This is a genomic window from Virgibacillus ihumii, from assembly GCF_902726655.1.
Taxonomy (GTDB): domain Bacteria; phylum Bacillota; class Bacilli; order Bacillales; family Amphibacillaceae; genus Lentibacillus; species Lentibacillus ihumii.
In genome coordinates this window covers 2,306,859-2,364,529 of record NZ_CACVAN010000001.1, presented here as the reverse complement: position 1 = coordinate 2,364,529, position 57,671 = coordinate 2,306,859, and the positions used below count along the sequence as shown (strand labels likewise).

61 protein-coding genes (2 of these 61 cut by a window edge) are annotated in these 57,671 nt (G+C 44.5%); 55 read left to right on the top strand and 6 right to left on the bottom strand.

The genetic code is table 11. The features are described from left to right. The 25 genes from rpiB to HUX68_RS11280 form a co-directional block, all read left to right on the top strand. On the top strand, positions 1-275 hold the 3' portion of the coding sequence (gene rpiB / locus HUX68_RS11400; protein WP_174614944.1) for a ribose 5-phosphate isomerase B. 163 nt of this gene lie to the left of the window's left edge; the window shows 275 of its 438 coding nt (coding positions 164-438); its start codon lies off the left edge, out of view; its stop codon occupies positions 273-275. A 134-nt stretch (positions 276-409) separates the two neighbouring features. Continuing rightward, positions 410-955: a TIGR01440 family protein gene (locus HUX68_RS11395; RefSeq protein ID WP_246206767.1), complete on the top strand. Its 546-nt coding sequence runs from the start codon at positions 410-412 to the stop codon at positions 953-955. Positions 956-995: 40 nt separating this feature from the next. After that, positions 996-2,231 (top strand): serine hydroxymethyltransferase, encoded by a 1,236-nt coding sequence (locus HUX68_RS11390; RefSeq protein WP_174614942.1) that lies wholly within the window; start codon positions 996-998, stop codon positions 2,229-2,231. Positions 2,232-2,481: 250 nt separating this feature from the next. Next, positions 2,482-3,111: a uracil phosphoribosyltransferase gene (upp, locus tag HUX68_RS11385; RefSeq protein ID WP_174614941.1), complete on the top strand. Its 630-nt coding sequence runs from the start codon at positions 2,482-2,484 to the stop codon at positions 3,109-3,111. Between the two features lie 18 nt (positions 3,112-3,129). Further along, positions 3,130-4,245 carry a non-hydrolyzing UDP-N-acetylglucosamine 2-epimerase gene (wecB, locus tag HUX68_RS11380; protein WP_174614940.1) on the top strand — a complete coding sequence of 372 codons (1,116 nt, stop codon included), beginning with the start codon at positions 3,130-3,132 and terminating at the stop codon, positions 4,243-4,245. Positions 4,246-4,311: 66 nt separating this feature from the next. Next, on the top strand, positions 4,312-4,527 hold the full coding sequence (locus HUX68_RS11375; RefSeq protein WP_174614939.1) for a hypothetical protein: 216 nt from the start codon (positions 4,312-4,314) through the stop codon (positions 4,525-4,527). 98 nt (positions 4,528-4,625) lie between these two features. Next, the gene (locus HUX68_RS11370) at positions 4,626-6,833 is read left to right on the top strand and encodes a S8 family serine peptidase (protein ID WP_174614938.1); all 2,208 of its coding nucleotides are present in this window, start codon (positions 4,626-4,628) and stop codon (positions 6,831-6,833) included. 507 nt (positions 6,834-7,340) lie between these two features. Next, positions 7,341-7,709 (top strand): ATP synthase subunit I, encoded by a 369-nt coding sequence (locus HUX68_RS11365; RefSeq protein ID WP_174614937.1) that lies wholly within the window; start codon positions 7,341-7,343, stop codon positions 7,707-7,709. Positions 7,710-7,727: 18 nt separating this feature from the next. Beyond that, positions 7,728-8,450, top strand: coding sequence for a F0F1 ATP synthase subunit A (gene atpB, locus HUX68_RS11360; RefSeq protein WP_174614936.1), 723 nt, complete (start codon positions 7,728-7,730; stop codon positions 8,448-8,450). A gap of 77 nt (positions 8,451-8,527) precedes the next feature. Beyond that, positions 8,528-8,734: a F0F1 ATP synthase subunit C gene (gene atpE / locus HUX68_RS11355; protein ID WP_174614935.1), complete on the top strand. Its 207-nt coding sequence runs from the start codon at positions 8,528-8,530 to the stop codon at positions 8,732-8,734. Between the two features lie 77 nt (positions 8,735-8,811). Further along, entirely contained in the window at positions 8,812-9,357 is a 546-nt protein-coding gene (gene atpF / locus HUX68_RS11350; RefSeq protein ID WP_174614934.1) for a F0F1 ATP synthase subunit B, read from the top strand. Continuing rightward, positions 9,354-9,896, top strand: a complete 543-nt coding sequence (locus HUX68_RS11345) for a F0F1 ATP synthase subunit delta (RefSeq protein WP_174614933.1) — start codon at positions 9,354-9,356, stop codon at positions 9,894-9,896. Before atpF ends, HUX68_RS11345 begins: the two co-directional genes overlap by 4 nt. Positions 9,897-9,917: 21 nt before the next feature. Beyond that, complete coding sequence (atpA, locus tag HUX68_RS11340) at positions 9,918-11,429, top strand: F0F1 ATP synthase subunit alpha (protein WP_174614932.1); 1,512 nt, start codon at positions 9,918-9,920, stop codon at positions 11,427-11,429. 65 nt (positions 11,430-11,494) lie between these two features. Further along, complete coding sequence (gene atpG, locus HUX68_RS11335; protein ID WP_174614931.1) at positions 11,495-12,355, top strand: ATP synthase F1 subunit gamma; 861 nt, start codon at positions 11,495-11,497, stop codon at positions 12,353-12,355. Between the two features lie 39 nt (positions 12,356-12,394). Beyond that, on the top strand, positions 12,395-13,798 hold the full coding sequence (gene atpD, locus HUX68_RS11330; protein WP_174614930.1) for a F0F1 ATP synthase subunit beta: 1,404 nt from the start codon (positions 12,395-12,397) through the stop codon (positions 13,796-13,798). 106 nt (positions 13,799-13,904) lie between these two features. Then, complete coding sequence (locus tag HUX68_RS11325; protein WP_174614929.1) at positions 13,905-14,300, top strand: F0F1 ATP synthase subunit epsilon; 396 nt, start codon at positions 13,905-13,907, stop codon at positions 14,298-14,300. Between the two features lie 64 nt (positions 14,301-14,364). Beyond that, a complete protein-coding gene (locus HUX68_RS11320; protein WP_174614928.1) occupies positions 14,365-14,625 on the top strand; it encodes a hypothetical protein in 261 nt (86 codons plus the stop codon). Between the two features lie 57 nt (positions 14,626-14,682). Further along, the gene (locus tag HUX68_RS11315) at positions 14,683-14,913 is read left to right on the top strand and encodes a DUF1146 family protein (protein ID WP_174614927.1); all 231 of its coding nucleotides are present in this window, start codon (positions 14,683-14,685) and stop codon (positions 14,911-14,913) included. Between the two features lie 111 nt (positions 14,914-15,024). Next, positions 15,025-15,744, top strand: coding sequence for a YwmB family TATA-box binding protein (locus tag HUX68_RS11310; RefSeq protein ID WP_174614926.1), 720 nt, complete (start codon positions 15,025-15,027; stop codon positions 15,742-15,744). A gap of 34 nt (positions 15,745-15,778) precedes the next feature. Further along, a complete protein-coding gene (gene murA, locus HUX68_RS11305; protein WP_174614925.1) occupies positions 15,779-17,095 on the top strand; it encodes a UDP-N-acetylglucosamine 1-carboxyvinyltransferase in 1,317 nt (438 codons plus the stop codon). A gap of 238 nt (positions 17,096-17,333) precedes the next feature. Then, positions 17,334-18,158, top strand: coding sequence for a M55 family metallopeptidase (locus tag HUX68_RS11300; RefSeq protein ID WP_174614924.1), 825 nt, complete (start codon positions 17,334-17,336; stop codon positions 18,156-18,158). A gap of 11 nt (positions 18,159-18,169) precedes the next feature. Further along, complete coding sequence (locus HUX68_RS11295) at positions 18,170-19,102, top strand: ABC transporter permease (RefSeq protein ID WP_174614923.1); 933 nt, start codon at positions 18,170-18,172, stop codon at positions 19,100-19,102. A gap of 3 nt (positions 19,103-19,105) precedes the next feature. Next, positions 19,106-20,062 carry an ABC transporter permease gene (locus HUX68_RS11290; RefSeq protein WP_174614922.1) on the top strand — a complete coding sequence of 319 codons (957 nt, stop codon included), beginning with the start codon at positions 19,106-19,108 and terminating at the stop codon, positions 20,060-20,062. A 9-nt stretch (positions 20,063-20,071) separates the two neighbouring features. After that, positions 20,072-21,076 carry an ABC transporter ATP-binding protein gene (locus HUX68_RS11285; RefSeq protein ID WP_174614921.1) on the top strand — a complete coding sequence of 335 codons (1,005 nt, stop codon included), beginning with the start codon at positions 20,072-20,074 and terminating at the stop codon, positions 21,074-21,076. 23 nt (positions 21,077-21,099) lie between these two features. Next, positions 21,100-22,734, top strand: a complete 1,635-nt coding sequence (locus HUX68_RS11280; RefSeq protein WP_174614920.1) for a peptide ABC transporter substrate-binding protein — start codon at positions 21,100-21,102, stop codon at positions 22,732-22,734. 64 nt (positions 22,735-22,798) lie between these two features. On the opposite strand, the gene HUX68_RS11275 is transcribed toward HUX68_RS11280, so the two are convergent. Beyond that, positions 22,799-23,293, bottom strand: a complete 495-nt coding sequence (locus HUX68_RS11275) for a hypothetical protein (protein ID WP_174614919.1) — start codon at positions 23,291-23,293, stop codon at positions 22,799-22,801. A 41-nt stretch (positions 23,294-23,334) separates the two neighbouring features. Here HUX68_RS11275 and HUX68_RS11270 point away from each other — a divergent pair, with 41 nt between their 5' ends. The 11 genes from HUX68_RS11270 to HUX68_RS11225 all read left to right on the top strand — a co-directional run bounded on the left by HUX68_RS11270 (position 23,335) and on the right by HUX68_RS11225 (position 32,904). Beyond that, the gene (locus HUX68_RS11270) at positions 23,335-24,255 is read left to right on the top strand and encodes a S66 peptidase family protein (RefSeq protein ID WP_174614918.1); all 921 of its coding nucleotides are present in this window, start codon (positions 23,335-23,337) and stop codon (positions 24,253-24,255) included. Between the two features lie 21 nt (positions 24,256-24,276). Then, positions 24,277-25,368: a mandelate racemase/muconate lactonizing enzyme family protein gene (locus HUX68_RS11265; protein ID WP_174614917.1), complete on the top strand. Its 1,092-nt coding sequence runs from the start codon at positions 24,277-24,279 to the stop codon at positions 25,366-25,368. A 35-nt stretch (positions 25,369-25,403) separates the two neighbouring features. Beyond that, entirely contained in the window at positions 25,404-26,357 is a 954-nt protein-coding gene (locus tag HUX68_RS11260; protein ID WP_174614916.1) for a C40 family peptidase, read from the top strand. Between the two features lie 2 nt (positions 26,358-26,359). After that, on the top strand, positions 26,360-27,361 hold the full coding sequence (locus HUX68_RS11255; RefSeq protein ID WP_174614915.1) for an ABC transporter ATP-binding protein: 1,002 nt from the start codon (positions 26,360-26,362) through the stop codon (positions 27,359-27,361). 61 nt (positions 27,362-27,422) lie between these two features. After that, on the top strand, positions 27,423-27,608 hold the full coding sequence (locus tag HUX68_RS11250; RefSeq protein ID WP_174614914.1) for a hypothetical protein: 186 nt from the start codon (positions 27,423-27,425) through the stop codon (positions 27,606-27,608). Next, on the top strand, positions 27,553-28,662 hold the full coding sequence (spoIID, locus tag HUX68_RS11245) for a stage II sporulation protein D (protein ID WP_174614913.1): 1,110 nt from the start codon (positions 27,553-27,555) through the stop codon (positions 28,660-28,662). The genes HUX68_RS11250 and spoIID overlap by 56 nt, the downstream gene beginning before the upstream one ends. A 214-nt stretch (positions 28,663-28,876) precedes the next feature. Continuing rightward, positions 28,877-29,863, top strand: coding sequence for a stage II sporulation protein SpoIIQ (gene spoIIQ, locus HUX68_RS11240; RefSeq protein WP_174614912.1), 987 nt, complete (start codon positions 28,877-28,879; stop codon positions 29,861-29,863). 210 nt (positions 29,864-30,073) lie between these two features. Then, positions 30,074-31,108 (top strand): AimR family lysis-lysogeny pheromone receptor, encoded by a 1,035-nt coding sequence (locus tag HUX68_RS11235; RefSeq protein ID WP_174614911.1) that lies wholly within the window; start codon positions 30,074-30,076, stop codon positions 31,106-31,108. Positions 31,109-31,203: 95 nt separating this feature from the next. Next, positions 31,204-31,326 (top strand): hypothetical protein, encoded by a 123-nt coding sequence (locus HUX68_RS19450; protein WP_281355736.1) that lies wholly within the window; start codon positions 31,204-31,206, stop codon positions 31,324-31,326. A 552-nt stretch (positions 31,327-31,878) separates the two neighbouring features. Then, positions 31,879-32,169: a sporulation transcriptional regulator SpoIIID gene (spoIIID, locus tag HUX68_RS11230; protein WP_174614910.1), complete on the top strand. Its 291-nt coding sequence runs from the start codon at positions 31,879-31,881 to the stop codon at positions 32,167-32,169. 357 nt (positions 32,170-32,526) lie between these two features. Then, positions 32,527-32,904 carry a hypothetical protein gene (locus tag HUX68_RS11225; protein WP_174614909.1) on the top strand — a complete coding sequence of 126 codons (378 nt, stop codon included), beginning with the start codon at positions 32,527-32,529 and terminating at the stop codon, positions 32,902-32,904. Here HUX68_RS11225 and HUX68_RS11220 read toward each other — a convergent pair. Next, positions 32,873-33,916 (bottom strand): nuclease-related domain-containing protein, encoded by a 1,044-nt coding sequence (locus HUX68_RS11220; RefSeq protein ID WP_174614908.1) that lies wholly within the window; start codon positions 33,914-33,916, stop codon positions 32,873-32,875. The two genes, HUX68_RS11225 and HUX68_RS11220, sit on opposite strands and share 32 nt — an antisense overlap. Before the next feature lie 72 nt (positions 33,917-33,988). On the opposite strand from HUX68_RS11220, the gene HUX68_RS11215 reads away from it, so the two are divergent. The 9 genes from HUX68_RS11215 to HUX68_RS11175 all read left to right on the top strand — a co-directional run bounded on the left by HUX68_RS11215 (position 33,989) and on the right by HUX68_RS11175 (position 42,786). Next, positions 33,989-34,477 carry a hypothetical protein gene (locus HUX68_RS11215; protein ID WP_174614907.1) on the top strand — a complete coding sequence of 163 codons (489 nt, stop codon included), beginning with the start codon at positions 33,989-33,991 and terminating at the stop codon, positions 34,475-34,477. A gap of 101 nt (positions 34,478-34,578) precedes the next feature. Then, the gene (gene mreB, locus HUX68_RS11210) at positions 34,579-35,580 is read left to right on the top strand and encodes a rod shape-determining protein (protein ID WP_174614906.1); all 1,002 of its coding nucleotides are present in this window, start codon (positions 34,579-34,581) and stop codon (positions 35,578-35,580) included. Between the two features lie 208 nt (positions 35,581-35,788). Further along, positions 35,789-36,157 (top strand): DNA-directed RNA polymerase subunit beta, encoded by a 369-nt coding sequence (locus tag HUX68_RS11205; RefSeq protein WP_174614905.1) that lies wholly within the window; start codon positions 35,789-35,791, stop codon positions 36,155-36,157. 126 nt (positions 36,158-36,283) lie between these two features. Continuing rightward, complete coding sequence (gene fabZ / locus HUX68_RS11200) at positions 36,284-36,703, top strand: 3-hydroxyacyl-ACP dehydratase FabZ (RefSeq protein ID WP_174614904.1); 420 nt, start codon at positions 36,284-36,286, stop codon at positions 36,701-36,703. A gap of 95 nt (positions 36,704-36,798) precedes the next feature. Then, positions 36,799-37,083, top strand: a complete 285-nt coding sequence (locus tag HUX68_RS11195) for a hypothetical protein (RefSeq protein ID WP_174614903.1) — start codon at positions 36,799-36,801, stop codon at positions 37,081-37,083. Positions 37,084-37,305: 222 nt separating this feature from the next. Next, positions 37,306-37,806: a competence protein ComK gene (locus HUX68_RS11190; RefSeq protein WP_174614902.1), complete on the top strand. Its 501-nt coding sequence runs from the start codon at positions 37,306-37,308 to the stop codon at positions 37,804-37,806. A gap of 461 nt (positions 37,807-38,267) precedes the next feature. Then, the gene (locus HUX68_RS11185; RefSeq protein WP_174614901.1) at positions 38,268-39,134 is read left to right on the top strand and encodes an efflux RND transporter periplasmic adaptor subunit; all 867 of its coding nucleotides are present in this window, start codon (positions 38,268-38,270) and stop codon (positions 39,132-39,134) included. Beyond that, positions 39,131-42,193, top strand: coding sequence for an efflux RND transporter permease subunit (locus HUX68_RS11180; protein ID WP_174614900.1), 3,063 nt, complete (start codon positions 39,131-39,133; stop codon positions 42,191-42,193). The genes HUX68_RS11185 and HUX68_RS11180 overlap by 4 nt, the downstream gene beginning before the upstream one ends. 293 nt (positions 42,194-42,486) lie before the next feature. Beyond that, positions 42,487-42,786, top strand: a complete 300-nt coding sequence (locus HUX68_RS11175) for a hypothetical protein (protein ID WP_174614899.1) — start codon at positions 42,487-42,489, stop codon at positions 42,784-42,786. Between the two features lie 12 nt (positions 42,787-42,798). Here the strand turns inward: HUX68_RS11175 and HUX68_RS11170 are convergent, their stop codons facing one another. From HUX68_RS11170 to HUX68_RS11160, 3 genes are all read right to left on the bottom strand, one after another. Continuing rightward, positions 42,799-43,236: a threonine/serine exporter family protein gene (locus HUX68_RS11170; RefSeq protein ID WP_174614898.1), complete on the bottom strand. Its 438-nt coding sequence runs from the start codon at positions 43,234-43,236 to the stop codon at positions 42,799-42,801. A gap of 15 nt (positions 43,237-43,251) precedes the next feature. After that, positions 43,252-43,992 carry a threonine/serine exporter family protein gene (locus HUX68_RS11165; protein WP_246206668.1) on the bottom strand — a complete coding sequence of 247 codons (741 nt, stop codon included), beginning with the start codon at positions 43,990-43,992 and terminating at the stop codon, positions 43,252-43,254. Between the two features lie 144 nt (positions 43,993-44,136). Continuing rightward, complete coding sequence (locus HUX68_RS11160; protein ID WP_174614897.1) at positions 44,137-44,562, bottom strand: DUF2935 domain-containing protein; 426 nt, start codon at positions 44,560-44,562, stop codon at positions 44,137-44,139. A gap of 531 nt (positions 44,563-45,093) precedes the next feature. Here HUX68_RS11160 and HUX68_RS11155 point away from each other — a divergent pair. From HUX68_RS11155 to HUX68_RS11110, 10 genes are all read left to right on the top strand, one after another. After that, the gene (locus tag HUX68_RS11155; protein WP_174614896.1) at positions 45,094-45,834 is read left to right on the top strand and encodes an ABC transporter ATP-binding protein; all 741 of its coding nucleotides are present in this window, start codon (positions 45,094-45,096) and stop codon (positions 45,832-45,834) included. Further along, a complete protein-coding gene (locus HUX68_RS11150) occupies positions 45,812-46,822 on the top strand; it encodes an ABC transporter permease (RefSeq protein ID WP_174614895.1) in 1,011 nt (336 codons plus the stop codon). The genes HUX68_RS11155 and HUX68_RS11150 overlap by 23 nt, the downstream gene beginning before the upstream one ends. Before the next feature lie 27 nt (positions 46,823-46,849). Beyond that, the gene (locus HUX68_RS11145; protein WP_174616437.1) at positions 46,850-47,482 is read left to right on the top strand and encodes a TetR/AcrR family transcriptional regulator; all 633 of its coding nucleotides are present in this window, start codon (positions 46,850-46,852) and stop codon (positions 47,480-47,482) included. 306 nt (positions 47,483-47,788) lie between these two features. After that, complete coding sequence (locus HUX68_RS11140; RefSeq protein ID WP_174614894.1) at positions 47,789-48,895, top strand: glycosyltransferase family 4 protein; 1,107 nt, start codon at positions 47,789-47,791, stop codon at positions 48,893-48,895. Further along, on the top strand, positions 48,882-49,757 hold the full coding sequence (galU, locus tag HUX68_RS11135) for a UTP--glucose-1-phosphate uridylyltransferase GalU (protein ID WP_174614893.1): 876 nt from the start codon (positions 48,882-48,884) through the stop codon (positions 49,755-49,757). Before HUX68_RS11140 ends, galU begins: the two co-directional genes overlap by 14 nt. Positions 49,758-49,970: 213 nt before the next feature. Next, positions 49,971-51,431, top strand: a complete 1,461-nt coding sequence (locus tag HUX68_RS11130) for an APC family permease (RefSeq protein ID WP_174614892.1) — start codon at positions 49,971-49,973, stop codon at positions 51,429-51,431. 168 nt (positions 51,432-51,599) lie between these two features. Beyond that, positions 51,600-53,027, top strand: coding sequence for an MBOAT family O-acyltransferase (locus HUX68_RS11125; protein WP_174614891.1), 1,428 nt, complete (start codon positions 51,600-51,602; stop codon positions 53,025-53,027). A gap of 25 nt (positions 53,028-53,052) precedes the next feature. Further along, positions 53,053-54,234: a DHHW family protein gene (locus tag HUX68_RS11120; protein ID WP_174614890.1), complete on the top strand. Its 1,182-nt coding sequence runs from the start codon at positions 53,053-53,055 to the stop codon at positions 54,232-54,234. Positions 54,235-54,504: 270 nt separating this feature from the next. Then, the gene (locus HUX68_RS11115; RefSeq protein ID WP_174614889.1) at positions 54,505-55,344 is read left to right on the top strand and encodes a hypothetical protein; all 840 of its coding nucleotides are present in this window, start codon (positions 54,505-54,507) and stop codon (positions 55,342-55,344) included. A 107-nt stretch (positions 55,345-55,451) separates the two neighbouring features. Further along, on the top strand, positions 55,452-56,690 hold the full coding sequence (locus HUX68_RS11110) for an IS256 family transposase (protein WP_425509501.1): 1,239 nt from the start codon (positions 55,452-55,454) through the stop codon (positions 56,688-56,690). Between the two features lie 74 nt (positions 56,691-56,764). On the opposite strand, the gene HUX68_RS11105 is transcribed toward HUX68_RS11110, so the two are convergent. After that, on the bottom strand, positions 56,765-57,671 hold the 3' portion of the coding sequence (locus HUX68_RS11105) for a CDP-glycerol glycerophosphotransferase family protein (protein WP_174614888.1). It continues 278 nt past the right edge of the window; 907 of the gene's 1,185 nt are visible here — the last part of the coding sequence; its start codon lies off the right edge, out of view; it ends in the stop codon at positions 56,765-56,767.

Genomic DNA, 57,671 nt, shown 5'->3' with positions numbered 1-57,671 from the left:
AAGGTGAATTTGACCGGGGGATTTTCATTTGCGGCACAGGAATCGGCATGTCCATTTCCGCCAATAAAGTAAAAGGCATCCGTTGTGCATTGACCCATGACGTGTACAGTGCCAAATTGACCCGTCAGCACAATGACTCCAACGTTCTGGCAATGGGTGAACGTGTCATTGGACCGGGTCTTGCAGCAGAAATTGCCAGAACATGGCTGGAAACAGACTTTGACGGTGGACGGCATGCCAACCGTATCGGAAAAGTCACTGCTTATGAAGGTTAATAACGTGAACCCAACGTCAGGGTTTTCCCACTGACAGTCAGGTAAGCGAACGGACAGTTCCGGCAGCTGCCAATGTAATTTGAAGTGGCGAATTGCTGCCAGTTTAAAGGCAGGCGATCAACATGAACGATTTTATTCAGCAGGTTAAAGAGGATACCGAAGCTGTTTTGACAGAGTTTCAAAACAGCGGTCATTTGAAAAAAGGTGATTTATTTGTAATCGGTTGCTCGACAAGTGAAGTTGTTGGCAGCAACATCGGCACATCCTGGAGTGATGAAGCTGCAGCGGTGATTTTTGATGCACTAAGGGACATGCAGCAGCAAACAGATGTGGAACTGGCTTTTCAATGCTGTGAACATTTAAACCGTTCACTCGTTGTTGAAAAGAAAACGATGCAACAGCATCATCTCGAGCAAGTCTCGGCGGTTCCAATGCCTGGTGCGGGTGGATCAATGGCATCTTATGCATACCATCACATGGAACAGCCGGTTGTCGTCGAAACAATTAAGGCTGACAATGGCATCGATATTGGTGAAACGATGATCGGCATGCACTTGAAAAAAGTTGCTGTCCCGCTCCGTTTTAACAAGCGGGCAATCGGCGAGGCACGAGTCAATGCAGCACGCACCAGACCAAAACTGATTGGCGGTAAGCGTGCAGTCTATGAACCTATGAATTAAGCAATGTATACACTAAAAATTTTTACGAGGGGGAATCACTTTGGAACATCTAAAACAAGCAGATCAGGAACTGTACAATGCAATGCAGGATGAAAGAAAGCGTCAGCAGGAAAAGATTGAATTAATCGCTTCCGAAAACTTTGTCTCTGAAGCAGTCATGGAGGCAATGGGTTCGGTGCTGACGAACAAATATGCGGAAGGCTATCCCGGCAAACGCTACTATGGCGGGTGTGAACATGTTGACGTCGTGGAGAACCTCGCACGCGATCGCGCCAAAGAACTGTTCGGTGCAGACCATGCCAACGTACAGCCGCATTCCGGTGCACAGGCGAACATGGCCGTCTACTTCACGGCGCTTGAGCCAGGTGACACGGTACTCGGAATGAGTCTGGATCATGGCGGACACCTTACCCATGGCAGTCCGGTAAACTTCAGCGGGAAATTGTATAATTTTGTGGATTATGGTGTTGATAAAGAGTCTGAAAAACTGGATTATGATGCTGTTTTGGAAAAAGCAAAAGAAGTGAAGCCAAAATTGATTGTTGCAGGTGCAAGTGCCTACTCACGTGAACTTGATTTTGCCAAGTTCCGCGAAATTGCCGATGCAGTCGATGCATACCTGATGGTCGACATGGCACATATCGCCGGACTTGTCGCAGCAGGCCTGCATGCGAATCCTGTGCCACATGCACATTTTGTCACAACGACAACACACAAAACATTGCGCGGCCCACGCGGCGGCATGATTCTTTGCAAAGAGGAATTCGCGAAAAAAATTGACAAGGCTGTTTTCCCTCGTATGCAGGGCGGCCCGTTAATGCACGTTATCGCAGCAAAGGCGGTATCATTTAAAGAGGCGTTGTCCGATGATTTTAAAGCATACAGCAAACAAATTGTCGTTAATGCCAGTACGCTTGCCGAAGCATTGGTCGCTGAAGGTGTGCGGGTTGTATCAGGCGGAACGGATAACCATTTGTTGCTTGTTGATGTAACAACACTTAATTTGACCGGTAAAGTTGCCGAAAAAGTGTTGGATGATATTGGTATTACCGCAAACAAAAATACGATTCCGTTTGATCAGGAAAGCCCGTTTGTCACAAGCGGACTCCGTATCGGTACTGCAGCCGTGACGTCACGCGGCTTCCGCGAGGCAGAAATGAAAGAGATCGCCTCGATCATTGCCCATACGCTGAAAAATCATGAAGATGAAGCTGCATTGCGTGAAGCAGCAAACCGCGTCAAAGCGCTGACCGACAAGTCTCCATTATATGCTTAATAGATTAGGATGTTCCCTTGAACGGGGGCATCCTTTTGTTTGCTGCAACACAGGTTGGTTTTGGACAGTTTTCACTGCTTTCTATCAGAAACAATTGGACTCCTATCAGGAACTTTAGGTGTCCTATCAGCGAAAACAGCACTTCCATCAGGATTTCGTTTCAGGTGCAGCATAAAATCTGACTTGAAAGCACATCTTTTTTTCAGTACAATTTTAAAGATGCAACAAATTTCAAAGGAGTGATCAGAAAATGGGTAAAGTGCACGTACTGGATCATCCATTAATTCAACATAAGCTGACGTACATACGAGATAAAAATACGGGAACGAAGGAATTCCGCGAGCTTGTGGACGAGGTTGCGATGTTGATGGCGTTTGAAATAACACGTAATCTCCCGCTTCAGGAAAATACGGTTCAAACACCTGTCATGGAAGCACAGACGAAAGTGCTTGCCGGCAAAAAAATCGGACTGATCCCGATTCTCCGTGCCGGACTTGGCATGGTTGACGGTATGCTGAATCTGATCCCGGCCGCACGTGTCGGACATGTCGGGTTGTACCGCGATCCCGAGACACTGAAGCCGGTGGAATACTACATTAAACTGCCGAAAGATATTGAGGAGCGCGAACTGATTGTCATTGATCCAATGCTTGCGACAGGCGGATCAGCGAATGAAACCATTCACTCCTTAAAAAAGCGCGGGGCAAAGCAAATTCGTCTGATGTGTCTGGTTGCGGCCCCGGAAGGCGTTGAAGTGATCAAAGAAGATCATCCTGATGTTGATATCTATCTTGGTGCACTGGATGAAAAACTGGACGAGCATGGATACATTGTTCCAGGGCTTGGCGATGCCGGTGACCGCCTGTTCGGCACCAAATAATAGTGGAGTGAACTGACAATGGCTGGACCGATTAAAGTGATGACGACGTTCGGGACGAGACCGGAAGCAATAAAAATGGCTCCGGTCGTTCTTGAACTGAAAAAACGACCGGACATGTTTGAGCCGATTGTGGCTGTTACCGCGCAGCATCGCGAAATGCTTGATCAGGTACTTGATATTTTCGGGATTACGCCGGACTTTGATTTGAATATTATGCGGGAAAAGCAGTCCCTTGCGCAGATAACAACCCGCGCATTGGAAGGGCTTGATGAGGTTATGAAAAAAACGGAGCCTGACATCGTGCTTGTTCATGGCGATACAACGACAACATTTGCGGCATCGCTCGCCGGTTACTATAATCAGATTGCGGTCGGGCATGTGGAAGCAGGGCTCCGCACATGGAATAAATATTCCCCTTACCCGGAAGAAATGAACCGGCAGTTGACTGGCGTGATGGCTGACTTTCATTTTGCCCCAACGGAAAAATCAAGGCAAAATCTGCTTGCTGAAAATAAGAGGGCTGATCGTATTTTTGTGACTGGAAACACGGCGATTGATGCTTTGAAAACAACAGTGGATGAAGCGTACTCAAGTCCGATAATCGATGGCTTGAATGGCAAGCGGCTCGTGCTCATGACTGCTCACCGCCGGGAAAACCTTGGCAATAACATGCGGCAGATGTTTCGCGCGATTAAGCGGCTTGTCGAAACACATGATGATATTCAGGTGATTTATCCGGTCCATCTGAATCCGGTTGTCCAGGAAACAGCGAATGAAATTCTCGGTAACGATGAGCGCATTCAGCTGATTGAACCGCTAGGAGTAGTGGATTTTCATAACTTCGCAGCCAGGTCGCATCTGATTTTGACCGATTCCGGCGGTGTTCAGGAAGAAGCGCCATCCCTTGGTGTTCCTGTTCTCGTATTGCGTGATACGACCGAACGTCCTGAAGGCATTGATGCAGGTACATTGAAACTAGCCGGCACCGATGAAGATACTATTTTTGAGATGGCACATGAATTGTTGTCGGATCACGATGCTCATGAAAAAATGGCTGAAGCGTCCAATCCGTATGGTGATGGACGAGCATCGGAAAAAATCGCCGACGCAATTGTGGAGTATTTTAATAAGTAGGAAGATACGGAGACCCAGTCTGAGGGCTGGGTCTCTTTTGTGCTGATGATGGTCGAGCGGTGATCCATGGATATAGAAAACATCAACCGCACGGGTGGAACATCAACCGCACGGGCGAAACATCAACCGCACGGGCGAAACATCAACCGCACGGGCGAAACATCAACCGCACGAGCGAAACATCAACCGCACGAGCGGAACATCAACCGTACGAGCGGAACATCAACCGCACGAGCAAAACATCAACCGCACAGGAAAAACATCAACCGCACAAGATCATAAGTCAACACTTCATGTCTCAACCCTCAAAAATTCGCACCCCGTCGATGCATGATTTTCCTTTTTTTACAAAACCTATCCATAAAAAGGGGACATGATGCATGCGCTACATAATGATTCTGCTTCTGACCGCAGTCACACTGCTTCCTTCAATCGCAGGTGCGGAAATAAACCATACCAACAAAATGAACAACAATAAAGCATCGATCATCATCGAGGTGGAGGGTGATCCGCACGAGCACAAACAATACATCATCAACCATTATCCATATGTCGAAATTATCGCGGTGTATGACAAGCTGTTTAACGGAATCGCGCTGAAGGCATCACCCAGACGGTTTGAGCGCATGGGTTCGCTTGATTTTATTAAAACAATTCATCCGACAGCGATATATGAAACAAATGTGGACCGTTCATCAGCAGTCAAGCTGGCTGAACCAATCAAAAAAGACGCTGTTATCCCGGCAGCAATCAACAATACAAAATATTCCGGTGACGGGGTGCAGGTTGCCGTGATAGATACTGGTATCGCGTATAACCACCCGGACCTTGCTGAAAATTATAAAGGTGGTTTTGACCTGGTGGACTTGGATGATGATCCGATGGAAACCCTTAAAGCGCAGGGAATCCCAACGATGCACGGGACACATGTGGCTGGAATTATTGCAGCTGATGGCGAACTGACCGGTGTTGCTCCCGATGCGGATATCTATGCATATCGTGCACTGGGCCCAGGCGGCCGCGGTACATCGGTGCAGGTGATTGCCGCGCTTGAACAGGCAGTCCAGGACGGGGCTGATGTCATCAATCTTTCGCTCGGAAATACAGTCAACGGCCCGGATTTTCCGACAAGCGTTGCGGTTAACCGGGCGGTTGAAAAAGGAGTGACAGTCGTTATTGCGAACGGCAACAGTGGTCCGGAAAAATGGACAGTCGGTTCACCGGCAACTGCCGCAAACGCCATTTCAGTCGGAGCAGCGGCCCATCCTCAAAAAGTTCCATACCTGCAGGAGAGTTTGCTTGATAAAAAAATCCCACTGGCCTTAATGGCAGGTTCACCACCATGGAATTTTACCACCGATCACCGGATTGCACCGTTTCCGGGAAATAATGTTCAGGGAAAAATAGCCCTGATCCAGCGCGGGAAAGTACCTTTTTTTGAACTGGCAAAACAGGCTGAAGAGGCCGGTGCGATTGCCGTGCTGATTTACAATAATACAAAGGGGGGATTTCGCGGTTCCATTGAAAACACCGGCAATCCTATCCAAATTCCGGTCGCATCCATTACCAAAGCTGAAGGTGAATGGCTGCTTCAGCATGCAAAAAATAATTCTTTGTATATGGAAACAAATTATGCAACTACCAAATTGGATATTGCCGCGTTCAGTTCGCGTGGTCCGGTAACGGTCAACTGGGATCTCAAACCGGATGTCAGTGCGCCGGGCACCAATATTTTAAGCACGGTTCCAGACGGCTATATGCAGCTGCAGGGGACAAGTATGGCCGCACCGCATGTCGCCGGTGCGATTGCGCTCATAAAGGAAGCACATCCTGACTGGTCAACCAAACAAATAAGCGGGGCTTTGAAGACAACTGCACATACCATCAGCGGGAAAGATGGCACGCCAATCAGACCGATTGTTCAGGGTATGGGTGAAATCGATCCAAAAGCAGCCATTAATACGACATCCATTCTGTATAATCCACTGCTGTCGTATGGAAAAATTGATTCCTACAAAGAGAAAAAAACGATCAATTTAAAAATCGAAAATACCAGCAGCCATGACCAAACGTACACATTTAAAACCCCTGAAATGAAGCGAGGCATCATGTGGCACCTGCCGCTTTCCTTCACCATTCCGGCGGGCGAAACGAAAAAGGTGCCGGTGGAACTCAGTGTGAACAGCAATCTTTTGGATGAAGGAATTCACCAAGGCTGGCTGACACTGATGCAGGATGAAGAAACATACGAACTTCCATATTTGTTCATCAATCAGACTGCCGATTATCCAAAAACGATGGGATTCAGTTTTTCCCTGAAGCCGTTTTCCGATGAAAAATATGTTTACCAGATGTACGTAACAGAGCCGGCTGACAGCATTGAAGTGAATCTGTACAATCCGGAAACACTTATCTTTGACCGGACGTTTTTGCGGATGGAGGATGTCGATCCGGGAATGGTCAAAGGACAGCTGAAAAAGTCAGAACTGGGCAAGCCGGGAACATATCAGGCCGTCATTACCGTACAGTTGAAAAACGGACAAATCGAAAGTCACCAGACTGAAGTGACGATTGTGAAAAAGCCTTAACGTTCGGTTTCTGAACAAAAATGCCAGTTCACAGAATCGTCATGTTTTTGACAAGCTTAATCATTTATAATGAATAGTGTAAAAGAATGTTAAACGGAATGCGGTTAAGCTGTGTATGTCACGGCTCGAAAAAAGGAGTCGAAATAAGTCGAATTTCAGCTGTCTAAAACTGGCAGCTGACATCCGATTTTTGATGCTGCATTGTGATTGACATCGGACTGTGGCTAATGTACACTAACTTAGTGTGGAATGGTAAGGTTTTCAGTATAAACTGAAATAATAGTGTTTTTTAGCAGAAAAATCTTACTTTAGTATAAAAAATATATTCCACATCTGCAGTGATTTACCTCACATTGCTTCTTAAAATTTATGAGGAACCGATCCTGGGTTTTTTGCCCTGAAGTTGCGGGCGAACCAGGTTTTTCTAATGTGGATGGCAGAATTTCAGTCCAGGCCTGATAGCCAGGCTGAATAATTGCACAACATTATCAGGAGAAGAGTCGAATCATGTCAAACTATGATCTTATGATAACCCGTCAGCGAAAATGGATGTTTTACCTTCTTGCAGTATTGGTGCTGGGGGCCGGCTTTACTCCTTATCCGCGAATTTTCCTCGGACTCCTGTTAGGAAGCACAGCCAGCTTTTACAATTTATGGCTTTTGCAAAAAAAGATTGATGATGTAGGAGAAGCAGTAGCCAAGAATAAGAAAGTAAAAGGCGTTGGTACAGTGGGGAGGCTCGCGTCAGTCGCACTCGCAGTATTGATAGCACTTCGTTTTGAAGAACATTTCCACATTATAGCAGTAGTAGTTGGACTGATGACATCCTATATTGTCATTATTGCAGATTTTTTTGTGTCTGAATTTAAAAAGTAATGAGAGAGGGGTGAGAAAGTGGATCATGAAGCACCATTAGTTGAGGATGTTCTGGGGATATCCTGGCTTGATTTTAATTTGTCCAACGTTCTGATGATTATCATTGCGTCCGTCATTGTATTCTTCATTTGTTTGCTGGCATCCAGAAGCCTGCAAATGAAACCGACCGGGGTCCAGAATGTTATGGAGTGGATTATTGACTTCGTGAAAGGCATGGTCAATGACACAATGGAATGGAGCACAGGCAGGATTTTTCTGCCAATGGCACTGACACTGATCTTATACATTTTCGTCAGTAACCTGATGGGTGTCGTTACGTTGGCAACATTCGGTAATGAATTATGGTGGAAATCACCGACATCCGATGCAGGAGTTACGTTGACATTATCCGGTATGGTAATTATTTTATCAAACTACTATGGTGTCAAAGCCAAGGGCGGCAAGGAATACTTTAAAGGATTCCTCAAACCGTTTCCTCTATTTTTACCGATTAAGATTATTGAGGAGTTTGCCAACTCATTGACACTCGGTCTTCGGTTGTTCGGTAACATTTATGCAGGTGAGGTATTGCTTGGATTACTTGCAGGATTGATGGCTTCCGGAGCTGTCGGATTCATCGGTGGTATCATTCCGATGTTGGCATGGCAAGGATTCAGTATCTTTATCGGTGCAATCCAGGCATTTATTTTCACATTGTTGACATTAGTATACTTATCACAAAAGTTCAGTGATGATCACTAGGATTTTTTCTAAGAATTGGTAATAAACCTGTTCATTCAGGATAAAAAATTACAAACATTTTTGAGGAGGATTTTCAAATGGGAGTTTTAGCAGCAGCAATCGCAGTTGGATTAGCCGCAGTTGGTGGCGGTATTGGTAACGGTCTTATTGCAAGTCGTACAGTTGAAGGGATCGCTCGTCAGCCAGAACTGAAAGGTCAGCTTCAAACAACCATGTTCATTGGTGTAGGTTTGGTTGAGGTTATGCCGATCATCGCAGTAGTTATCGCATTTATGGTTATGTAGTAAACGAACAGAATAGGCGGAGAGAGCCTCTTCGCCATTTTATGTTGCACACGAAATATAGAATGCTGAAATGTTAGATGGAAGGAGTGAATACTGTGCCGACATTCACTGGATTTTCTACAATATATGCCGGAATCGGCGGACTCCATGTTGGAGATATGCTTGTTCAGCTTGCTACCTTTATAATTCTGTTGTTGTTGCTGCGTAAATATGCGTGGGGGCCCTTGATGGGGATTATGCAGAAGCGTGAGGAATATGTGGCCAACGAGATAGAATCAGCTGAAAACAGCCGCAAAGAAGCTGAAAAAGCACAGGAAGAAGCTACAGCTCAACTGAAACAGACAAAGCAGGATGCGCAGCAAATCATTGAGGATGCAAAACGTACCGGTGTGAAGCAGGAGCAGGAGATTGTTCAGTCCGCAAAAACAGAGGCTGAGCGAATCAAGCAGGCTGCACAGGAAGAAATCCAAAATGAAAAAGAAAAAGCAATCCAGGCATTGCAGGATAAAGTTTCTTCATTATCTGTTCTGATTGCCAGCAAGGTTATTGAAAAAGAAATTAGTGCACAGGATCAGGAAGAACTGATTAATGACTATATTAAAGAGGTAGGAGAAGAGCGATGAGTGGAGAAGTAGTAGCTAATCGTTACGCAGACGCTCTTTTCGCCATTGCCAACGAACAAGGGAAAACAGAACAGCTGATGGAAGAATTTGAAGTGCTGGATGAAATTTTCCGGAGTAACAAAGAATTAAATGCATTTCTTGAGCATCCTCGTGTCAGTAATACCAGGAAAAAACAATTTCTAGATGAAGTGTTTAACGACTTTTCAGCCAATGTAAAAAACACACTGAAAATTTTGGTTGAACGCCATCGTACTGAGATTATTCCTTCTATTATAAATCACTACGCAAAACTGGTGAACGATGCAAAAGGAATCGCGGAAGCAACTGTATACTCGGCTCGTGAATTGTCAGAGGCTGAAAAAGAACAACTTGAAAAAACGTTTGCGAAGCGGTTGAACAAGCAAACGGTCAAGCTGGAAAGCGTTGTGGATCCATCCGTCCTCGGTGGTGTTAAGGTACGGGTCGGGAATTCGATCTATGATGGTACAATCAGCGGTAAATTACAACGTCTCGAGCGAAATATAGGCATTGCAAACTAAAGAAGATAGGGGTGAAATGGTATGAGCATCAAAGCTGAAGAGATCAGTAGTTTGATTAAACAGCAAATCGAGAATTATGACTCGGAAATTGAAGTAAGCGATGTCGGCACAGTTATTGAAGTCGGTGACGGTATTGCACGTGCTCATGGTCTTGATAACGCGATGGCCGGTGAGCTTGTCGAGTTTTCCAATGGTGTCATGGGCTTGGCACAAAACCTTGAAGAATCAAACGTCGGGATTGTCATCCTCGGGCCGTTTACAGAAATTAAAGAAGGCGATGAAGTTCGTCGTACAGGAAGAATCATGCAAGTACCTGTTGGTGAGGAGCTGCTTGGTCGTGTTGTTAACTCGCTTGGTCAGCCTATCGATGGAAAAGGACCTGCGGAAACATCCAAAACACGTCCGATTGAATCACCTGCACCTGGTGTAATGGATCGTAAATCAGTTGATGAGCCATTACAAACAGGTATTAAGGCAATTGACGCACTCGTACCAATTGGCCGTGGTCAGCGTGAATTGATTATCGGTGACCGTCAAACAGGTAAAACAACAGTAGCAGTTGATACCATTTTGAATCAGAAAGATCAGGACATGATTTGTATTTATGTTGCGATTGGTCAAAAGGAATCAACGGTAAGAAGCACGGTTGAAACATTCCGCCGTTATGGCGCATTGGATAACACAATCGTAGTATCTGCAGGTGCATCAGACCCTGCACCAATGCTTTACCTTGCACCATATGCCGGTGTATCCATGGGTGAAGAATTTATGCACGATGGCAAGCATGTGCTTGTTGTATATGATGATTTATCAAAACAGGCGACAGCTTACCGTGAACTTTCATTACTGTTGCGTCGTCCTCCAGGCCGTGAAGCATTCCCAGGGGATGTATTCTACCTGCACTCACGTCTATTGGAACGTGCGGCAAAACTGAGTGACGCAAAAGGTGGCGGTTCACTGACTGCACTGCCATTTGTTGAAACGCAGGCAGGCGACATCAGTGCCTATATCCCAACAAACGTAATTTCCATTACCGATGGACAGATCTTCCTGCAGTCTGATTTATTCTTCTCCGGTGTACGCCCGGCGATTAACGCAGGTTTATCCGTATCACGTGTTGGTGGTTCTGCACAAATTAAGGCGATGAAAAAAGTTGCCGGTACATTGCGACTTGACCTGGCATCATTCCGTGAGCTGGAGGCATTCGCACAGTTCGGGTCAGACCTTGATAAAGCAACCAAGGCGAAACTTGCCCGTGGTGAGCGTACAGTTGAAATTTTGAAGCAGGGATTGCATAAACCATTGGCTGTTGAAAAACAGGTCATGATTATTTATGCACTGACAAAAGGTTTTCTTGATGATATTCCTGTTGAAGATATCACACGCTTTGAAGAGGAATTCCACATTTGGCTCGACGACAATCGTAAAGAGCTGCTTGCATCTATCCGCGAAACAGGAAAACTTCCTGAAGCTGATGACATGAACGATGCAGTTGAATCATTTAAAAAGAAATTTTTACCTTCAGATAAATAAATAGTGGTGAGCGAACCACTATTTATGGGAAACGCAACCTTTTTATGAAAGGGCGGTGAAAAAGCTTGGCATCATTACGAGATATAAAAGCACGTATTCAATCGACAACGAAAATGAAACAGATCACAAAGGCTATGGAAATGGTATCTGCCTCAAAATTAAACAAGGCGGAGATGAATGCGAAACAATTTGTTCCATACAGTGAGAAGATGCAGGAAGTGGTTGGCAGCATTGCGAACGGCAACAAGAACGCAAAACATCCGATGCTGCAGGAGCGTGACGTTAAAAAGACCGGTTATGTGGTTATCACTTCCGATCGTGGTTTGGCCGGATCTTATAACAATAGTGTGCTCCGTGAAGTGTATAGAACAATCAATGAACAGCACAGTTCAAAAGATGAATACACGGTTATTGCAATCGGGCGCGTTGGGTATGAGTTTTTCAAAAAACGGAACATGCCGGTTGCGAAAAGCATAACCGGACTTGCCGATCAGCCTGATTTTGCAGATATTAAAGCCATTGCATCGGGAACTGTTCAAATGTTCGTTGATGAAGAAATTGATAAGCTGATCTTAAGTTACAATCATTATATAAGTGTAATTTCACACGAAGTTACATCGAAACAAGTATTGCCAATAACCGATGTGGAGACACAATCCGCATACGGCAGTCAATATGAGTATGAACCGGATCAGGAGCAAATCCTTGAAGTTCTCCTGCCGCAATATGCGGAAAGCCTTATTTACGGAGCATTATTGGATGGAAAGGCTAGTGAGCACGCATCACGGATGACTGCAATGCGCAGTGCAACCGATAACGCGAATGAAATTATCGATGACCTGTCATTGTCATACAACCGTGCACGCCAGGCAGAAATCACACAGGAAATCACCGAAATCATCGGTGGTGTAGCGGCACTGGAATAGCTCTGTGACCAGTTCGAAAGTAAGTTAGGAGGGAAATCGATGAGCAAAGGACACGTTACACAAATTATGGGACCGGTTGTCGACGTGAGATTCGATGACGACAATCTCCCTGAAATTTATAATGCGCTAACGATCAAATCCAATGAAGGGGACAAAGAGATTGACCTTACATTGGAAGTAGCACTTCATCTTGGTGACAATTCCGTCCGTACCATTTCCATGACCTCAACTGATGGTCTGCAGCGCGGTGTGGAAGTGGAAGATACAGGTGCGGCAATTTCAGTCCCGGTTGGTGAAGAAACACTCGGTCGTGTATTTAATGTACTTGGTGATAAAATTGACTTGGAAGAACCACTGCCAGCGAGTACACGTAAAGACCCGATTCATCGTCAGCCGCCGGAATTTGAAAACCTGACAACCGATACAGAAATTCTTGAAACAGGCATTAAAGTTGTTGACTTATTGGCACCATATACCAAGGGTGGTAAAATCGGTCTGTTTGGTGGTGCTGGTGTTGGTAAAACCGTTCTGATTCAGGAATTAATCAACAACGTTGCACAGGAACATGGCGGTATCTCGGTTTTCGCAGGTGTTGGAGAACGTACTCGTGAAGGTAATGACCTTTACTATGAAATGAGCGACTCCGGCGTTATCAAGAAAACTGCCATGGTTTTCGGGCAAATGAACGAACCGCCTGGTGCACGTATGCGGGTTGCCCTGACTGGTTTGACAATGGCAGAATATTTCCGTGATGAAGAAGGACAGGACGTTCTGTTATTTATCGATAACATTTTCCGTTTCACACAGGCAGGTATGGAGGTTTCCGCACTGCTTGGCCGTATGCCATCAGCAGTTGGTTATCAGCCGACACTTGCTACAGAAATGGGACAGTTGCAGGAACGGATCACAACAACGGACAAAGGTTCCGTAACATCAATCCAGGCTATCTACGTGCCTGCCGATGACTATACAGACCCGGCGCCGGCAACAACGTTCGCCCACTTGGACGCAACAACAAACCTTGACCGTAAACTTTCCGAGCAAGGTATTTACCCGGCTGTGGATCCACTTGCATCAACATCTCGTGCGCTGGACCCTGAAGTAGTCGGGCAAGAGCATTATGAGGTGGCACGTGAAGTTCAGCAGACACTTCAACGCTACAAAGAACTGCAGGACATTATCGCAATGCTTGGTATGGATGAACTCGGGGATGAAGACAAACTCGTCGTTGCACGTGCACGTCGCATCCAGTTCTACCTGTCACAGAACTTCCACGTTGCTGAACAGTTTACTGGTCAAAAAGGTTCGTATGTACCAGTAAGCGAAACGGTAAAAGGCTTCCGTGAAATTCTGGACGGTAAACATGATGATCTGCCGGAAGACGCATTCCGTCTGGTAGGCCGCATTGAAGATGTAGTCGAAAAAGCGAAAGATATGGAATAATTACGAAGACGCAGAGGTATGACGACAACTGGGTAAAATTTCGACTCATGTTTGTATCGATCTGTGAATTTTATCCAGCATTCTACCTGTCTGAGGAGGGGTTACATTGAAAACACTAACTGTGAGTGTTGTTACTCCTGATGGGCCAGTATTGGAAGATGATTTCGAAATGGTAAGCTGTCGAGCAGAAGGCGGGGAGCTCGGTGTACTACCTGGGCACATCCCGACTGTCGCTCCATTGACGATAAGCGTTGTACGACTCAAGCGCAGCAATGGATCCGAAAAACTTGCTGTCAGTGGTGGATTTTTGGAGGTCAGACCAGAGAAAGTGACCATCCTGGCACAATCTGCCGAAAAACCATCAGATATTGATGTTTCCCGGGCAAAAGAAGCAAAGGAACGGGCTGAAAAACGCCTCCAAGCCAAACAGGAAAACATCGACTTCCAACGGGCAGAATTAGCACTCAAACGAGCAACAAATCGTTTAGATATCGCTCAGTAATGAAAAAATCTCTTGTAACGCTTGTTATGAGGGATTTTTTTCATTTTTGGGAGTGACTTCCCGTATGAGCGAAACATCAACCGCACGGGCGGAACATCAACCGTACGAGCGAAACATCAACCGTACAAGGAAAACATCAACCGTACGAGCGAAACATCAACCGTACAAGGAAAACATCAACCGTACGAGCGAAACATCAACCGCACAGGTAAAAATGGACGGGTGCCGATCCTCAGAATATTTTGTCGTTATTTCCCGGGAAATGATAGAAAAGGGTGGCGTGAAATATTCTACTAAACCGGTCGTGATTGACAATAGCCCATAGAAATGGCAGAGTAACATGTAGCAATGATAAATTACTTTCTGAGAAAGAGTGAAGGAAATGTTTTCGATTGGACAGATGGCACTATTTAGTATGATATCACATTTAGTTTTTATCTTTATTACGTGGAGGGTAATGCAGACGATAAATTTTGATCCTCTGATCAGAAAAGGCCGGGCGATGGAAGGAAAAATCATGTTGCTGTTTATCGCAATTGCCGTTGGTACTTCGGTCAGTAACTTCTTCCTCAGCTTTCTGCAATGGTCCAGCGATCTGGTCTTTCTTTTCTGATGGCCATCGGGTAAACTCCACAAAAATTGTCGATAGATTGCCAGATTAATGTAGTATGGTTAACAACCCTCCCGTTCATACTGATTGTATGAAAACGGGGGGATTTTAATTATGAAGAAAATAGTACTCATAACTTTAATTTTGTTAATGGCGGCCAATAATGCTGTTGCGGTCACCGTACAGTCTGATCCGATGACAGACCTGGCCGGGTTGGTAGTTGACAGCAACCTGAAAGTTAGTGAATGGCAGGTAACACTGAAAGAAACGGTCAGTTACATAGATGCTGAGGAAATATTGGACAGGTTCCGGGAAAAAAATAGTTATTTAGTCTCTGGAGAAGAAGATGCGAACACTATAAAATATTCAGTTAGACACGTGCAAAAAAAGCACGGTATTTCCGAATCTTATAATGTCATTATTCCGAAAGACAGGACGTTTGACGCACAGTTTATTGCAGTCATCAAGGGTGATGTCTGGAACAAGTCTGTACGTAAAAAGTACGTCAGCCGAATCAACCGGATAGAGGACAATTTATTTAGTGGAAATTCGACAAAATTTGCTTGTGTTCAAACATCATTTAATGATAAAATGAATAGTGTTTATGTTTTTAGTAAAATAAGGCAAACATTGAATTTAAAACACGTAAAAAAACAAGAAGATACAGTTGAAAATTCCATGGTTAAAAAAATCATTTACGGGTATACACCACTATGGAATCAAAAGATTGATCTGGGAGATCGGCCGTTGAACTTTCAAATGGCGGTGAACAAAGGTGAAAACGGGGATACGGAACTTACAATTGGCACACCTATCCTGATTAATGAATATTAATATAGTGAAAATGTAACATAAGGAGAATTAAAATATGGAGAAAATCATCGTAAGAGGTGGGAATCAACTTAATGGTAATGTAAAGGTGGAAGGTGCTAAAAATGCAGTTTTACCTGTTATCACTGCCAGCATCTTAGCCAGTAAAGGAAACAGTGTTATTAATGATGTTCCGGTCCTGGCCGATGTGTTTACCATCAATGAAGTATTGCGTAATATGAATGCGAATGTACATTTTGAAAATAATACAGTGTCTGTTGATGCCTCCCAACCATTAAAAACGGAGGCGCCATTTGAATATGTAAGGAAAATGCGGGCTTCTGTGCTTGTTCTGGGACCGTTGCTGGCCCGCTATGGACATGCGAACGTGGCAATGCCTGGCGGATGTGCAATCGGATCACGCCCAATTGATCTGCACTTAAAAGGTTTCGAAGCAATGGGCGCACACGTGCATGTCGGAAATGGCTTCGTTGAGGTGGAGTCTGAGGGACGCCTGAAGGGTGCGAAAGTTTACCTGGATATGCCGAGTGTCGGGGCAACGGAAAATATCATGATGGCTGCCGCACTTGCGGATGGAAAAACAATTATCGAAAACTGTGCAAAAGAACCTGAGATAGTCGACCTGGCGAACTTTATTAATAAAATGGGCGGCAAGGTTGTTGGTGCAGGTACTGAGACGATTCGAATCGAAGGCGTCGAGGAACTTCACGGCACAGAACATGCAATTATTCCCGACCGTGTGGAAGCAGGTACATTTATGGTCGCTGCCGCTATTACTGGTGGAAATATTTTAATTGAAAATGCTGTGAGTGAGCATTTGCGCTCCGTTATTTCAAAACTTCAAGAAATGGACGTAACCATACTGGAGGAAGGCAGTGGCATTCGGGTTCTGGGACCGGATATTTTGAAACCAACTGATATTAAGACATTGCCGCATCCTGGTTTTCCGACTGATATGCAGTCACAGATGATGGCACTGATGCTTTGTGCATATGGCACAAGCGTGATTACGGAGACAGTATTTGAAAACCGGTTTATGCATGTCGAGGAGTTTCGGCGCATGAACGCGAAGATGAAAATTGAGGGCCGCGGTGTCATTATTGAAGGGCCTTGTGAATTACAAGGTGCCGAAGTGGCCGCAACGGATTTGCGTGCAGCGGCAGCACTCATTTTAGCTGGTCTGCGTGCAGACGGATTTACCCGGGTAACGGAATTAAAGCATCTTGATCGAGGATATGTTGATTTCGCGGGCAAGCTTGCTTCTCTCGGTGCCGATATTGAACGCGTAAATGATGAAGGGGAGCCAGTCAAAATTGATATTCAGAATGATGGTCTATATGCTGAATTGAACTGAAAATCGAATTTATATCATATATGAAAAAGCAGGTGTAAATAAAGCATCTGCTTTTTTTAGTGTCAAAAATAATTCTTGTTCCTGATTGTTGAACCAAACGGCGATGTTGTCTGCTATCGAAATTAACGGGCCCCGACGTTTTATATTTTCCGGAAACAGTTCAAATTTATCATTGAATTTCATACATAATATGATAGAATTGAAAGAAAATTACAAAATGAGTGGAAGGGGGAGTTGGATGAAGTTATATATTTCTGTCGATATGGAAGGGATAACCGGTTTGCCTGACTATACATATGTGGATTCAAGCGAGCATAATTATGAGCGGGCACGAAAAATCATGACTGAGGAAACCAACTATGTAGCAGATGCAGCATTTAAATCCGGCTGTACCGATATTTTAATCAATGACAGCCATTCAAAAATGAATAATATCCTAATAGATCAGCTGCACCCGGAGGCGGCTTTAATAACCGGAGAGGTGAAACCGCTTTCGATGATGCAGGGAATCGATCATACATATTCCGGGGTAATGTTTGTCGGATACCACGCACAGGCAGGCCAGTTTGGCGTGATGTCACATGCGATGATTCACGCGGTGCGAAATTTTTACATCAATGACAGAGCGATTGGTGAACTTGGTTTTAATGCTTATGTTGCCGGTCATTTCGGTGTTCCCGTATTAATGGTTGCCGGGGATGATCAGGCAGCCCGTGAAGCTGAGGCACTGATTCCCGATGTTACGACTGCAGCTGTTAAAGAGACGATTTCCAGATCGGCGGTAAAAAGTATGACACCGAAAAAAGCCGGCGAACTGCTGACAGCGAAAGTTGCGCAGGCACTGGAAAACCGTGATCAGGTAAAACCACTGCATCCGCCGGAACACCCGACACTGAAAATCGAATTTAATAACCATGGACAGGCTGAATGGGCAAATCTGATGCCGGGAACGACACTCATCGAAGGGACGACCATCGTCCAATTTGAAGCAAAAGATATTGTGGAAGCGTATCAGGCAATGCTTGTCATGACCGAGCTCGCTATGCGCACAACTTTTTCATAGGAGTGGGACAGATGCTGCGATACATATTAAAAAGATTTGCCATTATGGCTGTCACATTGTGGATAATTGTTACGCTCACGTTTATTCTTATGGTTACCATTCCCGGTTCACCGTTAAATGAAGAGCGGAGCACCACCCAGGCCGTTCAGGAAAACCTGAGGGAGCATTACAACCTTGATGAGCCGCTGTCCATTCAATACCTGCTCTATTTAAAGTCGGTTGTGACATTGGATTTTGGACCGTCCATCAAACAGCCGGATGCTTCCGTGAACGAGTTGCTGAGCCGGGGATTTCCGGTCTCGTTTGAACTGGGCATGATTACGATTCTGGTTGCGGTCATTTCCGGTATTATTCTCGGGATTATGGCGGCGCTCAGACATAATGGATTTATCGACTACTTTGCCATGAGTGTTGCTGTTCTTGGGATTTCCATTCCGAACTTTGTGCTGGCGACACTGCTGATTCAAAAATTCGCTGTTGACTGGGATATTCTCCCGGCTGCTACGTGGTCAAGCCCGGTACATATGATTTTGCCGGTCGTTGCCCTTGCCACGGGTCCGATGGCCATCATTGCGCGGCTGACGAGGTCAACGATGCTTGAAGTTCTCACACAGGATTACATAAAGATGGCAAAAGCAAAAGGGCTCTTCCCCTGGAAAATTGTCATTAAGCATGCATTGCGGAATGCACTGATGCCGGTTGTGACCATTATGGGAACATTGTTGGCAGGTATTTTGACCGGATCATTTGTTATCGAAAAAATCTTTGCCATCCCGGGTATGGGCAAATATTTTATTGAAAGTATCAATCAGCGGGATTACCCGGTTATCATGGGGACGACCGTTTTTTACAGCGCATTTTTGATTTTCTCCCTATTTTTGGTTGATCTCGTATACGGAATACTTGATCCACGGATTAAACTGCATAAAAAGGGAGGCAAATAATCTATGAAACTATCAGATGAAACAGCAGCTCCGTACACTCCCGAAAATGTACCGGATGATTTATTCCGGTGGAAGGAAAAAGAATACGGCGCAGCGGAAACCGTTTCCAGGCCGTCCTTGTCCTATTGGCAGGATGCATGGAAGCGTCTCCGGAAAAATAAAATAGCCATGGCGGGACTTATTTTCTTAATATTGCTGGGGGTTATGGCAATCCTTGGTCCGATCATCTCACCATTTTCGGTCAAGGAGCAAAATTTGCCGAACCAGTTCCAGCCGCCCAATGGCACACACTGGTTTGGCACTGATTCACTTGGTCGTGATGTGTTTACCCGGACGTGGTACGGGGCACGAATTTCACTCTTCGTCGGTTTGATGGCGGCGTTGATAGATTTCTTCGTTGGTGTTGTATATGGTGGGATTTCCGGCTATAAAGGCGGCCGCACTGATGACGTTATGATGCGGATTATTGAAGTTCTTTACGGATTGCCGTATCTGCTGGTTGTCATCATGCTGCTGGTGGTGATGGGGCCAAGTCTGACCACCATTATCGTTGCGTTGACGGTGACGGGCTGGGTCGGAATGGCCCGGATTGTCCGGGGGCAAGTGCTGCAAATTAAAAACTTTGAATTTGTTCTTGCGTCGAAATCGTTCGGGACGAAAACGTGGCGGATTATCCGCAAAAATTTACTGCCGAACACGATGGGGCCCATCATTGTACAAATGACGCTGACCGTGCCCTCCGCTATTTTCGCTGAAGCGTTCCTGAGTTTTCTGGGGCTGGGGATTCAATCGCCATATGCCAGTTGGGGTGTGATGGCCAACGATGCGCTCGGCGCCATTTTATCAGGAAATTGGTGGACATTATTTTTCCCGGCGTTCTTTATTTCGTTTACGATGTTTGCATTTAACGTACTGGGTGACGGGCTTCAGGATGCACTCGATCCGAAGCTGAGGAAGTAGGTGACACATATGGAAAAAATTCTTGAAGTAAATAATCTTCACGTTACATTCACTACATACGGCGGGACAGTAAAAGCTGTCAGGGGGGTGAATTTTCATTTAAACAAAGGGGAGACATTGGCGATTGTCGGCGAGTCCGGCTGCGGCAAAAGTGTGACATCAAATGCGATTATGCGGCTGATTCCTGATCCGCCCGGCAAAATTTCCAACGGGACGATTCTTTTTAACGGGGAGGATTTGACGAAGCTTCCGGAAAAAGAAATGCGTGCCAAGCGCGGTGTCGATATTTCGATGATTTTTCAGGATCCGATGACCGCATTGAATCCGACGATCACCATTGAATCACAGCTTGTGGAAGGGCTGCGGCAGCACCGTAAGCTCTCCCGCAAAGCAGCCCGGCAAAAAGCGATTGAAATGATGGATCTTGTCGGCATTCCTAATCCGCATGAACGGCTTAAACAATATCCGCACCAGTTCAGTGGCGGCATGCGGCAGCGGATTGTCATTGCAATCGCACTGATTTGTGAGCCGGAACTATTGATTGCCGATGAGCCGACGACAGCGCTTGACGTTACCATTCAGGCACAGATTCTTGAATTGTTTGGTAAAATTCAGCGACAGACTGGAGTATCAATCATCCTGATCACCCATGACCTTGGGGTCGTTGCCAAAATTGCTGATCGGATTGCCGTCATGTATGCGGGGAAAGTCGTCGAGACCGGTACAAGGCGGGAAATTTTTTATCACCCTGAACACCCGTATACAAAGGGACTTTTGAAATCTGTTCCACGGCTTGATTTACAGGAAGATAAACTTACGCCCATCGATGGAACACCACCAGATTTATTCTCACCTCCCCAGGGATGTCCGTTTACAGCGCGATGTCCATTCGCGATGGAGGTGTGTGATAAAGTTTATCCCGCGATGACGGAGCTGAGTGATTCGCATAAAGTGGATTGCTGGCTGCAGGATGAACGGGCTAAACAGCTTTTGGCTTCCACAGCCGCAAAATAATTTTTGAAAGGGGCAGAAAAGGTATGAAAAAAGGATTTTTATTATTTATTACCGTATTGTTTATCGCCGCTTTATCGGCTTGTACAACCGGAAGCGGTGCCGGGGATGATGGAGGGGAAAGCAGCAACAGTGAAGGAGCCTCCGATAGTGAAGAAAAAGTATTATACATGAACAATGGGGAGGAGCCGACTTCACTGAACCCTCCAGTCGGATTTGATGCTGTTTCATGGAATGTGCTGAATAATCTTATGGAAGGGCTGACTCGTTTAGGCAAAAATGATAAACCGCAACCAGCGATGGCAGAGGACTGGGATGTTTCGGAAAATGGGAAAGTGTACACGTTTTATTTGCGTGAGGATGCCAACTGGTCAAACGGTGACCCCGTGACGGCACAGGATTTTGTGTATGCATGGAAACAGCTGCTGAATCCTAAGACGGGTTCTCCGGCCGCATTTCTGGGATATTTTATTGAAGGCGGTAAGGAGTATAATACTGGAAAAGGATCTGCCGAGGATGTCATGGTAAAAGCAGTTGATGATAAAACATTCAAGGTAACACTAACAGCTCCGACAAACTATTTCCTGCATGTTGTGACAAACCCGGCATTTTTCCCGGTAAATGCTAAAGTAGCCAAGGAAAATCCGGAGTGGCATACAGAAGCTGAATCGTTTGTCTCAAATGGACCATTCAAACTGAAAAAATGGGCACATGAAAAAGAAATGGTCATGGTAAGAAACGATCAGTATTGGGATAAGGAAACGGTGCGTCTTGATAAGGTACACTGGGCAATGGTCAATAACACAAACACGGAATATCAGATGTTTAAAAGTGATGAGCTGGATATGACCGCAATCCCGTCTGATATGGCTGATCAGTTGATTGATGGTGATAATGTAGTTATTGAAAAACAGGCGGGACTTTATTTTTACCGCTTTAACGTCAACAAAGAACCATTCCAGAACAAGAAAATCCGAAAAGCATTCGCCCTGGCAGTTAATCAGGAAAATATCGTAAACTACGTAACCAAAAATAACGAGGAAGCAGCAAAAGCTTTTGTGTCGCCAGGATTTGAAGGACCAAGCGGCAAAGACTTCCGGGAAGTAAATGGAGACCTTGTTAAGTTTAATCCGGAAAAGGCAAAAAAATTGCTGGAAGAGGGCATGAAGGAAGAAGGCTACGACAAACTTCCACCGGTGACACTGACATATAATACCGATGAGGGGCACAAGGCAATCGCCGTGGCAATGCAGAGCATGTTTAATGAGAATCTCGGTGTCAACGTTACATTACAAAATACCGAATGGAACGTGTTCCTTGAAGCACAGAAAAATTTGAAGTACCAGCTATCCCGAAGTTCATTCCTGTTTGACTACGCTGACCCAATCAATTTTCTGGAAAGCTTTACGACAGGACAGTCCATGAACCGGACTGGATGGTCGAACAAGGAATACGACAAACTGATAGCCCAGGCGAAAAAGGAAACGAATGAAGAAAAACGCTGGGAACTGATGTATGAAGCAGAAAAACTGCTCGCTGAAGAAATGCCGATCTTCCCAATTCATTATTATAACCAGGTGTATATTTACAAAGATGACATAACCGGCATCGTGCGCCATCCGGTCGGCTATCTGGAACTGAAGTGGGCAGATAAGAAGTAATTTTCTTATTTGAAGATTAATGTTTTTCGTGCAACGGTTGAAGTTTCGCTCGTGCGGTTGATGTTTAGCCAGTACGGTTGAAGTTTTGTTCGTACGGTTGATGTTCCGCCCGTGCGGTTGAAGTTTCGCTCGTGCGGTTGAAGTTTCGCTCGTGCGGTTGAAGTTTCGCTCGTGCGGTTGAAGTTTCGCTCGTGCGGTTGAAGTTTCGCTCGTGCGGTTGAAGTTTCGCTCGTGCGGTTGAAGTTTCGCTCGTGCGGTTGAAGTTTAGCTCGTACGGTTGAAGTTTAGCTCGTACGGTTGAAGATTTGCTCGTGCGGTTGATGATTCGCTTGTGCGGTTGATGATTCGCTTGTGCGGTTGAAGTTTTACTCGTGCGGTTGATGTTCCGCTCGTGCGGTTGATGTTTCTCCCGTATGGTTGATGATTCGCTCGTACGGTTGATGTTCACCTGCCAGCGCCAGGTACAGATGATAACCGCAGCAAGACAAATCTGCAAATGGATAAACAAGTACAGAAGAAGCATCCAGATTGCTTCTTCTGTACATACATAACAGCTCACATGAGCATTTTCACCAGTAAGGAAAAGAAAGAAGGGAGATTATGATTAAGCCACCACGACTAAACAAGGGAGACACGATTGGGATTGTTGCACCGGCCAGTCCTATCGATGCAGAACGCCTGCAGGGGGCAATCTCTTTTTTTGAAAAAATGGGAATGCAGGTCAAGTTGGGCAGGCATGTTGAAAAAACACATGGCTATCTGGCGGGGACTGATGCGGAGCGGCTGGCGGATTTTCATGAGATGATTGCCGATACGCAAGTCAAAGCAATTATATTTGCCCGCGGCGGATATGGAACGGGAAGACTTGCTGAAGGACTTGATTATGAGCTTATTCGGGACAATCCGAAAATCATCTGGGGATACAGTGATATTACCTATTTACATACGGCGATACGGCAGGCGGCGAAGCTTGTGACGTTTCACGGGCCGATGGCTGTTTCGGACATTGCGGACGAGGAATTTGATGCGTATTCCGCCGGATTGTTTCAGCAGCTTCTCGAGCCTTCAGCCCTCTACTATACGGAGTCCGTATCATCACTGAAGGGAATCGCTGATGGGGAAGTTACCGCTGAAATCGTCGGCGGTAACCTGTCACTTTTGATCAGTACACTTGGCACGCCTTATGAAATAAATACAGAGGGAAAAATTTTGTTGCTGGAAGATATCGGAGAAGCGCCATACCGTGTTGATGGCATGCTGAATCAGCTTAAATTGGCAGGAAAACTGGAGCGGGCTGCCGGAGTCATTGTCGGAGATTTTGCCAAGTGTGATCCACCGGAAGGAAAACCATCCCTGACGTTGCAGCAGGTCTTCCATGAATACTTTGTTGATCATAGCGGCCCAGTCGTGTCCGGGTTCAAGATCGGCCATTGTATGCCGAATTTTTCCCTGCCGTTCGGTGTACCCGCCACATTATCCTCGGCGAAAAAATCGCTGGTTATTGAGCCGGGAGTTGAGTAGCACAGAAGGGGGGATACAGGTATGCATATCCAGCAAATCGAAACATTTCATGCGGCAATTCCGCTGAACAGCCCGTTTAAAACAGCACTCAGAACGGTTACGGTTGCGGAGACCGTTGTCGTGAAAATCACCTGTGATAATGGGATTATCGGCTGGGGAGAAGCGCCGCCAACCCACGTGATAACTGGTGACAGTATTGCCAGTATTGATTTTGCGGTCAACGATATTTTCAAGCCGTTGTTAACAGGCGAATCGATTCTGCATTATGAAAAGGTGTTTGAAAAAATTGATGCGGGCATAATCGGCAATACGAGCGCAAAAGCTGCAGTCGACATGGCGATATACGACTGTATTGCTCAGCAGGCATCGATGCCATTGGCGCAGTTTCTCGGCGGGTATACCGATCATATCGAAACGGATTATACGGTTAGTGTGAACAGTCCTGATGAAATGGCGGATGATGCGCAGCAATACACGAGTGCCGGATTTTCTGTTTTGAAAGTAAAAGTCGGCAAAGATTCAATCGATAATGATGTTAGGCGGATTCAGGCTATCCGAAAGCGGATCGGATCACGGGCAAAAATCCGGCTTGATGCCAATCAGGCATGGCAGGCAAAAGAAGCTGTCCGCGCAATCAGTACAATGGAGGAACTCGGTCTTGATATTGAACTGATTGAACAGCCGGTACATAGAGTTGATTTTGAAGGGCTGAAATATGTTACGGACAACACTGCGACACCAATTATGGCTGATGAAAGTGTGTTTTCAACGGGCGATGCCAAACAGGTGCTGGAAATGCGGGCAGCTGACTTAATTAACATAAAACTGATGAAGGCAGGAGGAATCCACCACGCCCTGAAAATTGCCAAACTTGCAGCTGTCTACGGCGTGACGTGCATGGTTGGGAGCATGATTGAAACAAAAATCGGCATTACCGCAGCAGCGCATTTTGCGGCGAGCCAGCCGAATATCCGGTACTTTGATTTTGACGCGCCATTAATGCTGGCGGGCAATTTAATCGAAGGCGGGATTACATATAACGGGAATAAGATTTCACTTGGGACAGGAGCAGGACTCGGGATAGAAAACGTTACGCCTGAATTTTTGAAATAGGAGCACTGCCAGATCACGAGTAAGGAGGAGACCACATGTCTGAACAAATGATTGAACAACAGTCAGGTGAATTATGGATCACAGAGGTACAGGTTGCGACGGTATGGACAGACCCTGAATCAGCTCGTTCCATTGACCGTCCAGGGCTCACCAACCCGACTAATCTCGATCAATGGATGGACGAACTGACTTTTGAAAAGCGGGTGGCACTGTGCGATGAAAACCGGGTACAGACACAGCTGCTGTACGGGGAATCTGTCATCATCACCGAAACAAAGGATGAATGGGCACGTGTTGTCATTCCATCACAACCGTCCAAAAAAGACCGGCGCGGCTATCCGGGCTGGGTCCCGCTGAAACAGCTGACAAGGGTAAAAAAATCAAAGTGGAATAAGGATACAACAGCTGCCGTCACATCCAGATTTGCCTGGCTCGAATCAGCGAATGGTGAACCGGTCATGAAACTCAGTTTTATGACAATGCTTCCGGTTATCCGTGAACAGGAAGATTGGCTGGAAGTCGCCACTCCGGATGGTCCGCTTTTTATCGAACAGCAACACGTTGAACTTTTTCCGACAGCGAGCGGTCTACAACAGCAGTCCGGCCAAAAACTCCTCCAATCGGGCGAACCCTATATTCGACTTGATTATTTCTGGGGAGGCATGAGTTCGTTCGGCTATGACTGCTCAGGTTTTACATATGCTATGCACAAAGCGAACGGCTATCAGATTCCCCGTGATGCGGATGACCAGCTGGCAGCAGGCGTCAGTGTCAAAACGGAGGATGTGATGCCTGGTGATCTGCTGTTTTTTGCCTATAAAGAAGGGACAGGCGGGCTGCATCATGTTGGTTTTTACTACGGTGATGGCAAAATGCTGCATTCCCCGCAAACCGGGAAGGGAATCGAATTAACCGAACTGAAAGGTACCATCTATGAAAAAGAACTTTGTGGAGCAGCGAGATACTGGCAACAGACGGAGGAGAAATAATCATGGGTGAAAAAATATTGGAAGTCAATGCGCTCCGGAAATATTTTGATATGGGAAAAGGCATAAACCTGCAGGCGGTTAATGATGTGACCTTTCATATCAATAAAGGCGAAACATTCGGGCTTGTCGGTGAGTCAGGCTGCGGTAAATCGACTATCGGCCGGACCATTATGGGATTGTACGATAAAACGTCCGGGAATGTCTTGTACGATGGACAGGACGTTCATGCTATGAGCGAAAAGGAACGATTCGGCTTTTACCGCCATATGCAAATGGTGTTTCAGGATCCTTATGCATCATTGAATCCGCGCTCGACCGTACGGGAAGTTATCGGGGAGCCGATGGAAGTTCACGGTATGTTTAAAAATAAACGGAAGCAAATGGATCGAATTTATATGCTGCTGGAGGAAGTCGGCATGAACCGGGATCATGCCAACCGCTACCCGCACGAATTCAGCGGCGGTCAGCGGCAGCGGATCGGTATCGCCAGAGCGTTGGCACTTGATCCCGACTTCATTATAGCTGACGAACCGATTTCTGCGTTGGATGTGTCCGTTCAGGCACAGGTTGTCAATCTATTAAAAGAACTGCAAGAGGATAAGGGGCTGACATTTTTATTCATTGCCCATGATCTGTCCATGGTCAAACAAATTTCCGACCGGATTGGTGTCATGTATCTTGGCAACATGGTAGAATTAACGAAAAGTGAGGCATTGTACGAAAATCCATTGCACCCATACACACAGGCGCTGTTGTCGGCAATCCCGATTCCTGACCCTGATATTGAGGACAGCAGGGAGCGGATTATTTTACATGGTGAGCTGCCAAGTCCGATTAATCCGCCAAGCGGCTGTGTGTTCCGTACGCGGTGTCCGATGGCGATGGACATCTGCTCGGTACAAAAACCGGAATGGCAGGAAATTGAACAGGATCATTATGTCGCCTGCCACCTTTACAATAAAGAAGCACCGGAACGTGAATCGGTATTAACAAACCAGAAATGAAGCTGACGTGAATCTTCAATTAGCGGCACGTTTTCTTTCTCTCCGGCATGGCAGGGGCAATATGGATGATGTTAAACAGATGCTTATATTTTTCTTATTCTATTGTTCTATTTTTCCCGGTTTCGGTATACGTTTAATAGTAGGGATGCTAGATATTATTCCGGTACGACATACCATAAGGGAGGCTGCCAATGAAGCACAAGAACATTCCGGACCATTGGAGAAAGAAGATGAAGAAAAAGCGTAACAACCTCTTACCATTTAAGCAAAAAAACAAATACCTGAAAGATCGCACTGCACCGTGGAAAATACAGGGGATTCTTTTTTTCGCCAGCATGATTACCATTATCCTCATTATTCCAACTTTGATTGTTGTTCCGTTTGTGGCAGATAATGAGCAGCATAACGCCGACGAATCGGAATCGGGTCAGGTGGATATTTCATTGGGTGATTCGCCATTTTCTGTGGCAGTCATGCGGGCAAGTTCTGAAAAGGTGGAAAATGTACCGCTTGAAACGTATGTGGCACGGGTTGTCGCATCGGAAATGCCGGCTGAATTTGAACTGGAAGCATTGAAGGCACAGTCACTGGCTGCCCGAACATTTATCGTCAACCATATGGTCAGTCAGGAATCGCCTGGGAAATCGGATGTGACCGATACCGTCAGTGATCAGGTATATCACAGCAAACAGGAATTGCGGGATTTGCTGGAAGATGATTTTAAGTGGAAAATGGAAAAGGTAAAGAAGGCGGTCAAAGCAACAAAAGGCCAAATCTTAACCTATAATGATACACCGATAACCGCATCATTCTTTTCAACCAGCAACGGCTACACCGAGAATTCCGAAGACTATTGGAAAAATAAAGTGCCCTATCTGCGCAGTGTAAAAAGCCCCTGGGATAAGGGATCACCTAAATTTCTTGACCAGAAAATTTTCACAATCGCTAAAGTGGAAGATGCGCTTGGTGTGAAACTTCCAAATTCCGGAAATATTAATATGAAAATTACCCGGACAGAAGGAGAGCGTGTTGATCAGCTTAAAATTTCCGGTAAAAAACTTTCCGGCAGAACGGTTCGCCAAGAACTGGAACTGCAATCGAGTGATTTTACGATTGAGCAGAAAAACGACCACCTCATATTTACAACACAAGGGTTCGGTCATGGTGTCGGGATGAGCCAGTATGGTGCGAACGGCATGGCAAAACAGGGTAAATCCTATAAGCAGATCGTCAAGCACTATTACCAGGGAGTTGAAATCAGTTCCATCAACCAAACGGCACCAACGCTCGTTGCGAAATAATAAAACATAGGAGGGGGGACCCCGGGATGCTATGACCATTCCGGGATCCCCCCTCCTTTCAACTAGCAAACTACGCATTCATCGCGGAAATCTTCCGTATAACGGCTTACTTTCCCCATCATTTCTGAAAAAATGCATAGATTTCAACAATTTTTTTCACATAATGTATAGATTTTCCTTTTTCTGCTCAGAATGGTTGTTGAGGTGATGAGATATGAAAGAGGAAAACAACGGTACTCCAAAAAATAAGTGGAGTCGCATTTTCCGGAAGAAGTGGTTCTTCCCGGCAGTATATTTAACGGTTGCTGCAGTTTTGCTGGCGTTTGTAGTATGGTACCAGAATCTGGAGAATCAGATGCCTGACATGGCAGAAGATCAGAAATCTACTGACTTCTACAATCCAGCCGAAAATCAAAATGAGGCACAACCCGTTATGGAGCAGCAGGAAGTTATTAAGATGCCTGTTGTAAATCAGGATCAAGCAGAAATCGTAACTAACTTTTATGATTACAACGCAGATACGAAGGCCAAGAAAAGTGCATTGGTCCTGTATAACAATCGGTATTACCAGAGCAAGGGCGTTAACATTAAGGCTGCAGAAGGTGAATCATTTGACGTTCTGGCAGCACTAAGCGGAACAGTTAAGGAAGTCAAGGAAGATCCGCTGCTTGGACAAGTGGTAACATTGCAGCATGAAAACAAAGTCATAACGCACTATGCAAGTCTTGGCGATGTTAACGTAAAAGCAGGCGCCGAAGTACAGCAGGGTGATGTCATTGGAACAGCCGGTGAAAACAGATTCGGCCAGGAGTTTGGCACTCACGTCCATTTTGAAATCAGAAAAAATGGCGAAGCGGTGAATCCGGAAAAATTCTTTAATCAGCCGGTAAGTGCATTGAATAAGGCTGTAAAAGAAGATTCTTCCAGCGGTAATGCGGAAGAAAACGATTCTGCAACGGAAGAAGAGAATGCTGGTGAGACTGAAGACGGAGCTGCAGACAGTTCTGGCGACAGTGAAGGCACGGATGACAATGCCGATGGTGAAAACTCTGACGGTACAAAAGAGGATAGCACCGACAACGAAAATAATGCCGGTGAATCATCTGAACAGAATCAGGAAGATACAAATAATAACGCGGAAGATGATAATACAACTGATAACGATACAACCGAATCATCTGCTTCATCCGCAAGCGCATAGTCAATAAATTGTATGACCCTGGTATGGTACTAATATCAGGGTTGTTTTTTTGAGAGGATGCGAAATTTGTCGAACGATTGTTGTAGATTTTATAAAAATATATGGTATTATAGTATATAATAACAGAATTTGTTAAATATTGCAGAATCTTGTAGGGAAAAAGTCCCAGAATCTTAACATTCGGTTTTTTACGGAAGAGGTGGCGCATCCATGCATTCTTTCAATATTAAAACGCTTGCTGATTCGATAAATTCTTTGTCTACTAAGGAAAATTTAACAATGGATCAGCTTGACCTCATTCTGTCACAGGAATATGACGCTGAAACAGCGAGTTCATTGATGCGCAAGCTGTGTCTGCAGTCAACTTCGGATGATGTCAGTAAAAAGGGCATGGAATTTTTGTACATGCATGGATTTTTTGATGATCTGCAGCGGCTGATTGACAAGAATAAAGCGTCACCGAACGAATCGAATCGGAAATGGGCGGCTGTTTATCAGATTACGATTGACCGTAAATTGCGACGCTACCCACCTGATGTATTGTTAAACTATGCTGAAAGTTTTAAGACAGACGAGCCTGAATTGAAGTGCATCATTGAATTTATCAAAATAACTATTTACTACGGGCTGAATCAATTCGGCAAACTGGGAAATTTCCTTGAAAAGCAGCAGGATTTATTCAAGCAAATTGATGACAGGTTTCTGTTATCCCTTTTCAATCAGCGGCTGAATCAAAACCTGTTTGGATATTATTTGGTCCGCAACGAAGTAATCATCGCCCGAAAGCATGCATTTCGCGTGCTGAACCAGACGACAAACCCCAAGACGAAAGTAAATATACACACCACACTCGGACTATCCTATATCTATGACACGTACTATCAGGGGATGTTTCATTTGTCGGAAGCATTAAAGATTGCCAGGAAGCATCATCTGGAAAGCTCCAGAAAGATTATCGAACAGCACAATATTCCGTTTTTATCGGCACACTTCAAAAAAGTTGAGAACATATTGTCACCGGATAAAAGCGAGCAGGCACACATCGAGATTGCAAAAGGAAATTACACAAAAGCACAGGATATTCTCAGTGAGATTGACATTAACAGTCCGTTTAAAAAGTATTATCTGGGACTGGCAAAACAGGATCGGAATATTTTACTGCAGTCCTACAACAATTTTATTGAAAAACGGAGCGATTATTTTTTCAGCAGACTGCCATTGAATGCAATGAAAGGTCTCAGGTAAATATGTGAAAAAGGGCATAGCCATTGCCCTTGATATATAAATAGGGTTTAGCTTTTCCGAAATTAAACAAAATCGGGAGAGGAGGAGATTCCGCAATGAAAAAATTAGTAGCTATTCTTGTAATCACTGGTATGGTATTAATGGGTGGCGCAGCTGTATCAGCAGCACCGGCTGACGGCGGACCTATGTTGGATCCGGTGTTAGGCGATATGGACTAACATGAAATGCACATAATTTTTTTCATTACCAAAGAGAAGAAGTTACCGTAGATAAAAATCTTCCCGGAAAAGTAAACCCTATTGTTTTATTTTCCTTGATGTGTTGCAACTTGTTTTGCAGCATTTTTTTAATGTGCAGCCAAATTTTTTAGCGGGAAAGAAAGCATTCTTACTGCATAAGTTTAACTAAGGCCCGACTGAAGATTGGTGACTATTCAAGTTTTAAAAGGGAAGCTGTCCACTCCCTTTGTTTTAAAAATACTGCTTGTCCCCATTTCCCAAAGATGCAATTTTAATCATAATCCCCCCTGTAGTGTAATAAAATGTTACAAACCAAGCATTCAGAAAAGTCTGAGGTGAAAGCATGTGTAGCTTTCCATCCATTTCAATCATTACCCGTTTACATACAACAAATAAATAGTTGAATACAACCTGCATACCTGCTATGGCTGCACAGCATGATGTGAAAGCAGATAAGTGAACAGCACACTTTATGTATCACCTTGTCTCAAACCACACCTCGGAAATATCCAACACAGGGAGGCGAATGGTGTGCACGATTACATCAAGGAAAGGACTATCAGGATAGGTGAATATGTCGTGGAGACGAGGAAAACCGTCCGAGTGATAGCGAAAGAATTTGGTGTGTCCAAAAGCACAGTCCACAAAGATCTGACAGAACGCTTGCCGGAAATAAACCCCAAACTGTATAACCAAGTAAAAGATATACTCGATTACCACAAATCAATCCGCCATTTGCGCGGCGGAGAGGCAACCCGTAACAAATACCGCATCACAACAACCACACCCGGTGAGGAAACAAAGGCAAAACCAGTGGGATAATGGATCGCGAAATCCGCCTGTAACCATCACATCTGATCAGCGAATGAAACTCACCTGAGCATTGGCAGGAGAACCATTCCGTTCAGTCGAAACGGCCATCCGGCACTTGGAAAATTGCAGTCGAATAAGCATCCCTCATGGAGCCTTGCGGTTGTTATAACTGCGTTAAGCGCTTGATTTCAGAGGGTCGGGCAGCAGCTGCATCCGCATGAACATGATCTGAGACAAAGGAAGCCAATCACATCCGCGGTTCAAACCTAAAGGAGGTGGTACCCCGACTGTTTTAACAGCAAGCCGTACATCCGACAGCCAAAAACCCAGCCATCTTGCTGGGTTTTTGGTGTGGAGATAATTATTATGCAGATTTTGTGGGCCGTATCATTTGTACGTATGAAACATTGGCGGCATGGGTGTGATTTTTACCTGTACGGGGTGGAACATCAACCGTATGGCGAGAACATCAACCGTATGAGGTGGAACATCAACCGTACGGGCGGAACATCAACCGTACGGGCGGAACATCAACCACACGGGCGGAACATCAACCACACGGGCGGAACATCAACCGCACGGGGGAAACATCAACCGTACGAGCGAGAACATCAACCGCACAGGCGAGAACATCAACCGCACGGGCAAAACATCAACCGTATGAGCAAAACATCAACTGTACTTGACTCCTTCTATAAAAAACATTGTCTATTTAATAAGCATAGTCGCCGTGAAGGGATTTAAAGCTTAAATCAGGAAGCGGCGATTTTTGGGGAAAATCCGCCAATGAAGGAGCAAAATATTTTCTGGCGCTATTATTGCCTGCAAACTTTAGATTCATGGAATTCAGGATTCGATACGCAGTCCTTGGTGATTCAATTTGTAAGAACTCTCTGCATTCCCTGTTTGTCAAAGTGTCACCAAACAGCAGAAAATAATCTAGTATCCTTCTTACATGTGCATCGGTTTCAGTGTAATCACATTTTGGACAACCCCACTTGCTATATTTAATTGGGACCATCTGGCTGAAATTACATTTTGCACAAGGAACTCCTGTTCTGAAATCTGTTTTGTGAAGTCCGTGTAATTTTAAAATATCTGAACGAAGCGGTGTGTCGTTTTTTAAAAGATTATTCCCAAGTTGATGCATCATGGGGAGTGGCATTGCCTCATTTGGATATAATCCAAACAGCCTGTCCAAATGTATGTGCAGGCTTTCGTTATGAATAAATTTTTTATACACTCCGGGATCTTTATGGATATTATTTATGATGGTGGTGGGATAGGCAACTACAACAAGAGTTTCTATCGGTATTCCAAATATTCCGCACTCCCCCAGAAATTCCTGCAAATGATTTTTTTGAGCCTCGGCTTGCAAAATTGGATCCTTTTGGGCAGCCATTTTTCCATTTAATTCTTGTGTTAACTGTCTTTGCTTGGAGTCATAATGGAGAGTTCCTTTACTATTTTTAATTTCTAAAACTACGATGAGATTCTTTGTAAGAAGAAGTGTGTCAATTTGAAAGTGGATTGAGGAAATTGGAAGTCGGATTCCTTTAATAATAATACAATTTTTCAAAGGATATGCAGAAAGTTTATAGTCTACATTTCTTTCGCCATCATAGCCTGCCTTATTTTTCCTGTATTTCGAAATGATAAAACTGTCAATCCTGCTCTCTTCCAGTGACCTAATTAGGGCTTCATAAATCAGAAGGTCATATGATTTTAATCGAATATTGCTGTTCAGTGAAATCACTCCTCTAGATATAGGTATATATATATTCTATTCGACAAAACTTTCTATTTTCCTCTTTTTATTAAAAAAATTTTGCAGGATAAGAAAACATCAACCGCACGAACGGAACATCAACCATACGAGCGGAACATCGACTGCACAAGCGGAACATCAACCGCACAAGCGGAACATCAACCGCACGAGCGGAACATCGACTGCACAAGCGGAACATCAACCGCACAAGCGGAACATCAACCGTACGAACGGAACATCGACTGCACAAGCGGAACATCAACCGCACGAACGGAACATCAACCGTACGAGGAAAACATCAACCGCACAAGCGGAACATCAGCCGTACGAGGAAAACATCGACCGCACGAGCGGAACATCAACCGTACGGGGAAAACATCAACCGCACAAGCGGAACATCAGCCGTACGAGGAAAACATCGACCGCACAAGCAAAACATCAACCGCACGAACGGAACATCAACCGTACGAGCAAAACATCAACCGCACAAGCAAAACATTCCTCCACGCAACACTGAGAAAAATTCCCTCTATATTTTTCAAATTGTGAAGTTATATGTTGAAATTTGTGGTAAAATATAATATTAGTAGCATTATGTGCTCGTATAGAGTGCCGTGAGAAAGTTATTTGAGCAGGGAGGATCTGAGTTAATGTTTTCGAGGGACATCGGAATTGACCTTGGAACTGCCAATGTGTTGATTCATGTAAAGGGTAAAGGAATTGTTTTGGATGAACCATCTGTCGTGGCCATGGACAAAACGACCGGCCGGGTGCTGGAGGTCGGTGAGTCGGCGCGCAAGATGGTGGGACGGACGCCAGGAAATATTGAAGCCATTCGCCCATTGAGAAATGGTGTGATTGCTGACTTTGATGTGACAGAAGCGATGCTCAAGCATTTTATAAATAAAATAAATGTGCGCGGATTTTTGTCGAAACCGCGAATGCTGATTTGCTGCCCGACTAATATTACAAAGGTTGAGCAGAAGGCAATTAAGGAAGCGGCGGAAAAGTCAGGCGGCAAGCGGGTTTATCTTGAGGAAGAACCGAAAGTGGCCGCGATCGGTGCTGGTATGGAAATTTTCCAGCCGAGCGGAAATATGGTTGTTGACGTCGGCGGTGGAACAACGGATGTAGCGGTACTGTCGATGGGGGATATTGTGACTGCGGAATCAATCAAAATGGCCGGCGATAAATTTGATGTGGAAATTCTTCAGTACATAAAGAAAAAATATAAGCTGCTTATCGGTGAACGTACTGCGGAGGATATCAAAATTAATGTCGGAACAGTTTTCCCAGGATCACGCAAGGAAGAATTGGACATCCGCGGCCGTGATATGGTTTCCGGATTGCCACGCACCATTACCGTACACTCAGCTGAAATTGAAGAGGCACTCCGTGAGCCGGCTTCACTGATTACGCAAGGAGCCAAAACTGTGCTGGAGCGCACACCACCGGAATTGTCCGCTGATATTATTGATCGCGGTGTTATTTTAACAGGCGGCGGTGCCCTGATTCATGGCATTGAACAGCTGCTCGCCGAAGAATTGAAAGTCCCGGTATTTCTGTCGGATGAGCCAATGCATTGCGTTGCACGCGGTACAGGCATTATGCTGGAAAATATCGATAAGGTTGACCGTAAAAAAATTGTTTAACTGAAAATTACTATAGGTATTCCGGAAGGGTTCATCTTTTAAGGGGGTATCTTCTTAAAAAGGTGAAGTGGTACTATTTTCCCGTAAAAAGACGGACATGATTACGATGCCGTGTTCGTATGCATTTAATGCATAAACAATATTGGAGTGCATCAACCACATCAGCATGAAGCAACAATTGTTTCAGAAATGTAAGGAGTATGGAACCATGTCAACAAAATTGACTGAAAAACCTGCAGAAAAAAAGCAGAATAAACAGGCTGCAGATCAGGAAAAAGAACTGAATCAGCAGCGGGAAACAGATAAGACAACGAAAGAACAGCAGGAATCAGATAAAGCAATCCGTAAAGAACAGAGAAGAAAACGCAAAGCGGAAAAACGTCAGAACAGGAAACCAAAACGGCGGATTTTTCCGATTTGGCTGCGGATTATCGTTGTACTCGTTCTGTGTGTACTCGCTTTACTGATCGGGGCAATGGTTGGCTATGGAATGGTCGGAGATGGTGCTCCAGGTGATGCGCTGGAACTGGAAACGTGGCAGCACATTGTTGATATTGTCTTGAAAAAAGAACAATAAGGATAAGCATGCCCACTCGTCTGGACATGCTTTTTTACCTTTTTGCATATAATTTAACCCTGGAAAGGTATTTCAACCCCGGGGTTCAAACTGAAAATATACATATCGAAAAAGGAGAGAAAAAGGATGGATATTCAGGAAATCAAAGGTACCATTCCGCATCGCTACCCGTTTTTACTAGTGGACAAAGTAACAAACTTGGAAGAGGGAAAACGCATAACAGCGATAAAGAATGTGACTGCAAACGAGCCATTTTTCCAGGGACATTTCCCCGATTATCCGGTCATGCCGGGTGTCCTGATTGTGGAAGCACTGGCGCAGACCGGCGCAATTGCTGTTCTGGGAATTGAAGAAAATAAAGGAAAAATTGGTTTTCTGGCTGGGCTTGATAAATGCCGTTTCAAGCATCAGGTGAAACCGGGTGATCAGCTTGAGCTAAACGTGGAAATCACCCGCATCAAAGGGCCGATTGGCAAGGGCAAGGGAACTGCAACTGTCAATGGAAAAGTCGCCTGCGAAGCGGAAATCACATTCGCCATCCAATAAGTATCTCATTTAAAATATTCCTCCTAAAATTAGTATCACATTTCCAATCATGGATAAGCTAAAGGCGATAGTGAACATTTCAAGGAGGGATAAAGATGAACAGAAAATTGCTTATCAAACTTGGTGTACCGTTATTGGCACTGACTATGGCAACTGGATGCGGAGGCGGAAATGACGACAATCAGGATCCTGCTCAGGAAGATGAAGCCCCGATGAACCAGGAAGACGATAATGGGAACCAAAATAACATGGAAGAGGATCAAAATAATAATGACATGAATCAGGATCAGGGCGGTAATGATGATGCCGATGACATGAACGGCGGCGATAATGATGGCAATATGGACAACGGCACACAAAATAACGACGATAATCAATAGTTCGCTATCATTAAAGGTCTCCTGATCACCAGGGGGCCTGTTTTATTGCAGTTTCGGCTCCCAACTGTTTTTGTACGACAGCACCGGTCACTCCGCGCAGTATAGCCAATCTGAACACCAAAATCACTTCTGCATTATTTTTTGAAAAAATTTGGAAAAAGTAATAGCTTATTTTTCAAAAACCTAGTACAATAGTCTTATAATAAGGTGGGAGGAAGGCATATGACAGTTGCAGATATGTCGGCTGTGTATTTCATTACACAACAGACCAAGGCAATTCTGAATATTGAAGATTCAAGCTATTACCGGTCACTTATTCTTGATTACCAGGGGGAAGTGCATTCGCATTATAAGCCGGAGCAGATTATCGACCATAGCTGTTTACTTGATTTTTCGTCCCTAGATGGGCGCCGGAAGTCCATTCGAAACATGCTGAAAATACATAGCAAAGTTCCGATTCCGGTTATTCCGGACAAAGGAATTTTCATGCTCCCGACGGCTTCTGTTAAAAATAAGGACTGTGTATGGCTTTCTTACTACCAAATTGATCGTTATGAACAGCAGGGTTTTCAGACGTATGTTGAATTCAGGGATGGAACCGGGTTGTATATAAATACATCGGAAAAGTCCTTCGATATGCAGTTTAAACGGACGGGTGAAGTGATTGCCAGAATGAGCCGCTCCATCTACTTCGATAAAGGCGTTTTTCCGTGGAATTCCTAGCAATGTACTTGGCGCTGGAACCGGATACTGCTAATCAGGTTCAATAGAATTTTGGAAAAAGGCTTCCGGATATCGGGAGCTTTTTTATTTGTCTAAGTGCAGCTCAAGGTCATCAGCTGCATTCTTGGTGACAATCAACTTTTTTAATAACGGTTAGATTACATGCAAAATATCACCGCCCGGCAGTCGCATATCAACCGCACAGGCGGAACATCAACTGCATGAGCGAAACATCAACCGTACGAGCAAAACATCAACCGCACGAGCGAAACATCAACCGCATGAGCGAAACATCGACCGTACGAGCAAAAAAAAAACACCCGTATACGATTTAAGACGGTGCTAATACCAGTTTTTTTGAAACCGAATGGCATGTAAAAACGTACTACATGAAAGATGAAAACCACCTTCAGATAATGTATCATAGTAGAGGATTAATACATAGGCAGAGGAGTCCAGCAATGCGAAAAGTGCTTTTATTCATAAGTGCAGCGGCTTTAATCAGTGTGCTTGCTGCTTGCAATCAGGACGATCAAACAAGTGGAAAAAAAGAAGAGAAGGTTATACCAGTCGAGACAGCTGGAGCAGTCAAAGATGATCTGGTTGTTGAAAAAGACATTTACGGCCGGACTGCACCGGTACGTACGACTCCGGTTATGGTGCAAACTCCGGGGGAAATCACCGAGCTGGAAGTCGAAAATGGGGATATGGTTGAAACGGATGACTTGATTGCAACGATTGAAACTGCGAGAGGAAGTCAACATATTTATGCTTCCGCGGATGGTGAAATTGCCAAATTGAATGCCAGTGAAGGATCGATGGTGTCCAACTCTGAACCGCTTGCGGTTATCGCTGATATGAGTTCGATGGAGCTGTCGTTTACGGTAACCTCTGGGACACAGGATCTTTTCAGTGAAGACGATACATATACCGCTGAAATCGATGGAAAAAAATACGAGGCGGAAATTACGTCGATAAGCTCGATGCCGGATGATACAGGTCTTTATCCGGTAGAGGCAACGATTGACGAGGCAAGTAACAATATGCTGGCAGGCATGGTCGCGGTTATGCAGGTACCGGAAAAAACAGTAAATAACACGATTATTGTGCCGACTGAAGCGGTCATGACCGAAAGCGGGCAATCATTTGTTTATACCATTCAAGATGGAAAGGCAAGCAAAGTCAACGTAACCATTCAGGAGGTCCAATCGGATAAGACTGCCATCAAAGGCGATGTTGAAAAGGGTGATGAAGTCGTAACGGACGGCCAACTGACCTTGACGGAAGGCAGCAAAGTTGAGGTAGTGAAAGCGGGGAATCAGTCTTGAAGCTTGTAAATACATCGGTTAAACGGCCTGTCGGCGTCATTATGATTGTACTCGCAATTATCGCGCTGGGTATCGTTTCAGTAAGGAATTTAACGATTGATCTGTTCCCTAAAATTGAATTGCCTGTCGCAGTTGTCGCAACAAATTATGGCGACGCTGCACCGCAGGAAGTGGAAAATTTAATCAGTAAACCGATTGAATCATCAGTCAGTTCTGTTGAGGGAATTGAAACGGTTCAGTCACAATCCCAGGCAGGTTCGTCCCTTGTAATGATGATGTTCAACAACGGGGTGGACCTTGACCAGGCAATGATTGACGTTCGGGAAAGCATTGATCAGGTGAAAGGCATGCTCCCTGAAGAAGCGGGCGACCCGAGTGTTTTACGATTCAGTCCGGATCAGATGCCGGTTATGTGGGTCGGCCTTACTGGCGATGACGCGGCAACACTGACCCAAATCGCCGAAGACCAGATCGTGCCATTTTTTGAACGGCAGGGCGGTGTGGCATCCGTTACCGTCGAAGGAGCCAAGGAACGCGAAATCCAGCTTATCCTTGACCAGGCAAAACTGAAGCAGTATGGGGTGTCAGCACAGACAATCGTTCAGTCGCTGAATAACTCCAACCAGTCAGCATCGGCTGGTGTTGTTGAAAAAGGAAATAAAGACCTGCAGCTCCGCGTCACCGGCGAGTTTGAGTCTGTTGACGCGATTAAACAAACGATTGTTCAAACCCCGTCCGGCGCAACGATTCATATTGATGACATTGCACAGGTAAAGGATACATACAAGGAAGAGTCCACCAAAACGCTGGTAAACGGTGAGTCTGCCATTGTCCTTTCCATTATGAAAAAGACGGACGCCAATACGGTGGAGGTTGCTGAAAATATCAATCAGGGCATGACTGAAATTGAGGGCGAAATACCGTCTGACGTTAATTTAAAAACGATTATCGATACATCGGAATTCGTGAAAATGTCGATCAACTCTGTTGTGCAAAATATTATTATCGGTGGAATCATTTCGATTTTTATTTTGCTCCTCTTTTTAAAAAGCATCCGGGCGACGATTGTTATCGGCTTGTCTATTCCAATCGCGATTATCTCGACGTTTGCGCTGATGTATTTTACCGGCGAAACATTAAATGTCCTGACGCTCGGTGGTCTGGCGCTTGGCATCGGGATGATGGTCGACAGCTCGATTGTTATTTTGGAAAATATTTATTCATACCGGAAAAGCGGTTATTCATTATTTGACTCGTCGACAAAGGGTGCATCCGAACTTGCACCGGCTGTTATTGCATCAACGACAACAACACTGGTTGTATTTTTACCGATCGTGTATGTCGAAGGAATCGCATCAGATTTGTTTACACCACTGGCGTTGGCGGTTTCATTTTCACTGATTGCATCCTTAGTGGTTGCCGTTACACTTGTTCCAATGCTGTCGTCAAAATTACTGTCAAAAGCAATGGAAGAGGACGGGCGGCGTTACTGGTTTGACCGTCTGCTCGGCCGGGTTAACAATGGCTACCGACGTGTTTTGAAATGGGTGCTTGGTCACCGGAAAACAACGGTTGGGGGTACGATTTTAGCTATTGTCGCGAGTCTGGCGCTGATACCGCTGATTGGGGCGGAGTTCATTCCAGCCTCGGATCAGGGACAAATGGAAATCAGCGTTGAAGCGCCGCCTGGAAGCACGTTGGATTATACGAATCAGATCGTCGAACAAATCAATGGCGAGCTGGAAGGATATGAATCGGTCATCGAAACAAGTTACGTCTCAGTTGGAGGCGGCGGCTTTGGCATGATGGGTTCCAGCTCCAATCAGGCGACATTCACAATGCAGCTGATTCCGTCAACGGAACGATCGAAAACAACGAAAGACATCGTGCAGGAAATTAATCAGGATATAGAGCATATTCCGGGAGCTGACATAACTGTGAGTGCTGTCAGCAGCGGAATGAGCACCGGAGATCCGATCCAGATTCAGCTGAATGGGCCGGAACATCAGGTGTTGCGTGAACTGGCGGGCACTATTGTCGACCGGATTTCCGAAGTGGACGGTGTATACAATCCGACATCTGCAGCCGAACAAGGTGTTCCGCAAATGACGATTGAAGTGAACGAGGAAAAAGCTGCGATGAACGGTCTGACACAGCAGCAGATAATCAGCCAGATTCAGCTGCAGTTCACCGGTCAGGTTGCCACAAAATATCGTGAGGCCGGAAGCGAGATGAATGTAACGATGATGTTCCCGAAAGATGAGCGCAGCACCATCAGTGACTTGCAGAATATGAATGTTACATCGCAAAGCGGTGCATCCATTCCACTTGATTCTGTGGCCACTTTCAAACAAGTCGAGGGACCGGTTGTACTGCTCCGGGAAAATCAGCAGCCGCAAATGAACGTGACAAGTGATGTGGTTGACCGTGACCTGGCAAGTGTCGTCACCGATATTGAGGCGGAACTTGAATCGATGAACTTGCCGGAAGGATACAGTTATGAAATCGGCGGGCAGGCGCAGGATATGGCTGAATCATTCACTGATTTGTCCATTGCCCTGATTTTTTCCATATTCCTGGTTTACGCGGTAATGGCCGTCCAGTTTGAAAATTTCCTGTTCCCGTTCATTATCATGTTTTCACTGCCAGCAACGGTTGTCGGTGTTTTGACAGGGTTATACATTACGGACTTACCACTCAGCATCCCGGCATTTATCGGGATCATCATGCTCGCCGGCATCGTCGTCAACAATTCGATTGTACTTGTTGATTATATCAATATTTTACGCCGGAAAGGTATGGATCGTTATGAGGCAATACTTTCTGCCGGACCAAGCCGACTGCGTCCAATCCTCATGACGACCTTAACAACGATTCTGGCGATGATACCGCTGGCACTCGCACTCGGGGAAGGCGCCGAAATGCAGCAGCCATTGGCCGTCACGATTATTTTCGGACTTGGTATCTCCAGCATTTTCACATTATTGCTGATCCCGGTCGTCTATACATTGCTGGATGATTTGACCGGAAAAATCACCCGGCGTAAAAAAAAGTTGTAAAAATTTGCTCCCTGCTGTTTCGGCAGGGAGCTTTTATGAAGGTGAAATACTGATAAAAGTTATAAAGTGACTGATAAATATATAAACATGACTGATAAAAGTTCGGAAGTGACCGATAAACATGTTAAAGTAGCTGATAAATATTCGAAAGTGACTGATAAACGAATACGGCACGAAAAGCTAAACAGACGGTACATTCAACGGAATCTATTTAAAAAGCAATAAAAAATTCCTGCTGTTTTTACCGTAATATGCTAAGATGAAAAGAAAGATCGACTGAAGGAGAAATCATCATGGTTCTTACACTTCCACGAGTTTTGAAGTTTATAAGCGGAGGCGCTGAAGGATTTTTAGGGATTCCCGTAATCGGGGAAGCCTTTATCATCACGACCAACTGGGGTGCCCTGATCATCATGTTTATTGTGCATCTGATGACGTTTCTGATCGCACGCAATGAAGGAGGAAGTGTTATCGGAAGTCTAGTCGGCATGCTTGCATCGGTGGTAGGATATTTCGATGCCATTATGGGGATGTTTCTGCATATGGCTGCGGCACTGACCCTTCTCATAAATGCGTTTTTTCGGGAAAAATAATTCGCAGCATGCCTATTTGAGGAACGTTACTTTTTTAAACAATTGGTTGGCGACTTCGGTAAACATTAAGCCAATCGCAATCCCGCCGGCTAGCAGCATGACTTTTGCTGAAAATTGCACGGCGGTAAAATAATCATTTTCCACAAAATGACGCATGGCTTCGTACGCCACACCACCAGGTACGAGCGGGATGATGCCTGAAACATTGAATACAATGACAGGCATTTTAAACGTCTTGGAGCAAACCTGACTTAGAACACCCGCTAAAATTGCCGCATATATGGTGGCGGGCACATCATTCATTTCGTTCAAGGTAAGAAAATAGTACAGAATCCAGGCTGCCATTCCGACAAAACCGCACTGCACAAGCGCATTACGCGGTGCGTTAAACAGCACACCGAAACCGGCCGATGCGATGAAACTTGTTATGAGATGTGCAAGAACCATCATTTGTCATGCCCCTTTCTAAAATGCAAAAATCACGGCAACCCCGGCACCGATTGCAAATGCAGTCAGTACAGCCTCCGTACCCTTCGATAAACCTGCAACCAAGTGACCTGCCAGCAAATCACGCACAGCATTCGTAATGTGCAGTCCCGGCACGAGCGGCATCACCGCGCCAATGATAATCCGATCCAGGTTAGCGCCAAATCCAATATTAATAAAAATAAATGCCAAAACCCCAATCAGCACGGACGCCAAAAAGTCAGATACAAAACTGACCGGTATCAGCCTGCTGAATCCGAGCATCGCTCCATATGAAACCCCGCCGGTAATGAAAGCGGGCAGAAAATCCGGCCAAACCCCGCCAAACATGATCGCAAACGAACCGCTGACAAATGCTGCAGCAATGATTTGGGCCCAGACCGGAAATGAAAAACTGGCCGTATCTATTTCCTGCAATCGTTCCAATGCTACATTCATCGTGACCTCACCGGCAGTGATTTTCCTGGAAATGCTGTTTACTTCAGCAATCTTATGCAAGTCAGTGGCCCGGTTCGAAACCCGGATAAAGTTCGTCACCCCGGCAAAGTCTGCTGAAAAGTTGATTCCCGTCGGTGTCGCATAGCTCTGTGCATTTTTGAGACCATATGCGTACGCAATCCGGTTCATCGTATCCTCGACCCGATATGTTTCCGCGCTGCTTTCCAGCATGATTTTTCCGGCAAGCATACACACTTTCGCAATCAGAATGTCATCCCGCACGGCAGACACCACCTTTCCTGTACATATTATAAGTGGAGCGGAGCAATTTGGAAAGCCATCGTGCTCCGTTTTGAAAAAATCGCGGCAGTTTTTTCCCTTGTTTGCAGTAAAAAAAGACACCCGGGAAAAGGGCGTCCAATCAAGCTATTTTTCATATAAAATCGTTTGTGCAATCCCGATAAAATACTCCGATTCATCAATGATATGGTTGATGACAACTTTGGCCGTCTGATTGTTGGCAGCCGCCTCGCTCTCGGTTTTCACCTGTCTGCAAAACTGGATGAACGCCACACTCTCCTGCAGACAGAACGACACCAGATCAAGCACCTGCTGATACAGCGCCGGTGCAACTTTATTTTTGCTCCTGACTACCGATTCAATGAAGCGCTTGACATGCTGATGCGTCGTGTTCAGCACTTCCTCCCAATGCTTCAGGGCATCAACGTATTCCTGCTCCAGATTCGGCATCAATTCCCGCATGACCACTGTATGTTCCGACTCCTGCATTTTCCAAAACTCCGCCTCATCCAGCACCCGAAGTGGCATTTGACTCCCGTAATAGTACTGCATATCCCCAGCCTCCTGATGTAAAAAATTTATGTCCAATAAAATGTATGCTTGTGCGGGTTCGTTCATGCTTGATTATAAAAGACGACTAGAAAATAAGGGGAGGCTGCCTGACTTGTAGAATCGGCGGATATCGACCGTACGAGGGCGAACATCAACTGTATGAGGGTGAACATCAACCGTACGAGGAAAACATCAACCGCACAGGCGGAACATCAACCGCACGGGGAAAACATCGACCGTACAGGCGAAACATCAACCGTACGAGGAAAACATCAACTGTATGAGGGTGAACATCAACCGCACGAGCAAAACCACAACCGCTGCAAGCAATATATCAATCATCCAATAGATACCACCCATCGCAACACAATCACGCGTCAAAGGGCCTCAAAAACCAGCAATACCAGAAACTGCTCGCTATCAATGTTAGCCATTTTAAATTTTCTCTTTACAAACATTTATAAATCCAATATTATAATAGTGAGTAATCACTCACAAAAAATGCATTTATTAAAAAAGGAGGTTCATCACATGTCAACCTTCATCGAATTGAAAAACATTGCACACCGTTATAATAAAGAAACCGTATTGAGAGATGTGAATCTGAATATTCCGGAAGGGCAGCTTTTTGGGCTGCTCGGGCCATCCGGGTCGGGAAAAACAACGCTGGTTAAAGTACTGATTGGGCTGCTGACGCCCTCACATGGCACAACCAAAATCGATAATGAGCAAATGCCGTCATTCAGCCTCATGCAGCAAATCGGCTATATGGCCCAGGCGGATGCACTGTACAGTGAATTGACAGCACGGGAAAACCTGCATTTTTTTGCAAGCATTTATCGTATTCCAAAAAAACAGCAGAAGGAGCGAGTCAAGGAAGCTGCTAAAATCGTCAACCTGACCGACCACCTTGATAAAACATTGGAGAAATTTTCAGGTGGGATGAAGCGGCGCATGTCATTGGCAGTTGCACTTCTTCACGAGCCGAAACTGTTGATTCTCGATGAGCCGACGGTCGGGATTGACCCGGTTCTTCGTGCATCCATCTGGGAGGATTTGCGCGATATGCAAAAAAGAGGCACGACGATTGTCATCACCACCCACGTGATGGACGAAGCAGAAAAATGCGACAGCCTTGCACTTTTACGCGATGGTTATATTATCGCACATGGAAGTCCCGAAGAATTAAAGGAAAAAAGCAGCACGGAAACATTGGAAGAAGCGTTTCTGAAGTTTGGAGGTGCACACCATGCGAATACTGGCCATCGTTAAGCGCATCATCCAGCAGTTTTTGCGGGATAAACGAAGCATTGCACTCATGATGGTTGCACCGTTGTTGGTCATGACACTGCTTTGGCTCGTGCTGGATATGGAACAGTATGAACCGACTATTGCAGTCAGCGGCGTACCTTCACAAATGCAGACCATCATGGAAGATGAGGATACAACAATCACTGCAATGAGTGAATCGGAAGCGACAGATGCACTCGAAAATCAGGAAATCGATGCATTTCTGAATTTTTCTGAGCAAAAATTAATCATGGAAGGAAGTCAGCCATCTGCGACATCTGCAGTTAACCGAGTGATTAGCCAGGCGGCAAAGCAACTGAATCCAAAAGCACCGGACTTTGATGTAGAATTCATGCACGGATCAGCCGACTTGAATTTATTTGATAACACCGGTTCCGTTCTGATTGGGTTTTTCGTTTTCTTTTTCGTATTCATCATCGGTGGGGTATCGTTTCTCCGCGAACGCACGCAGGGGACGTTGGAGCGGCTGTTGGCAACACCGCTGAAGCGCTGGGAAATCGTCGTGGGCTACCTGATAGGGTTCGGCATTTTTATCATTATTCAATCAGCCATCGTTGCGGCATATTCCATTTATGTATTGGGCATCTACATGGCGGGTTCTTTTGCAGCAGTACTCGCAATAACTCTGCTGCTCGCAATTACAGCTTTGAGTCTGGCGACACTCTTATCGGCTTATGCGAAAAATGAATTTCAAATGATTCAATTTATCCCGGTTGTCATCGTACCGCAAGTATTTTTCTGTGGCGTATTCCCGATTGAGTCGGTTGAGTGGATCGATGCCATCGGAAAAATTATGCCCCTGACGTATGGTGCAGATGCGTTGGAGGCCATTATGATCCGCGGGCAGGAGTTATCGGCAGTATTACCTGAAATCGGTGTTTTGGCCGGCTTTTCCATCATTTTCATTTTGCTGAACATTACCGCCCTGAAACAACATCGCACTTTATAAGAACAGGAGTGAATACCATTGACAGATATGCTGGAACTATTGCGCAATGAAAAAAATATGACCCGCAAACAAATTGAGATTATCCAGGCCGCCATTGAACTGATTTCTGAAAAAGGCTATTACAATACGTCAACAAGTGAAATCGCTAAACGGGCCGGGGTGGCAGAAGGTACCATCTTCCGTCACTACAAAACAAAAAAAGACCTGCTCGTCGAAATCGTCACACCGGTTATCACCAATTTTGCTGCACCTATGTTTGCTGAAAAATTTGTGGATCAGGTGTTCAGGAAGGACTTTGCCCATTTCGAGGATTTGATGTATGCATTTATTAAAAACCGTTTCGAATTCGCTCAGTCCAATCTTCCGTTAATCAAAATTGTCATGCAGGAATTGGCATTCCATCAGGATATCCAGGATGCTTACAAAAAAGAATTCAGCGGGAAAGTCTATCCGGCTTTCAATCAGACCTTGAATTTTTATAAAGAAAAAGGAGAGTTGCGGGATCTGCCAAACGAAACGATTATCCGCCTGATCGTCTCATCCATTATCGGATTCATGATAACCCGCTTCATCCTGCAGCCGGATAAAAACTGGGATGATGAAGGGGAAATTAAGCAGCTCATCTCGGTAATAATGGGCGGTGTAGGGAAAAGAAGCTGAAAGGGAGCGGTTGGGGCTGGTGTATTCGATCGAGGATTCCCCTAACTCGATCGGGAACCACTTCTACTCAATCGGGAAGTCCTCCAACTCGATCAAGATTCCACCTCTAATCAATCGAGCAGCCCCTTCTACTCGATTATTCGATAAGCCCCAACCACTACCCATATTCTGTCGGAAAATCATCCGTCAGCATCATATTCCGCCCCTGCAACCATACTTTAATTTGCCACCCGTACCATACATTCGGTATAATTTAAGTCAGTAAATCAACAATGTTCGACAAGTAGATATTTTAGGAGATAAATTATGTTTAATTATACTGACCTGGCGATAGCGTTTGCTATTTCGCTTGTTTCAACATTCCTGCTGACATATCCAGTCAGAAAACTTGCATTAAGACTTAAAGTGGTTGATTTTCCGAATCACCGTAAAATACATAAAAAAGTGACACCAAGATTGGGAGGTCTGGCTACTTTTCTTGGTGTGTTTTTGGGATTGCTTTATCTGCAGCCCCATCATGAGCACCTTCTCGAAATCACACTTGGAGCTATCGTAATTATTCTGACCGGTGCGCTTGATGACAGGTTTCAGATCCGGCCGGTCGTGAAGCTGGCAGGCCAGTTGATTGCAGCATCATTTCTGATTTCATCCGGGCTTATTATCGAAAATATTACCATTCCGATTATCGGCCTGATTGATCTTGGTTTCTTCAGTGTGCTGATCACGATATTGTGGATTGTCGGTATTACTAATGCGATTAACCTGATTGACGGCCTGGATGGACTTGCCACCGGCGTAACGACCATTGCGCTGATCAGTATGTTTGTAATGGCGCTCATTGATATGCAGAGCATTCTGGCCGCATTTATATGTATTGTTCTGATAGGCTCAAATCTTGGTTTTCTGTTTCACAATTTTTATCCCGCAAAAATTTACATGGGGGACACCGGCTCCAATTTCCTTGGCTATATGCTGGCCGTGGTGTCAATCCTAGGGTTGTTTAAAAATATTGCCCTGTTCAGTTTCATCATTCCCGTAATTGTTCTGGCAGTACCGATCTTTGACACAGCATTTGCCATCATACGGCGGGCGTATAACAAGGAAAATATTATGATGCCTGATAACAAGCATGTCCATTATCAGCTGCTTGCCAAAGGGTTCAGTCACCGGAAAACAGTTTTGATTATCTATGCATTCAGTATACTATTTGGTGCGATGGCTATCCTATTTTCCAAGGCATCCCTGTTCACGGCGCTGGTGATTACATTCTTTGTGCTGGCTTTGATTCAGTTGCTTGCCGAAGTAAGCGGTGTTGTCTGGGGTGGTAGACGGCCGATAATTGATACAATACAACGAAGATTCAATCGAAAGGAAAAAGATTCCGGAAAGGGGAACAAAAATGGCGCATATTAAAAAAGCGATCATACCCGCAGCAGGGCTGGGGACAAGATTTCTCCCCGCAACAAAAGCGATGCCCAAAGAAATGCTGCCGATCGTGGACAGACCAACCATAGAATATATTGTTGAAGAGGCAATTGAGTCGGGTATTGAGGACATCATTATTGTGACCGGTAAAGGGAAACGAGCGATTGAGGATCACTTTGATAAGTCATTTGAACTTGAAGATAACCTGCTGAAGAAGGAAAAATTCGAAGTATTGGAACGGATACAAGAAAGCGCTAAAATCGACATTCATTACATCAGGCAAAAACAACCACAAGGGCTTGGTCATGCGATTTGGTGTGCCCGTAAATTTATCGGAAACGAGCCATTTGCAGTATTGCTTGGCGACGATATCATTCAAAATGATAAGCCCGGACTGAGTCAGCTTATGATGGAGTTTGAAAACACAAAGTCATCTGTGATTGGTGTAAAAAAAGTTCCCGAAGAAGAAACACACCGATACGGTATTATTGACTCAATGGAAAGGTTCGGCAAACTTCATCAGGTCAAGAGTTTTGTGGAAAAGCCAGAACAGGGTAAAGCACCGTCAGATCTCGCTATCATAGGCAGATACATTCTGACACCGGAAATATTTGATTTTCTTGACGACCAGAAAATTGGTGCAGGCGGAGAAATCCAATTAACCGATGCCATCCAGGAACTCAACAAAATTCAGCGTGTATTTGCTCTGGAAATAGAAGGAAACCGTTATGATGTCGGTGAAAAACTCGGATTTATTAAAACAACCCTGGAGATTGCCCTATCACGTAATGATTTGCGCGAGCCTATGATGCAATATTTGGAAGAGCTTCGTGAAAAGCTTTTGAAATAGAACAAAATCTGTAAAAAACAAGACGCAACCATTCACACGTCTTGTTTTTCTTTATTTTGACGCAAATTTTAATCTAAGATTCCATTCATTGGTTCATAATGCTGAATTATTACCACTAACCCGACGTACACTAGTAAAGGAGCTTTTGTGAAAGTTGTCGATTTTTGATATTTTAGAGTGGTATATAAATAAGCGTACAGAAGGAGACGAAGCATGGAAGAACGACAGACATTGAAAAAATCACTGAAGCCACATTGGGTATGGGCGATTGCGCTTGGATCCTCAATTGGCTGGGGTGCGTTCGTACAGCCGACAACGTGGATGGAAGGCTCCGGACCGCTTGGCGTCATCATCGGCTTCTGCATCGGCGCACTTCTTATGATGCTCATTGCCGTAAGTTACGGTTTTTTGATAAAAAGTTTCCCGGTATCAGGCGGTGAATTTGCCTATGCATTTATCAGCCTGGGGCGGACACATGCCTTTATTTGCGGATGGTTTTTAACACTCGGGTACATATGTATTGTTGCTTTAAACGCTTCCGCATTCTCATTGATGTTTAAATTTGTCTTCCCGCCGTTGATTGAAAACATGCATTTATATCAGGTTGCCGGCTGGGATGTTTATTTTACGGAAATTCTCATTGCGTCCGTTACGCTGGCTGTTTTCGGATATTTTAATATTAAAGGAACCGGTTTGTCCGGTCAGATGCAGTTTGTATTCTGTTCGATCATGGTTATTGGTGTGATAGCCATTACATTTATGGTTGGTATACAGCCTGGAGCGGGACTGGATAATGTGGCACCGCTGTTCCCGACAGAAACAACTGCATTTGCAGCGATTATTTCGATTGTCGCGATTGCGCCATGGGCTTATGTTGGGTTTGATAACGTCCCGCAGGCAGCTGAGGAATTTCACTTTTCATCCAGAAAAGCATTTATGTTAATCATTTTGGCTATTTTCTTTGCTGCTTTGCTGTACAGCCTGATGATCATTGCTACTTCAATGATTGCACCATGGCAAGATCTGATTGCCCAAAATGCGGTATGGGGAACAGGGGCGGCTGTTCAGGACTTGCTTGGAACAATGGGATTAGTCATTCTGATGGTAGCCCTGACGATGGGGATTTTTACCGGTCTGAACGGATTCATTATCTCATCAAGCCGTTTATTGTTTGCCATGGCACGTGCGAAAATCCTACCGGAGTCATTTTCCAAATTGCACTCCAAATATAAAACACCGTATGTTGGTATCATTTTCACAGTTATTGTCGCAATGCTCGCACCATGGTTCGGCCGTGAAGTGCTTGGCTGGGTCGTTAACATGTCATCCATCGGCGTAACGATTGCGTATTTCTACACATGTTTTACGGCATTTTCATTATTTAAATGGTCCAAAGGCCGTGAGTTTAATCCAAAGAAACATGTTGTTGCACCATTGAAAAAAACATTAGCCGGACTTGGCATGATTGCAGGCCTTACCTTTTTGGGACTGCTGCTTATTCCCGGTTCACCGGCAGCATTAGGTATGGAATCCATAATTGCCCTGATTGCCTGGATCGCACTCGGATTCATTTTTTATCTGACGAAACGCACTGAATTTAACAGTATTCCAAAAGAAGAACTGAATTACCTGATTCTCGGGAATAAAAAAGTTGAGGCGGAGAACAGGGGATAAAATCCGAAACGTGGTACACACCGTAAACATGGTGGTGCCACGTTTTTTACGTTCTTTTAAAAGTGTATTACAAATCTCAATTTAACGTTTTTAGCATCCAGCTTTTAACGATGTGTTCCGAAGAATTTTGATGTAGTCGAACTATTTCATTTGGAGTGTGTCAGATATATGGTTTTCAGCTCGCCTGTTTTTTTATTTCTATTTCTCCCAATCATGCTGCTCACCTATTTTCTTGTGCCGCGCGCTTTGAAAAACTATTGTCTGCTTGCCGGCAGCCTGTTTTTCTATGCATGGGGTGAACCGGTATTGGTTGTGATCATGCTGTTGTCAATCGGCATGAACTATCTATTCGCGCTGATCGTTGATGCAAGAAGGGATTCGTCCGCGCAATTGAAGTGGATAATGGCGGTAATGATTGCAGCCAATCTTGGCATTTTGATCGTTTTTAAATATGCGCAGTTTCTGATTGGGAGCCTGAATACGTTACTGTCGATATCCATTGAAATTCCGGATATTCCACTCCCAATTGGTATCTCATTTTTTACATTTCAGTCGATTAGTTATGTCATTGACGTTTATCGTAAAGACGGTGAAGCACAAAAAAACCCTTTTAATGTAGGGCTTTATATTTCCCTTTTTCCACAGCTGATCGCGGGGCCTATTGTCCGTTATCAAACGATTGCAGCTCAAATTAAAGAACGGCGGGAAACGATTGCAGGATTTGCATATGGAATTCGGCGGTTTATTATCGGACTTGGAAAAAAGGTAATCATCGCAGACAGTTGCGGCAGCATTGCGGATCAGATTTTCGCCCAAAACCCGGCCGATCTTTCCTCGGGGCTGGCTTGGATCGGTATCATTGCCTATACATTTCAAATCTACTTTGATTTTTCGGGTTATTCCGATATGGCAATTGGCCTTGCAAGAATGTTTGGATTTAACCTGTTGGAGAACTTCAATTACCCGTATATTTCAAAATCGATCGGTGAATTTTGGCGTCGCTGGAACATATCACTTGGGTCATGGTTTCGTGATTATGTCTATATCCCGTTAGGAGGCAATCGAAAAGGGGAAGTGCACACTTACATCAATTTGCTGATTGTCTGGACGCTGACCGGGGTATGGCATGGAGCGGATTGGACATTTGTTCTATGGGGTACCTATAATGGCTTATTTATTATGCTGGAGAAAGCGTTTCTCGGAAAAATGTTAAAACAGTCCAGTCGGGTGTTTGCGCATGTCTATGCAATGTTTGTTGTCGTGACGGGCTTTGTGTTCTTTCGGTCCAACTCGTTCTCGTATGCTTTTTCCTATTTGGGCTCGATGTTCGGGTTTAACGGCAGTGGCAGCTGGGGGATAGATGCATCTTTTCAGTTGGCTGAGAATGGCATCATTCTGGTTATTGCGCTCATTGCATCTACTCCTTTATTGAAAAAGGTTTGTGCATCGTTGGAAAACAAGGCAAAACAGTCCAGTAATCTTCGTGCAGCAGGATATCGCTTTGCGGCAACGGGAAGTTATTCGATTGTATTGCTTATGTCCGTTGTTTACATGATTTCAAATACATTCAATCCATTTATTTATTTTCGCTTTTAAAGCTCAGCAGCTGGAGGGTTTACGAATGAAGAAGCATCAATTCAGTGATGTCATGATGATCGTTTTTTTCCTGCTTTTAATCTTTTTATTCGGAGCAGGGACATTGGCAACTCCTGATAAAGAAAAATCCACGGTGGAAAATCGGGAACTTGAACAGCGGCCGGATTTGTCACTTAATCGGATGATTTTCGGCGATTATTTTCAAAAATTCAATGACTATTTCAGTGATCAATTCATGCTGCGGAATAAATGGATTCAGGCAAATTCCAAGATCGAAAAGAACGTATTAAAAAAAAGGGTTGTCAATAATATTTATGTGTCGAAAGACGGTTATCTGATTGAACCGATAAATAAACAAAAAACCAGTCCAAAGAAAGCAGCGGGAGCGGTTAATTCATTTACACGTCAATTAAATAAACAAAACGTTGATGTTTACTTCGGGCTTGTTCCTCATAAAACAATCATGATGCAGGATAAACTGCCGAAATACTTGAAAAGCCGCGGCAGTAAAATGTCGGACAAAGTGATGCAAAACTTTTCGGATCGAGTTCACGCGATGGATTTGCGCTCAGCGATCAAAGGGTACATGGATGAGCAGGATATGTATTTTTACACTGACCATCATTGGAAGCCGAAAGCAGCCTATTATGCGTATAGATCGGTTATCAATACGATGGCAAAAAAACACCCGGATGTTGGCAAGCCGATCCCGAAAGATCAGTATACATGGAAAGACAGCAAAAAGCGATCTTTCGGAACCTATGCACGTAAAACCGGGAAGGCGTATGTTAAGAAAGCGGACCGGATCCCTGTTGTAAAGCCGAAATTTGAGGAAAAGCCATATACGATTTGTTCCAAAGGTTCCTGTGACAAGAAATTTTATGTGAAAAAGTATCTGAAGTCCGATAAAGTATTTGCCCCGCGCTACAAGGCGTACTTAGGGGGAAGCCTGCCAAAAGTAACGGTTGATAATCCGAATAAGCCGGATGGACGTAAGTTGTTAATATTAAAAGATTCTTATGCACATCCGATGGTTCAGTTTCTTGCCCGTAATTTTAAAGAAATTCATATGCTTGATCAGCGTCATAATGATATCAATGTTTATAAGTATGTAAAGAAGCATGACATTGACGATGTTTTGTTTATTCATAATGTGAATACATTCATCAATAAGAAGTCGGTCAGGGATTTTAAAGGCAAGAAATAGGGTGCAGTGCGAGAACGAACACAATAAGCGCAGTAATGGGGCCCAATTACTGTGCTTATTTTGATTAAGCAGGTTTTATATCCAATGTCACGACACGGCCGCCCAATGATGCCCAGTTTTTCTCAAAAAGAGTACGGTCATAATGTTCCTCACGACAGATAACGGACGACAAGCAGACCAATAAAAACAGGACAAAAATCGTGGTAATATTTTACTTTTCAACAATTTTTTTATATGATAGTGTTAAAACACTTTTGTTGGAGGTGTGATGTGGATAAGCAGAAGGCAAGAGTATGGATTATCGCTGGGAACATAGTCGGTGTTATTGCAATCATATCTATCATTTTCTTACACAATTACAACACCCAGTCTTTTGCAAGCGACGATGAAAATCCAAAAGCAGATAATCTTGAAACGGATGAAGCAGAAGCCAAGGACTCGGAAAAGAATGAATCGCATAAGTCGGATAAGGAAGTAAAGAATAAAGACAAGAAAAAAGATGAAAAGGATACGGGCAATTCCGAAGAGGGGAATGCAGATGAATCTATAGCAACCGATGGTGAAGAGGAAACAGATTCTACTTCCAATCACGAGACTGACTCAAAAAACGGAACTGACACGGAGACCGATAGTGATGGTGATGGTCTGTCTGATGCTAAAGAAGCTGCCATCGTAACAAATCCATACAGCTTCGACACGGATAGCGATGGACTGGATGATACAGAGGAATTGAATCGAGGAACCGATCCAAACTATAATGATACGGATAGAGACGGAATAAGAGACGGAGATGAAGTGGACAGCGGCACCGACCCGTTGGAGGATGAATCATATGGGTCTTATAAAACTTCAAATGAGAACGGTAACTCCAACAAGAATAATATAGAAGATAAAAAAGAAAAGAAGCAAAACGATAAAGATAAAGGCAAATCTGATAAAGAAGAGGACAAAAACAAATCTGATAAAGAGGAAAATAAAGATGAGGGCAAAACCGAACAGGAGGAGCCCAAAAAGGAAGATGATGATGGTGGAGGAAATTCTTCTGAAACCGATAAAGTGGATAAGACAGATGAACAAGGATCTGAAAATCAGGATATGAATACAAATTAAAAAAGGGAGTGTAATATTAACTGTGTAAGTAGGAATGCGTACGGTTCTTACTCACACAGTTTTTTTATTTGGTAAAATAGAATTACTAGACTAGAGGAGTGATTTTTATGGCAAAGCCGAAAAGAAATCCTTACTCCGAAGAATTAGCGAACAAGATTATTGAAGAATACCAGCCAAAGTCCGTTGAAGATATGCAGGACGCCCTAAAAGATATATTTGGACCCATGTTTGAATCTATGTTAAAGGGAGAGATGAATCATCATTTGGGGTATGAATCGAATGATAAAGCCGAAAAGGACACAGAGAACAGGCGGAATGGATATGGTAAGAAAAACATTCATACCAGTTCAGGTGCATTGGATATTCAAGTCCCTCGGGATCGTGACGGGTCATTTAATCCAAAACTTATCCCTAAACGGAAAAAGGATGTTTCGGCTATTGAAAGCAAGGTGATAGCCATGTATGCCCGTGGAATGTCCCAACGTGATATCTCCTCCACGGTGGAAGATATCTATGGTTTTTCGGTTTCCCATGACATGGTTTCGGACATTACAGACAGTGTATTACCTGATTTGGAAGAATGGCAGGCGAGGCCTTTAAGTAACTGTTATGCTTTCGTATTTGTGGACTGCATGTATACGACTATCCGGAACCAATATGAGACAAAGAAATATGCCGTCTATACGATTCTTGGCTACACCATGGAGGGAACAAAAGAAATACTTGGGCTATGGCTAAATGAAACAGAAAGCAAGCATAAGTGGATGCAGATTTTTGATGAAATCAAAGCCAGAGGAGTGGAGGACATTTTCTTTATTTCCATGGATGGTGTCAGTGGATTGGAGGAAGGAGCACAAGCCATTTTTCCAAACGTTGTCGTTCAACGCTGCATGGTTCACCTGATACGTAATTCTGTAAAATACGTTCCAAGCAAGGATTATAAGCCATTTACTCAAGCATTAAGAAAGGTATATGGTGCACCAAGTTTAAAAGCTTGTCACAGTGCCTTTGAATCCTTTAAACAACAATGGGCTGCCTATCCGGGGGCGATTGATGTTTGGATACGAAATTTTAATCATGTTGAACAGCTTTATGATTATGGAAGTGCCATACGCAAAGTCATGTATACTACAAACGCCGTAGAAAGTATCCACTCCAGCTTTCGAAAAGTAACGAAAAAAGGAGCATTCCCCAACGAGAATGCCCTGTTAAAACTATTGTTTTTACGAATTCGGGAACTGGAAGACAAATGGGATGGCGGACATCTCCGGAACTGGGCTATGGTTATGAACCAGCTTCTTGTACATGATCATTTCAAAGACAGGGTCTTAAAATATCTTGAGTAAGTTATGACTTACACACTTTATTTGACAAACCCTTAAAAAACCCCAATGAACAAAAATAGTTCATTGGAGTTTTTTTACGATTGCACCTTTACAGCAGTTTTAACATCTGCATCTTCCGTATATAAACTGCGAACAAGATTTTCGCTTGCGTTTCCTTTCGAGTATTGGTTCCACACATCAGCAAATCGTTGTATCTGCTGAAGGTTATATTTATCATTTTGTATGACGTCAATCACTTCACGGGTTGTCTCGACAACCGGCCCGGGAACCAGTTCCTCATAATCTTCCCAGAAACCGCGTGATTCCGCATATTGTTCCCGATCATACGCAAAGAAAATCATCGGTTTATGCAATAAGGCGAATTCAAAAGGGATGGATGAATAATCCGTTACTAAAATATCCGTCGTCACGAGTAAATGATTAATATTAGAATAGCTGGATACGTTCACGACAAAGCCCGGATACTTATTTTGGAAATGACCATTCACTGCCGGGTGAAGTCGAAGCATCAGAATATATTCCCCTTTGAATTCCCGATACATCTTATCGATATTTAAATGCAGCTTACTCACATTCAATTCATTGTCCCGGTAGGTCGGAGCATATAAAATTACCTTTTTGCCCTGAATTGCGGGGTATTGCTCCTCAACATGCTGTTTTGCCTGTTTTACAGCACCCGAATCAAAAAAGAAATCCGTTCGGGGTATTCCGGAACGCAATATACGACTGTTTTCAACAGCAAAACTCTCCTTGAAGATCCCTGCCATCTTTTCAGAGCCGACCGCAACATAATCAAACCGGTTGTAGACAGTCCTAAACCGGTTATAAGCTTGTGATGAACGGTTTTCGATTGATGGATCCTTTAATGCAAATTGTTTGATTGCGCCAGCTGCGTGCCACAGCTGAACACACTGAGCATTTGGTTTGAAATTTGTAACAGCCAAAAAAGCAAAATAATTGTCCACGATAACTTTTTCCGCA

Coding starts and splice junctions, on each gene's coding strand:
- upp (WP_174614941.1), top strand. CDS start 2,482: ATGGGTAAAGTGCACGTACTGGATCATCCATTAATTCAACATAAGCTG.
- wecB (WP_174614940.1), top strand. CDS start 3,130: ATGGCTGGACCGATTAAAGTGATGACGACGTTCGGGACGAGACCGGAA.
- HUX68_RS11375 (WP_174614939.1), top strand. CDS start 4,312: ATGGATATAGAAAACATCAACCGCACGGGTGGAACATCAACCGCACGG.
- HUX68_RS11370 (WP_174614938.1), top strand. CDS start 4,626: ATGCGCTACATAATGATTCTGCTTCTGACCGCAGTCACACTGCTTCCT.
- HUX68_RS11365 (WP_174614937.1), top strand. CDS start 7,341: ATGTCAAACTATGATCTTATGATAACCCGTCAGCGAAAATGGATGTTT.
- atpE (WP_174614935.1), top strand. CDS start 8,528: ATGGGAGTTTTAGCAGCAGCAATCGCAGTTGGATTAGCCGCAGTTGGT.
- atpF (WP_174614934.1), top strand. CDS start 8,812: ATGGAAGGAGTGAATACTGTGCCGACATTCACTGGATTTTCTACAATA.
- HUX68_RS11345 (WP_174614933.1), top strand. CDS start 9,354: ATGAGTGGAGAAGTAGTAGCTAATCGTTACGCAGACGCTCTTTTCGCC.
- atpA (WP_174614932.1), top strand. CDS start 9,918: ATGAGCATCAAAGCTGAAGAGATCAGTAGTTTGATTAAACAGCAAATC.
- atpD (WP_174614930.1), top strand. CDS start 12,395: ATGAGCAAAGGACACGTTACACAAATTATGGGACCGGTTGTCGACGTG.
- HUX68_RS11320 (WP_174614928.1), top strand. CDS start 14,365: ATGAGCGAAACATCAACCGCACGGGCGGAACATCAACCGTACGAGCGA.
- HUX68_RS11315 (WP_174614927.1), top strand. CDS start 14,683: ATGTTTTCGATTGGACAGATGGCACTATTTAGTATGATATCACATTTA.
- HUX68_RS11310 (WP_174614926.1), top strand. CDS start 15,025: ATGAAGAAAATAGTACTCATAACTTTAATTTTGTTAATGGCGGCCAAT.
- murA (WP_174614925.1), top strand. CDS start 15,779: ATGGAGAAAATCATCGTAAGAGGTGGGAATCAACTTAATGGTAATGTA.
- HUX68_RS11300 (WP_174614924.1), top strand. CDS start 17,334: ATGAAGTTATATATTTCTGTCGATATGGAAGGGATAACCGGTTTGCCT.
- HUX68_RS11295 (WP_174614923.1), top strand. CDS start 18,170: ATGCTGCGATACATATTAAAAAGATTTGCCATTATGGCTGTCACATTG.
- HUX68_RS11290 (WP_174614922.1), top strand. CDS start 19,106: ATGAAACTATCAGATGAAACAGCAGCTCCGTACACTCCCGAAAATGTA.
- HUX68_RS11285 (WP_174614921.1), top strand. CDS start 20,072: ATGGAAAAAATTCTTGAAGTAAATAATCTTCACGTTACATTCACTACA.
- HUX68_RS11280 (WP_174614920.1), top strand. CDS start 21,100: ATGAAAAAAGGATTTTTATTATTTATTACCGTATTGTTTATCGCCGCT.
- HUX68_RS11270 (WP_174614918.1), top strand. CDS start 23,335: ATGATTAAGCCACCACGACTAAACAAGGGAGACACGATTGGGATTGTT.
- HUX68_RS11265 (WP_174614917.1), top strand. CDS start 24,277: ATGCATATCCAGCAAATCGAAACATTTCATGCGGCAATTCCGCTGAAC.
- HUX68_RS11260 (WP_174614916.1), top strand. CDS start 25,404: ATGTCTGAACAAATGATTGAACAACAGTCAGGTGAATTATGGATCACA.
- HUX68_RS11255 (WP_174614915.1), top strand. CDS start 26,360: ATGGGTGAAAAAATATTGGAAGTCAATGCGCTCCGGAAATATTTTGAT.
- HUX68_RS11250 (WP_174614914.1), top strand. CDS start 27,423: ATGGATGATGTTAAACAGATGCTTATATTTTTCTTATTCTATTGTTCT.
- spoIID (WP_174614913.1), top strand. CDS start 27,553: ATGAAGCACAAGAACATTCCGGACCATTGGAGAAAGAAGATGAAGAAA.
- spoIIQ (WP_174614912.1), top strand. CDS start 28,877: ATGAAAGAGGAAAACAACGGTACTCCAAAAAATAAGTGGAGTCGCATT.
- HUX68_RS11235 (WP_174614911.1), top strand. CDS start 30,074: ATGCATTCTTTCAATATTAAAACGCTTGCTGATTCGATAAATTCTTTG.
- HUX68_RS19450 (WP_281355736.1), top strand. CDS start 31,204: ATGAAAAAATTAGTAGCTATTCTTGTAATCACTGGTATGGTATTAATG.
- HUX68_RS11225 (WP_174614909.1), top strand. CDS start 32,527: ATGCAGATTTTGTGGGCCGTATCATTTGTACGTATGAAACATTGGCGG.
- mreB (WP_174614906.1), top strand. CDS start 34,579: ATGTTTTCGAGGGACATCGGAATTGACCTTGGAACTGCCAATGTGTTG.
- HUX68_RS11205 (WP_174614905.1), top strand. CDS start 35,789: ATGTCAACAAAATTGACTGAAAAACCTGCAGAAAAAAAGCAGAATAAA.
- fabZ (WP_174614904.1), top strand. CDS start 36,284: ATGGATATTCAGGAAATCAAAGGTACCATTCCGCATCGCTACCCGTTT.
- HUX68_RS11195 (WP_174614903.1), top strand. CDS start 36,799: ATGAACAGAAAATTGCTTATCAAACTTGGTGTACCGTTATTGGCACTG.
- HUX68_RS11190 (WP_174614902.1), top strand. CDS start 37,306: ATGACAGTTGCAGATATGTCGGCTGTGTATTTCATTACACAACAGACC.
- HUX68_RS11185 (WP_174614901.1), top strand. CDS start 38,268: ATGCGAAAAGTGCTTTTATTCATAAGTGCAGCGGCTTTAATCAGTGTG.
- HUX68_RS11175 (WP_174614899.1), top strand. CDS start 42,487: ATGGTTCTTACACTTCCACGAGTTTTGAAGTTTATAAGCGGAGGCGCT.
- HUX68_RS11170 (WP_174614898.1), bottom strand. CDS start 43,236: ATGATGGTTCTTGCACATCTCATAACAAGTTTCATCGCATCGGCCGGT.
- HUX68_RS11160 (WP_174614897.1), bottom strand. CDS start 44,562: ATGCAGTACTATTACGGGAGTCAAATGCCACTTCGGGTGCTGGATGAG.
- HUX68_RS11155 (WP_174614896.1), top strand. CDS start 45,094: ATGTCAACCTTCATCGAATTGAAAAACATTGCACACCGTTATAATAAA.
- HUX68_RS11150 (WP_174614895.1), top strand. CDS start 45,812: ATGCGAATACTGGCCATCGTTAAGCGCATCATCCAGCAGTTTTTGCGG.
- HUX68_RS11145 (WP_174616437.1), top strand. CDS start 46,850: ATGCTGGAACTATTGCGCAATGAAAAAAATATGACCCGCAAACAAATT.
- HUX68_RS11140 (WP_174614894.1), top strand. CDS start 47,789: ATGTTTAATTATACTGACCTGGCGATAGCGTTTGCTATTTCGCTTGTT.
- galU (WP_174614893.1), top strand. CDS start 48,882: ATGGCGCATATTAAAAAAGCGATCATACCCGCAGCAGGGCTGGGGACA.
- HUX68_RS11130 (WP_174614892.1), top strand. CDS start 49,971: ATGGAAGAACGACAGACATTGAAAAAATCACTGAAGCCACATTGGGTA.
- HUX68_RS11125 (WP_174614891.1), top strand. CDS start 51,600: ATGGTTTTCAGCTCGCCTGTTTTTTTATTTCTATTTCTCCCAATCATG.
- HUX68_RS11120 (WP_174614890.1), top strand. CDS start 53,053: ATGAAGAAGCATCAATTCAGTGATGTCATGATGATCGTTTTTTTCCTG.
- HUX68_RS11110 (WP_425509501.1), top strand. CDS start 55,452: ATGGCAAAGCCGAAAAGAAATCCTTACTCCGAAGAATTAGCGAACAAG.